The sequence below is a fragment of the Bordetella sputigena genome (assembly GCF_965137885.1).
GTDB lineage: Bacteria > Pseudomonadota > Gammaproteobacteria > Burkholderiales > Burkholderiaceae_B > Bordetella_C > Bordetella_C sputigena.
In genome coordinates, this window is sequence record NZ_CBCSCA010000003.1 from 396,377 (window position 1) to 453,658 (window position 57,282).

The window sequence follows — 57,282 nt, forward strand, 5'->3', positions numbered from 1 at the left end:
TCCGGGATCGCCTGCTTCAGCCAATCGATGGCGCGGCGATAGTCCGTATCCTTTTCCCCGCCGACGAAGGGGCAGTCGCTGGCCCAGAACATTTTGTCGTAACCCACGCGGCGGCAAAGCTCCCGCGCGCAGCCCAGTGCGTAATCGCCCAGGCGATAAGCGCCCGACAGTTTCACCCACGTGCGGCCTTTCTCCACCGAGGCGACCATGGCGCGGAAACCGTCGCTATCGATGCCCTTGACCGGATCGGGACGGCCGATGTGATCGATGACGATCTTGACGCCCGACCGTTCCAGATACGGCAGCACCAGCGGCAGGCGCGGTCCGTCGATATGCACGTGCACATGCCAGTCCAGATCCACCAGGCGGCGCAGGAATTTGCGGTAGTCCCAGCTATCCAGGTCGGGCAGTTGCGGCATGCTGATGAAGGGCAGCCGCACGCCGACGATGCCGTCGCGATCCATCTGGTCCAGCGCCACGCGCTCGATGGAGGGTTCGGCAATGATGGTGCCGCGCAGCCGCTTGTTGCCGCGCACGGAATCGATGACGTAATCGTTGTAGTCGCCCCAGGGGCTGGCCGCGGCGATCACGGCGTAGCCTACGCCATGCTGGTCCATCACTTCGGTCAACTGCTCGACGGTGAAGCTGTAGGTCGGACTGTGGCGTGGATTGGGAATCAGCGGCATGTCCTGCTTGAAGACGTGCACGTGCGTGTCGACCAGCAGGCCTTCCGGGGGGTAAATCGTGCTGCTCATAGGGTGCTCCTGTTTTTATGGACGCAACCGCGCCTGGGCGGCTGCGTCCGCCGCCATGCGCGCCCGCGCGTTCGACGATTACTGACGCTGTATGCCCGCCTGCTCGATCACCTTGGCCCACTTGTCGATATCGCCGCGCAGCGTCGCGCCGATTTCGTCGGGCGTGCTGCCCTTGGCTTCGGTGCCCAGGTCACGAAAGCGCTGCTTGACGTCGGGCATTTGCAGGACTTCGTTCAATTGACTGTTGATCACCTTGACGGCCTCTTCCGGGACACCCTTGGCGGCGAAGATGGCGTTCCATCCCATCACGTCGTAATCGAGGCCGCTTTCCCGCACGGTGGGGACCTGGGGCAGCCATGCCGAGCGCTGCGTGCCGGTGGCCGCGATAGGCACGATCTGGCCGGCATCGACGATACCTTTGACGGCGGCGTAGGATTCGAAGGCCACATCGACGTCGCCGCGTATCAGTGCGGCGACCACGTCGGAGGTGGTTTTGAAGGGGATGATGGAGGCGTTCAGCTTGGACGTGGACTTGAACAGTTCGGCGGACAGGTTCTGCGTGCTGCCGGGATTGATGGTGCCCAGGACGACGGTCCGCTTCCCGGCCTCGGCCAAAACGTCGGCGACCGAGTGCAGTGTCCCCTTGGCCTTGGTGACCAGGATCAGGTCGAAGTAGGCGACAGTGGATACGGGCGTGAAGTCCTTCACCGGGTCGTAGGGGAGTTTGAACAAAGACTTGCTGATGGCGGTGCCGCTGGAGAACGCGATGAAGGTGTAGCCGTCATGGGCGGCATTCAGCGTGGCGGTACCCGCGACGATGCCGCCCGCGCCGGGGCGGTTTTCGACAATGATCTTTTCACCGTAACGCTCGCCCATCTTCTGCGCGACCAGGCGCATGGAGATGTCGGCCAGGGCGCCCGGGCCGAAGGGGATGATGAATCGGATGGGCTGGTCCGGGTACTTCGCATCGGCGGATGGGGCGGCGGCCGCCATGCCGGCCAGCAGCGCCACGCCGCCGGCGAATCCGCGCGCGGCCCGCGGCCAGCGCGCGCGCCACGACGTCCGGAGCGAACGCGATGATGCTTCGAGCGGCCGCGCGGTCGGCAGCGTGCCCATGTCGTCCACGCCGTATCGGTTCATGAGAGTCTCCCTGGTCGTTATATGCCGCGCATCGGGACGAAAATGCGCTTCGTCCGGCGGCATGCTGTTAACCAGGCAGTCTAGGGATGCGGCGGTGGGGGGACAAATGAATTGTTTGGAGTGATTTATTCGCCCGATTCATCCGCTACGCAACAGGCGGCAAACCGGCCCGCAGCGCATCGAGCAGCAGGTCGCGCAGGGTTTGCGCCGGCTCGGACAGCACGGCGCCGCGGCGGGTCAGCACCGCCAGCTTGCGGGCGATGCTGGGCTGCAGCAAGGGGCGGGTCGCCAGGTCGTCATCGGGGGCGACGGACAGGGCCGGAACGACGGTCAGGCCCAATCCTTCACGCACGAAGTTCAGGGCGACGGCGGTGTGCTGGGTTTCATAGGACCAGCGCAGCGCCAGCCGGCGTTCGCCCAGGGCGTCGTCGATGGCGGTGCTGTTGCCGGCGGGCAGGCTGATGCGGATCAGGGTTTCGCCTTTGAGCTGATCCCAATGGATCGCATCGTGCGCCGCCAGGGCGTGATCGGGGCGGCAGACCAGGACGAACGGTTCGTCGGCGAAAGGCTCCACCGCCAGGTTGTAGGGGTTTGAGGTGGCGACGGAGATACCGAATAGCGTGGTTTCCGCGTGGGTGAGTTCGGCGATTTCCTGGATGGAATTGTCGAAGACGCGAACGGCGATGGCTGGATGCAACTGGCGGAAGCGGGTAAGCGCGGGCGCGATGCGGTGGGCGGCCAGGGTGGGCAGGCAGCCGAAGGCCAGCCACTGGGGCGCGGTTTTGCTGTGCTGCCGCAGGGCGTCGTAGGAAAGCTCGAACTCGCGCATGGCGCCGCGCACGCGTGGCAGCAGCGCCCGGCCGGCATCGGTCAGGGTAACGTCGCGGGTGGTGCGGGCCAGCAGGGTTACGCCCAGGCTGGCTTCCAACTTACGGATCCGGTGACTGACGGCGGTCTGCGACAGGCACAAATGCGCCGCGGCTTGCTGAAACCCGCCTTGTTCGACGATGGCCAGGAAGGCCTGCATGCCCAGGAAGTCTATTTGCATGCGGCTATTAAAGCGCGGAGTCGCGGATTTCGCTGGCGGCAGCGTGGTGGCTCATGCCGTCCGGCGGGCTGTGCGGGCGGCCAATGGCCCTGGCGACAGAATCATCACCAGGACGACAACCACCGCCAGCCCCAGACCGATTTACTCAGTCACCCGGTTGGGCACCGCCTCCCCCGCCAGCCAGGCATCCAGATTCCGCCGCACCCCACGGGCGAACTCCTGGAACACCGGCTCCGCCACGAACCCATAATGCGGCGTCAGCAGCACATTCTTCAGTCCGAGCAACGGATGGTCCTCAGGCAAAGGCTCCGCATCGAAGACATCGAACGCCCCAAACCCCGGACGCCCCGCCCTCAGCGCCTCGACCAAGGCTTCGGTATCCACCAGATCCGCGCGCGAGGTATTGACCAGAACGCTATCCGCCCGCATCAAGGCCAACCGCTCGCGGTTAAGCAACCGCCGGGTCGGCGCCGACGGCACCAGATGCAAACTGACTACCCGGGAAGTCCGCAGCAACTCCTCCAGGCTGACCGACAGCGCGCCATGTTCCGCGGCGCGCTCCGCCGTCATGTGGGGACTCCACGTCACCACCTCCATGCCGAGCGCACGGCCCACGGCGGCGACGCGCTGCCCGATCTGTCCCAATCCCACCAGCCCCAAACGCTGCCCATGCAGCACCGGCGGAAGAAAAGCCACGCGGGAAGGATCACGCCAACCGGATCGCGCCGGTGTCAGCATCAGGTCCGCGATGCCGCGAACCGCGGCAAGGATCAGCGACCACGTCATCTCGCACGTACTGGCCTTCGACGGCCCCCACTCCGTGTGGCTGACGACGATCCCCTGCGCCAGCGCCGCCTTTACATCCAGCTTCGTATTGCGCGTGCCGGTGAACAGGATATGCCGCAGATCCGGCAACTGCCGCAGCAGCTCCGCCGGCATGGGCGTGCGGTCGCGGATCAGCACCACGCACTGCGCGCCGCGCAGCACGTCCAGCAGCGCTTCGCCGCGCAGTATGGTGTTGTGCAACACCACGTCCGCATGCCCGCCGATCGCCTTCCAATCGACGCGCTCGCGCAAGGCGTTTTCCCAATCGTCCAGGACGACGATGCGCGGCCTCCCTGTCATCGGACCGCTCATGCCTTCGCCCGCGCCAGTTCAGCGACCTTGCGCACGTCCGGCGCATTGCCCAGCTCCCAGCACGCCGCGATCAGCTGTCGCGTTTGCTCGGCACCCAGCACCTGATCCGACATCCCGCTGAACTTCGCTTCCAGATCGGCATCGCTCATCGGGCGCTGCAGCGAACCGATGGCATGCTCGACGAAGATATGCACCTTGCTGCCGTCCTTCAACGTCGCCACCGCGTCCACGCTGGCCTCGTCGATCGTATCGTCAACGGTGGCAACCACCTTGCGGCGCACACCCACCACGTCGGCGCGGTTCACGATATCGTCCGCGTACTCGTCCTCCGAGGCCCGGCCGAAGATCAGCCCCGCCGCGCAGCCGTGATACACGCTGAACTTTCCTTGCAGCCCGTCGGCCGGCTCCTTCTTGCCGGTCAACTCAAGCACCAGCGAATGCACGCGCAGATCGATGCGCTCCAGGTTCTCCGGCGTCACGCCCTTGGCGCGCAGCTGCACGCAGGCATCGATGCTGGGATGAATTACGATGCCGCAAGCGAACGGCTTGTAGGTATTGAACGAAATCTCGAACCGCTTGCCCAGCTCGTCGGTAATCTCATTCCAATCGAACTTCGTCGAAGCCACTTGCGCGAACCCGCGCGGCGCCTCGATGGCACGCTTGCTGGACGTAAAGCCCTCACGCGCCAGCAGCGCCGACATCAGTCCCGCCTTCGCGGCGCCGCCCGGATGGAAGGGCTTGGTCATCGTCCCGAACTGCTCGCGCAGGCCCACCGGCTGCGACGCCGCGATGCCCAGCGCCATCTGCGTCTGGTCCACGTTCAGCCCCAGCAAACGCGAGCACGCGGCCGCCGCCCCGAAACCGCCGGTCGTCCCGGTAATGTGCCAGCCGCGATCGTAATGCTGCGGGTAGACCATATTGCCGATCCGGCACGACACATCGATGCCGATGACGATGGCGTCGATGATCTGGCGCCCGCTCGCCCCCGTCAGCTCCGCCAGCGCCAGCACCGCGGAACACACCGGCCCGGCGGGATGGATGATCGTCTTCAGGTGCGTATCGTCGAAATCGAACGTGTGCGACGTGATGCCATTGATCAAGGCAGCGCTGGCGATGTCGACCCGTTCGCCGCGACCCAGGATGGTCGCCTGTTCGGAGGGCTTCAGGACCTGGACCGCATGCAGCGCGGCCAGCGCCGCTTCATGGTGCGCCGCGCCGACCGCGCAGCCCAGCCAGTTCATGAAGGTGCGATGGGCCTCATGGTCGACCTCGTCGCTCCAGCCGCGCGAAGGATGGTTGACGACATACTCCGCCAGGGTGCGGGTGACGGGCGGGGCATTGTGATCGGCGTCGATCTTGGTGTTCAGGGCCATGCGTTTCTCTACGTTTGAAGGTGTGAAAAATCCGTCGGCGGCGCCGGGCCGCCGGCTAGCGATCATGCATCCAGACTGATGTGCTGCGCCTTGGCCAGCTTGGACCAGCGTTCGAAGTCCTTGCTGACATAATCCGCGAACTGCGCGGGCGACATCGGCATGGGAATGATGGCCTCGGTGTCCAGCTGCTTGGCCAGCGCCGGGTCCTTCAGGACCTTGTTCAGCGACGTATTCAAGGTCTGGACGATACCAGCATCCATGCCGGCCGGCCCCGACACGCCGTACCACTGCAGCACGTCGTCGAAGCCCGCCATGCCCAGCTCCTTGAAAGTCGGAACATCGGGGAAGCCGGGATTGCGCTGATCGCCGGTCAGGGCAATGGCGCGCACCGCGCCGGAACGCAGATGCGGCACCGCGGCCGCCAGGCCCGGGAACATGGCCTGGGTCTGCTGGCCCAGCAAGTCGGTGAAGGCCGGCGCGATGCCCTTGTAGGCGATGTGCACCATCTTCGTCCCGGCCTGCTGCTGCAGCAGCTCCATCAACAGGTGGGTCAGCGAACCGGCGCCGGCCGACCCATAGTTCATATTGCTGTGCGCCTTGGCGTAGGCGATGAATTCCTTCAGGTTGTTGATAGGCAGCTTCGCATTGACCACCAGCACATTGGGCGTGCCGCCTATCATGCCCACCGCCGTGAAATCCTTGATCGGGTCATAGGGGACTTTACGCGTCGCCGGGCTGGTGCCCAGGGTGGCGACGTAGCCCTGCATCAGCGTATAGCCGTCGGGCTTGGAGCGCATGGTCTTCTGGCAGGCGATCACGCCGCCGCCGCCGCTCTGGTTTTCCACCACGAAGTTCGCGTCCAGGTCCTTGCCCCAGGCGGCGGTCGTCGCCCGGCCTACGTAGTCGCTGCCGCCGCCCGGCGCGACCGGCACGATGTAGGTGATGGGGTGGTCGGGATACTTCGACGCCGCAAAGGACGCGTAAGGCAGGCTCAGGGCGGTGGCGCCCGCGCCAAGCAGGAATGAACGACGATTCACGGTATGTCTCCTTTTTCTGGGTAGAACTTCCACACGGGTGAAGAGGGAATTCCTTTATTGCGCCGCTTTTTTGCGGTAGCGGCGATTGCCGCCGGTGCGCTCGGCCGCGCCGTCACATCGCCGACAGGCGGTCGTGGGCGTTGATGACGTGATGGGCGAGCAGCTCCGCGCAGTAGTCGGCATGCGCGATCGTGGTGGAGTCGCGCAACGCCTTGACGATTTGTTTGTGCTCCGCGTTTGACTGCTCGCGATGCGGTTCGGATGACAGGTTCTTCAGCCGGGCCAGATGCAGTTTCTGAATGACCTCGCGATAGGTCTTGGCGATTTCGCGGTTCCCGGCGTACTCGATGAACAGCCAATGGAAGCGCAGGTTTTCCCGGTAATAGGCCTGGGGGTTCGCGTCGCGTATAGCCGCGTCCATAGCTTCGGTACAAGGCTCCAGCGCCTGGACCAGTTCCTGGCGCCGCCCGGCCGGCAGTTGCGACGCCATCCGCCCGGCATGGCTGTCCAGCAGCGAGCGGAATTGATAGAGATCGCGGACTTCTTCGTCGGTCAGCTCGCGCACGTAAACGCCGGAGTGCTTGCGGGACACCACCAGGCCGGAGCTTTCCAGCTCCCGCAGCGCTTCACGCACGGGGACGCGCGACACGTTCAAACGCTCGACCAGCTCGGATTCGCGCAGGGGCTGGCCGGGCTCGAACTCGCCCGACAGGATCTGATTGAGCAGGCGATCGCGCACCAGCTTGCCCAGCGAGGTGTTCTTGATCTCCGCGAAGGTTTCCTGCCCGACCGAAGGGGAAAGCCAGTCCATGAATTGGTCCGATATTGCCGTTTGTCTAATCGTATACGATTATACGAGCGACGGCAGGCTCCCGTGGCGCTCCATAGCGAAAATGGCAGTCCCCGGCAGAAAGATGCTCATCCCTGGGAAATTTTTTGCGACAAGCATTCACAAACTGATTTAAATTGCGGGGTTTGTGAGTTTTGCCGTTTCCAGGACACGCCCATGCGAGACACCGCTCTGTTACTCGAAGCCTCCTACCGCCGGGTTGACCGGGCCATGCTGCCCCTGCTCTGGGCGCTGTTCGCCATCGCCCTTTGCCTGGCCCCGCAATACGGCCGCTGGACCTCGGCCCTTGCGGTCGGGCTGCCGGCGGTGATCCTGCCCACCTTGCTTATCGTCTGGTGGCCCTCGCGGCTGCTGACCCGCCTGGCCGTCGCGACGGCGCTGATGGTGTTCGCGGCCCTGCAGATCCATCTGACCTCCGGCATGATGGAAATGCACTTCGGCATATTCGTCCTGCTCTCGCTGCTGCTGGCCTACCGGGACTGGCGCCCTATCGCCTGTGCCGCGATCGTCATCGCGATACACCATGTGTCGTTCAATTTCCTGCAGCAATGGGGCTACAGCGTTTCCTGCTTTACCCAGCCGGGCCTGGGCATGGTTGCGCTGCACGCGAGCTATGTCGTGGTGCAGGCCGGCGCGCTGGGCTGGCTGGCCTGGCGCATGGAGAAGGACGCCGTCGCGGCGGAAGAACTGGCCCGGCTGAGCGCGCACCTGGGCCGCGAAGCCGGCGTGTTCGATCTGCGCTTCGGCCGCCTGGACCTGAACAGCGAGCTGGCGGGAGCCTTCAAGACCACGATGGATGCGGTCCATCGCACCTTGAACCATGTGCGCACGAACGCGCTGGCCATGTCCGGCGCCACGCGCGAACTGACGCAGGGCAATACGCAGCTGGAAGAACGCACCCGCACGCAGGCGGATTCCCTGCAGCGCACGGTGGCGTCGATGCAGATGCTGGCCGATAACGTCCACAACAACGCCGCCAATGCGAATACCGCCGCCCAGCTGGCGGTGGCCGCCCGCCAGGTGGCCGGCACCGGCAGCCAGGCAGTGACCGAAGTAGCCGGCGTCATGGGCGAAATCCGCCAGGAAGCGCAGAAGATTTCAGAGATCACCGGCCTGATCGACAGCATCGCCTTCCAGACCAATATCCTGGCCCTGAACGCCGCGGTGGAAGCGGCCCGCGCCGGCGAGAGCGGCCGCGGCTTCGCCGTCGTGGCGTCCGAAGTGCGCGCGCTGGCGCAGCGCAGCGCCACCGCCGCCAAGGATATCCGCGGCCTGATCACCGCCTCGCTGGACAAGACCGACAACGGCGCCCGCAAGGCCGACGATGCCGCGGCCGTCATGGGCGAGATCGTGGCAAGCGTCGAACGCGTGGCCACCATCGTGGCCGAGATCGGCAATGCCAGCCAGACGCAGCGCACCGGCATCGACGAGGTAAACGCGGCGGTCGCGGAAATCGACGAACTGACCCGCCAGAACGCCGCCCTGGTCGGCACCGCCGCCACGGCGTCCGCCGCGATGCAGGGCCAGGCCGCGCAGTTGCTGGACGCCATCGGCGCTTTCCGCCTGTATGACGGGGCGGAGGCGACGCGCATGCACGACGCGATGGCCGACGACCAGGACGATGAATCATCGTACCGCGACTCGTATGGCCTGCCGGCCGCGAATGCTCCCCTATTGACCGCTTGATGTCATCGGCGGGTGTTATATATCGGTGGATTGCGGCCGGTCCGCGGCCGCCGATGGGATCGCCGATGCAATCCAAACACCACTGGGAACACGTCTACGCCAGCAAATCGCCCATGGCCGTCAGCTGGTACCAGCCGCACGCGGCCATGTCGCTGGACCTTATCGAGCACGTCGGTGGCGGACGCGACACCGCGATCATCGATGTGGGCGGCGGCGCTTCGACGCTGGTCGAGGACCTGGACCAGCGCGGATACCGGGATCTCACGGTCCTGGATCTTTCAGGAGAGGCGCTGGCCTTGGCGCGGGACCGGATGGGGCCGCGCGCGGCGCGCGTACGCTGGATCGAAGCCGACATCACCACGGCGGCGCTGCCGGCCCAAGGCTACGACCTGTGGCACGATCGCGCCGTGTTCCACTTCCTGACCAAAGACGCCGACCGGCGCGCCTATGTCCGGCAGGTCATGCGGGCGGTAAAACCTGGCGGCCACGTTATCGTGGCGACGTTTTCGCCGGACGGGCCGGCGGAATGCAGCGGCCTGCCGGTTGTCAGGTACGACGCGGACGCGCTGCACGGCGAGTTCGGCGCCGCCTTCCAGCTGATCGAACATCGGAACGAAGCGCATGTCACGCCCGGCGGCCGCGTGCAGCACTTCGTCTATTGTCACTGCATCAAGCCCCACTGAGCATACCGGGCGGCTCAGGCCGCGATGGCTTCGTCCTCGATGCGCCTGACGCTGGTCGCGCCCAGGCGGAATACCCGCAGCCGATGGCCGTCCGGATCCAGGGCCACGAAGGTGCGCCCGAAATCCATGTCGGTGGGCGGCTGCACGATGGCCAGGCCGCGGTCCTTCCAGTTGGCGTACATGGCGTCCAGCATCTTGTCGTCGTCCACCGGGATGCCCAGTTCGCAACCGCCGCCGCGTGAAATGACCATGGGCTCGGCATCGCGCCGCGACCACAGGCCCAGGCGGACGCCGGACGACAGCTCGAACAGCGCGAAGGAAGGCGACGCTTCCATCGGCTTGCAATCCAGCAGCGACGAATAAAACGCCGCGCTGATGATGGGGTTTTCGACGAAAAGCAGAACGTAGTTGGGGTGTGGCATGGCGCTTTCCTCGTTTCATCGGCCGAACGGCGACCGCACGCCGCGCCTTCGCTTGCCGGCGCGATGCGATAGCCTATCCAGGCCTACTGTCAGAATTTGTCAGCAGCGTTGGCTGCGGTGACGTCCTGGTCTAACAGGACGTCATTCCGGACTGGCGGCCGACATCAGCTGCCGCCAGGTTTTCAGGAGCGACTGCCGCCGTTCCGGGTAGCGGTCGCCCGGGGCCGTCAGGGCCACGATGCGGTCGGTGCGAAAGTGCCGGAAGCCCTGGCGCAGCTCGCACCATGCCGCCACGATGCGCACGCGGTCGAAGAATCCCAGTGCGAAGGGCCATATCACGCGGGCCGTTTCGGCCGCGTGCTCGTCCCGGTATTCGATGCGCAGCTTGCGCTCGCGCCGTATGGACTCGCGGATCAGCGCGACGTCCGTCGTATCGGCCACCTGCTCGCCCGGCACCACGAATAGCGTGCCGTCGTCGAAATCGTGCCGCAGGTCGGCGGGGAGCACGGCGGCGATCTTCGCCAGCGCGTTGCGCGCCGCCAGTCGCAATTGATTGTCCGCATTCTCCGCCACCCAGCGCGAGCCCAGCGCCAGCGCCTGGATCTCTTCTTCGGAAAACATCAGTGGCGGCAGCAGGAAGCCGGGGCGCAGCACATAGCCCACGCCGGCCTCGCCCTCGATATGCGCCCCCTGCTGCTGCAGCACCGCGATGTCGCGATACAAGGTACGCAGGCTGATGCCCAACTGCCCGGCCAGCAGCGCGCCGCTCACCGGGTAACGGTGGCTGCGCAGGATCTGCAACAGGTCGAGCAGCCTTTGGGCGCGGGACATTGCGCGGATCGGTTCCGGTGACGTTGATCATTGGACGGAATTATGCCGTCCAGCCGGCCATCCGGACTGTCAATTTCCACGCAATTCCTGCCCAAAAGTCCGAAGCGTGGCTATCTACGGCCCAGCCAGACCGTCTGGACGTTGCAGAACTCCCTGACGCCGAAATGCGAGAGTTCGCGGCCGAAGCCGCTCTTCTTGACGCCGCCGAAGGCGACGCGCGGATCGCTGGCGCTGTAGCCGTTGATGAAGACGCCGCCGACTTCCAGCTTCGCGGCCATGTCGCGAGCGGCCTGCACGTCGCCGGAATAAACGGTCGCCGTCAGGCCGAACTGGCTTTCGTTCGCCAAGGCCAGCGCGTGGTCGGCGTCGTCGGCCCGGATGATGGAGGCCACCGGGCCGAACATCTCCTCGCGGAACGAGGTCATGGCGGACGTCACGTTGGCCAGCACGGTGGGCTCGTAGAAGTTGCCCGGTCCGTCCTGCTTCCTGCCGCCCAGGAGCAGCTCGGCGCCTTCCTGTATCGAGCGTTGGACCTGGTTATGGAGCTCGTCCCGCAGATCGAAGCGGGCCATCGGGCCGATGTAGGTGGCGGCGTCGGTGGGCGTCCCGACAACCAGCGCCTTGGTCCCCGCCACGAAGCGTTCGGTGAAGGCATCGGCCACGTCGCGGTGGACGATGAAGCGCTTGGCCGCGGCGCAAACCTGCCCGGTATTCTGGAAGCGCCCCAGAATGGCCGCCCGCACGGCGTCGTCCAGGTCGGCATCGGGCAGCACGATGAAGGGATCCGAGCCGCCCAGTTCGAGCACGCATTTCTTCAGCGCCAGCCCGGACTGCGAGCCGATCGCGGCCCCAGCCCTGACGCTGCCGGTCAGCGTGATGGCGGCGACGCGGTCGTCGGCGATGGCCTGCGATACCAGGTCGTTCGTCAGGTTGGCGACCTGGAAAACGTCATCCGGGAATCCCGCGCGCGCGAACACTTCGCGCAGCAGATAGGCGCTGCCCATCACGTTGGGCGCGTGCTTCAGGATATAGGTATTGCCGGCGACCAGGGCCGGCACCACGCTGCGTATGACCTGCCAGATGGGGAAGTTCCAGGGCATCACGGCCAGGATGGTGCCCAGCGGCCGGAACTCGATCCAGGCGGCGTCCTTCTCCACGCTGGTGGGCTCGGGGGCCATCATGCGGCCACCGTTCTCGGCATACCAGGCGCAGGTGCCGGCGCACTTTTCGATCTCGCCGCGGGCCTGCGTTATCGGCTTGCCCATTTCAGCGGTGATCATCCCCGCCAGGCGATCGATGTCCGCCCGCAGCGCATCGCCCAGGCGCTTCAGCATTGCGCAGCGGTCGGCAACCGTTGTCCCGCGCCACCGGGCATAGGCCGCGGTCGCGCGGTCGAGTACCGCGTGCAAATCGGCCTCCGAGTCATAGGGGTATGACCCGATCTGCTCCCCGGTGGCGGGGTTTATCGATATGGCGTGGGTGGGGTTCGGCATTCTGGGCATCCTGGGTAGTTGCCGGCTGTGGTCGCTGGCATGACCCGCCAGGATACGATGACGCCGCGCTCTCAAAAACTGAATATTCATGAATGAAATACTCTCGTTTCGAGAGCGCTGGAGTACCATACCCGGACCTCGCCCACCGGAAGCGCCATGGACCTCGTGCAACTCGAAATCTTCTGCGCCGTCGCGCAGCACCAAAGCATCGCCGCCGCGGCCGAGCGGATACACCGCGTTCCGTCCAACCTGACCACCCGGCTCAAGCAGCTGGAAGCCGACCTGGGCGTGGACCTGTTCATCCGCGAGAACAACCGCCTGCGCCTGTCGGCGACGGGGCGCAACTTCCTGGGCTACGCGCAGAACATCCTGAACCTGGTGGACCAGGCGCGGGCCGCGGTGTCCGGCGAAGAACCCGCGGGCAGCTTTCCCCTGGGCGCCTTGGAAAGCGCCGCCGCGGTACGCATCCCTGGCGTGTTGGCCAGCTTCAACGGCCGCTATCCCGAGGTCGAGCTGGACCTTTCCACGGGACCGTCCGGCTCGATGATCGACGGGGTGCTGGAAGGCCGCCTGGTCGCGGCCTTCGTCGACGGGCCGATCAAGCACCCGGCCATCGACGGCATTCCGGTCTTCGACGAAGAGATGGTGATCATCGCCCCGACGCAGCACGCGCCGGTGCGGCGCGGGCGCGATGCCGCCGGGGAAGTCATCTACGTCTTCCGCGACAACTGTTCCTACCGGCACCATTTCGAGAAATGGTTCGCCCAGGACAAGGCCATCCCCGGCAAAGTGCGGGAGATCGAGTCGTATCACACCATGCTGGCCTGCGTCAGCGCCGGCGGCGGCCTGGCCGTCATACCCAGGGCCATGCTGGAAAGCATGCCTGGCTATACCTCGGTGACGGCCTGGCCCATGCACGGCAAATTCGCGGTACTGCAGACGTGGCTGATCTGGCGGCGAGACACCACATCGCGCGCGCTGGATGCGTTCGTCTCGCTGCTGCGCGAAATTCAACCTGCCGCCCGTTCCTGAGTATCGGGGATCAAACGCTTGCCGTAGCTGACAACGTCGTCCCGCGTGAATCCCAAGCCGCGATAGAAGTCCTGCACCTGGATGTTGTCGCCGCGTATCAATAGATTGATCTTCGGGCAGCCGGCGGCGATGAACCGCTGTTCCGCCGCCTCGACCAGCGCCTTGCCGTAGCCGCGTTTGCGGCAGGCCGGATCGACGGACAGGTAATTGATCCAGCCACGATGGCCGTCGTAGCCGGCCATCATCGACGCCACGACGCGGCCCTCCTCCACACCGACCAGGAACCACTCGGCCTGCACCGTCAGCTTGCGCTCGATGTCCTTGCGCGGGTCATTCCACGGCCGCGTCAAGCCGCACGCGTGCCAAAGCCGGATAACGGCGGCTTCGTCGGAATCCTGGTAAGGCCGGATGTGAAAGTCGGGGTAATGCATGCTTGCGCTCCTTCAGAGTGGGAAGCGAAGGCCCGAAAACATCACCCCTGGCCGCGCCGCATAGAGCGCATCGAAAACAAAAAGGCCACGAGAAATGTCGTGGCCTTCAAGGTTGATCGCTGGAAATTCAGTACTCAGCGACCGGACAAGAGAAACCACTCAACGTCGGCGTCGAGTGATTCGTCGGAAAGCGGAGCCGGCGGTATGGCCGGGAATGAGTATATCCATCTCACAGTTCAACAGGGCGATGCAGTATGTCAAATCGCTCGCACAGCGTCGATAGCCGCTTGTCATAAGTCCACAGCTCGACGTCGGAAGTAATCAGAGCAGATGCCAGCAGCATCAAATCTACCACGCCGCATTCCAAACCATACAACTGTTCGCGCTCGATGAAATCTATGACTTCAGGAAGACTGGCCTGCTGCGTTTGTCGCAGAAGTCCCAGGCTGCTTAGGGTCTCGGTACGCGGCGCTGGAGGCGTGCCGCACGCAAGTTCGGCCAGCACCATGGGATGCGTCATCACAAGATCTAAGCCAAGCAAGCGATACAGGGCGTTGTTTGATACACGAAAATGGGCAACCCATACGGACGTATCGACTAATACGCCCTTCACTTGCCGGGTTCCGTCGTGTGTCTGGGGATATCTTGCATAGCAGGCGCCTTCCCGCCCAGAGCTGCCAAGCGCCTGGCAGCCTGCAGCCGCACGAAGGTCTGGATCGCGACACGGAAAAGGTCGGCCTTGTCGAAGGAAGGTCCTGCCATCTCCAACGCCTTTTCGTACAGCTCATCGTCGATAGTTACAGTGGTTCGCACAGGGCCGCCCTCGCTTCATCAGTATTGATGCAATTATTCATCAAATTTCGCATCAAGGCAGCCGCATTCCCTGACGTGAAGAGCTCAGCGAATGCTCGGCCGGCGCACGACGCGGATTTTGCCGCTGGGGCCGCCGCCGCAGAAGATCAGGTCGCGACCATCGGATTCGATGCCGGAGATGTGTATGCCAGCCGGCATGTCCAGTTGCTGGATAACCTCACCCGTTTCCGGGCAGATCTGGCGAAGCTCGCTGGCGTCTTCTTCCCAGGTGCCGTGCCACAGTTGGTCATCCACCCAGGTGATGCCCGTGACGAAGCGATTGGATTCGATACTGCGCAGCACCTTGCCCGTGGCCGGGTCGACCTGGTGGATCTTGCGTTCGCGATAGTGCGCCACCCACAGGAAACCTTCGGCCCAGGCCATGCCGGAGCAACCGGCCGCCGGGGTCGGAATGGAGCCGGCGACCGCGCCGGTCTTGGGATCGACTTTCTGGATGCGCTCCCCGGCGATCTGGTAGATGTGCTTGCCGTCGTACGCCGTGCCCGCACTGGCCTCGACCTCTATCGTGCGCAGCGTGGCGCCGTTGCCGGGGTCTATGCAATTCAATCTGTCGCCCGACGCGAACCACACGTGCTGGCCATCGTAGGTCAAGCCATGCACGGCGGATACGCCGGGAAAGGGTCCAAGTTCGCGAATGATTTCAGCTGGCTTGTTCATGGGTTCCGTCCTTGTCGAAGTACTTCCGTGTTTGCGAGCCTTCATCCTAATCAGGCAGCAAGGGATACGGGAGTAACAAGGTTGTCGTGCAACCGGGCGGCGGCGGCGCCATCCAGCGGCGCCCGCGGCCCTGGCCCGTGCACTCGATCTGGCCGCGCGCCGCCAGGTCCTCCAGCGCGCGCTGTACCGTGCGCTGGCTCGTACCCAGCGCCATCGCCAAGGCCGAACTGGACCACGATTCGCCATCCGACAGCAAGGCAAGCAGAGCCGCATGGGCCTCTTCGACCGGATGCGCCAGCACGGCGAGCGGGCGCCCATTGCGCGGCGCAAGCAAGAAGCCACGCGCGGTGGCGGTGATGTCGGCCAGTCCCTGCAGCGCCCGGCGCAGCCTGCCGATTTCCACGCGCAAGCGTACGCGATGCGTATCGTCGCCATGCCGTGTGCGGAAGGCTTTCTCAATCAACGCGTCGCGGGACACATCGCCCGGCCAGGCCTGCGCCAGCAGGCGCACCAGCGCGAACAACATCGGCCGCGTGGCCAAAGGCACCGTTACGTTGTCTTCGATCACGGCCTGGCGGCACGCGTCGACGACCAAGCTGCTCGAATGCAGCAGCGCTTCGACTTCGTCCAGCCGCAGCAGGCGTTCGCCATCGCGCGAGATCAGGCGCGCGGCCGGTGTTTCCAGCATGCTTGCGACGGATTCCACCTCCGCCGCGAGCGCCGGAATCCCGGCGTTGCGCGCGGCACGCCCGGCCCGCGCCAACGCGTCCCGGGCCGGCCTGGCACGTATCCGGCGCATCGCAATGCCCGCGACGGCAAGCTCGTGCGCGGCGCGTGACGCGGGCGTCAAGACCGTCGTGTCCACCGCTTCGACGGCTTGCTCAGCGTCACCCAGCCGGCCTAGCAGCAATAGGCGGCGAACGTGCAGATGTCGGGCATGCGCGGCGTTGATGCGGTCGCCGTGGGCGTCAAGGACCGCCCGCGCGGCATCCAGGGCTTGCTCCGGCCACGCCAGGTCGCGCGACACCAAGGCGATTTCCGCTTCCGCCACGATGCAGCGGGCGCGCGCCAAGGCATTGCGGGCACCGAAAGCCCGTGCCGCCCTGCGCAGCAAAGCCCGGGCGCGCGCGAAATCCGTCAGTTGCGCCATGGCGATCCCGCGCAGCGCCAGCGCCTGCGCGTCGTCGCGCAGGGCCACGCAGTTCAGCGCGGCCAGCGCATCGCCTGCCGCCAGCGCGCGGGCGGCCGTGGCGATCAGGTCGTCCATCGCGTTTCACGCCGACGTATGGTTGCCATTCCCTTGTCCGAACCATGTAGCCCGCTAACGCGGACCTCGTGATTCCGGAACCCGCGCCTCAGGCTGGAATCCCGCTAATCTAACGCGGGATCGGCTCGAACTGAAGATATAGGAATGGCAAATGCCCCATCAGGGCGTCACCGAGGGCGGAAACCTCGCGAGAAATCCACCACAGGCCGCTCAAAGGCGGCGTCGACGTGCGCCAGCAACGCGCGTGCCTCGGCCTCGCTCAACCCGCCATACGCGCAATTCGCCTGGAACTTGCGCGTCAGGTCATCATCGCTGAGCGGGTGCTCCGCGCCGCCCTTGAAGTATCCCTGGCGGAACTCATGCACCTTGCCGTCCTTCAGCGTCACGCGCACGTGTCCGGTGAACTGTTTGGGATAGGGGTTATTGGGATCCACGACGTATGAAACCTTGGACGCCACCGCCAGAATGGCCGCGTCCTTGACGATCACATCGTCATACTCGCGCAGGCCCGCGTCGCCCCGCACAATTGCTACCGCGATCGCATACGGCACGCTGAACTTGGCGGCGTAGCCGTTCGGCGGCGACCGCTTCTGGTCCAGCGGCTCCCACAGGCGATGCAGCACGCCTTCCGCGGCCTCGCACTCGATGCTCGCAATGGTCGAAGGATCGATCCCCAGCTTGCCGAATTCCCGCGCGCAATCGATATAGGGATGGCACATCGTGCCGCAGGCATAGGGCTTGAACGCGATGGTTTCCCAGATCCACTTCTGGCCGAAGCCCGCCATCATCGCGCCGAAATCGCCGTCCAGCGTGTTGGCAAAGCCGTGGAACAGGCCGTGCGTGCCTTCGAACACCGTACGCGGCCCCTTGAAGCCTTCCAGCGCCAGGCGCACGGCCCGATAGCCCGATTGCGCCGCCCAGCCGGGATGCATGCGCTTGGTCCAGGAGCCATCGGCCAGGTATTCGATGATGCCCGACGCCATGCTGCCGGCGATACCGAAGGCATCGACCAACTGCTGTTCGGTCAGCCTCAACGCCGCCCCGATACCGGCCACCGCGCCCATCACGCCGAACACCGCCGTGGGATGGAAGCCGGCCTTATGCACTTTGGTCGGCGCCACCGCGCACAGGCGGCACATCAGTTCCGAGCCTATCGCCAGCCCGCGCAGGAAGTCCTGCCCAGAGAGGCCGTGGCGCTCCGCCGCCGCCAGCAAGGCCGGCACGATCACGACCCCCGCATGCACGGGTCCGCCTTCGAAGGTATCGTCGAAATCCTCGCCATGCGCGGCGATGCCGTTGACGAAGGCCGCGCCTTCCGCGCCCAGCCGGCGGTCGTGGCCCAGCACGGTGCACGCGCCGTCGCCGTCGATAGCAGCCATCGCCGCGCCGACGTAGGCCTGGTCGCGGGCCGCGATGCAAATGCCGACGATGTCGAGCAACATGCGGCGGCCGACCTCGCGCGCGCCGGCCGTTTTCTGCGGCTCCGCAGACAGGATGCCGCGCGCCAGGCGCTGCGAGATGGAAACTTCGGGGTTGATGCTTTCCTTGGACATGGTGTTTTCCGGGTCAGTCGATGCTGATGTTGCTGTCGTGCGCAACCTGCGTCCAGGTACGCACTTCCTTGGCGATGTAGTCGCCGAACTGGGGCGGCGTCATGGGCATCGGTTCGATGCCGATCTGTTCCAGCTTCTGCTGGAAGTCGGGGGATTTCAGGATGTCGTTGATGGTGGCGTTCAGCTTGTCGGTCACGGCCTGCGGCATCTTGGCGGGGCCGACCACGCCGTACCAGGTCAAGGCCTGCATGGACGGATAGCCCAGCTCCTTGAAGGTCGGCACATCGGGCAGCACCGCCTGGCGCTTGTCGCCCGTAACGGCCAGCGGCGTGACGCGGCCCGACTTCACCGCCGGCAATCCCGCGGCAACACCGGGGAACACCGTCTGCACGCGGCCGCCGATCACATCGGTCAGCGCCTCGCTCATGCTCTTGTACGGCACCGACAGGTCACTGAAGCCGGCAACATGCTTGAACTGCTCCATGGCCAAATGGTTCAGCGTGCCGTTGCCCGACGTGCCGTAGCTGAGCTTGTCCGGGTTCTGCTTGGCGTAGGCGACGAAGTCCTTGAGCGTCTTGACGTCCAGATGCTGCCCGACCAGCAGCATGTTGGCCGTGCCGCCTATCATCGCAATCGGCGTGAAGCTTTTTACCGCGTCGTACGGGGTCTTGCGCACCGCGGGGTTGGTGCCGTGCGTGGCGACGTAGGCGATCATCAGCGTATAGCCGTCGGGCGCGGCGCGCGCCGTATCCGATGCGCCGATGATGCCGCCGGCACCGCCCTGGTTTTCGATATAGAAGGATTGGCCCAGGCGCTGCGAAAGCTGCTCCATCAGCAGGCGCCCTACCACGTCCACGCCGCCGCCCGCGCCTTGCGGCGCAATGACGCGCACCTTGTGGTTGGGATAGTCGGTTTGGGCATGGGCGCCTTGCATGCCCAGGGTCAGCGCCACGGCGATGCCCGCGCCCATGCCGGCCACGCGCGCCGCGATGCGCGATATTGTGCTTGTCGATGTCATTCGATCTCCAGGAGAATTCTTGTTGTTGCGTGGTCGTCCGGGCTGAGCGTGCCGTCGCCCATGGGGCATAGAGCGCCACCGGCTGCGGCGCGTCTATCCGCCCAGATACGCGCCGCCATTCGCGTGCATCGTCTGTCCCGTCAGGTACCGCGCCTTCGGTCCGCACAGGAACACCACCAGATCGGCTACCTCCTGCGACGTGCCGCGACGGCCCAGCAGGGTGGTATGCCTGGCATGATGCGCCGGCGTGCCCTGCGCGGAATGCCCACGCGCGGTGTCGATCAACCCGGGCACGACGCAATTCACCGTCACGCCATCACCGCTCATGTCATGCGCCAGCGCGCGCGTCAGCCCGACCAGGCCCATCTTCGCGGCGATCACATGGGCGCGCCCGCTCGATCCGCCGTGCGCGGACATGCCGCCGATATTGATGATGGCGCCCGCGGGCGACCGCCGCAGATAGGGCGCGGCGGCGTGCGCGCACAGATAGGCGCCGTCCAGGATCACGCCCGTCACCTCGCGCCATTGCTGCCAGTCCAGCTCATCGAACGGCGACTCGCGGCGGATCGCCGCATTGTTGATCAGGATATCGATGCGGCCGAATCGCTCGACCGCCGCGTCGATCAAACCTTGTGCGCCATCCGGATGCGAGATGTCCGCCAGATGCGCCAGCGCATGCGCGCCCGTCTCCCGTATCAACGATGCGGTCTCTTCGGCTTCCGCGGCGGACCGCTGCGCGTTCACCACCACATCCGCGCCCTGCCTGCCCAGCTCCACCGCGATCGCGCGGCCGATATTGCGGGCCGCGCCCGTCACGATCGCCACCAGTCCGGACAAGGGGCGATCCGTTGCTTCATTCATGCGCTGTACTCCTGAATTCCATGACCGGCGCCGCCGCTCCGGGTCGCGCGCCGTTCGACTTGGGTGTCGGCACCTGTAGCACCTTGTCCGGCCGCATCCAGAACGACATCACGATGCCGACGACCAGAATGGCGATCGACACCACGAAAGGCGAGGTATAGCTACCCGTCGCGTCGACGATGTAGCCAAAGGTGATAGGGGAAATCACGGCCGCCAGCCCCGCGGCCGTGCTGACGAAGCCAGTCGCGACGCCCGCGTAGGCCGGCGCCACATCCATCGGCGTCGCGAACACCGGCCCGGCGCTCAATTCCAGGAAGAACAGCGCCGCCGCCAGGCACAGCGCCACCACGGTCTCGTCATGCACGAACAGCACGCCGGACATGAACAAGATGGAACCGCCAAAGCCGAGAATCACAACATTGCGCCGCGCGGCATTCACCTTGCCCGTCCGCGTGTAGAGCCAGTCCGTCAGCATTCCACCGGCGGTATTTCCGATCACCGCCGCCAGGAATACCGCGCCGGTATAGAAGGCCGAGTGCTTCAGGTTGATGTGGAAGTGGGACACGAAAAAGCTGGGCAGCCAGCTCAGGTACATCCACAGCGCCCAGGCATGGGCGAAGAACACGATCGTCACCGGCAGGATGCGGCGCAGCAGCGCCATCCACGGCACCGGCTGACGCGTCCCATCGTGTCCCCGCGCGGCATCGGCATACGCCGGCAGCGCCGCCAGTTCTTCCTGCCTGATCGCGCGATGGTCGCGCGGGTCATCGCGAAAGTAGCCGTACCACAGCGCCACCCAGATCAGGCTGATCACGCCCATCACCATGAACGAGCCGCGCCAGCCTACGAAGGGAATCATGAACACCACCAGCGGCGGCGTCAGCGCCGCGGCTGCACGCGACGCGGAATGCGTGAACCCCTGCGCGAAGCCGCGCCGGCTGGTCGGCACCCAATTGCTCATGGCGCGAGTAGCAACCGGAATCGTGCCGCCCTCCCCGGTTCCGACGAGCAAGCGCGCGATGATCAGCCCGCCCAGGCCCGTCGCGAAACCGGTCGCCAGCGTCCCCAACGCCCACACCAATCCTGAAACTGCCAACATGCGGCGCGGCCCCAGGCGGTCGCCTAGATAGCCGCAGATGATCTGGAAGATGGCATAGCAATATCCGAACGCCGCCAGCGCGACGCCCAGCTTGGTGTTGCTCAGCCCGAATTCCTGCTTGATCAGCGGCGCCGCGACCGACAGGTTCACCCGGTCCACGTATTCGATGAAATACATCGCGCACAGCAGGATGAACACCTTGCCGGGCGTACCACTGAACACCTTCGCCTTGATTGCGGCCATTTGTCTCGACTCCACGGGTATCCAAGGAAGCTTCATGGCGGTTCTTTGGGCGTGCCGCCTGGCGCTTTCTCTATTTCGGAGCGCTGTTCCGCGCCCTTGTCCTGCTTGTTCATGCCCCCGCGGGCCGACGTCGGGCGATTTGGTACTTGCCAAACGCCTCAAGGGAATTGCATTCTACGGATTGTCGACGATTCGACAATCTGCGAGATACAGTACTTTTGTTATGCTTACCGGCCGCTGAAGTTGGCGCGGGTTTTTAATGCGTTGCGCCGCGCGGTCTGTCGTTATCTCAAGGTCGCACCCCATGTCCTCCAACGCCGCATCGCCCTTCGACCTGTTGCGCTCCATGACCCTCTCCGGCCTGGTGCAGGAAGAAATCCTGCGCGGCATCAAGTCTGGCGAGCTGACGGTCGGGTCGCGGCTGAACGAAAGCGAACTGTCGCAACGGCTGGGCGTCAGCCGCAGCCCATTGCGAGAAGCCTTCCGGGCGCTGGAAGAAGCCGGCCTGGTCCGCCTGGAGAAAAACCGCGGCGTCTTCATCCGCGACCTGTCCGACGAAGAAGCAGCCGAGCTCTACGACGTGAGAGCCGGCATGGACGAAATGGTCGGTCGCCGCCTGGCGCCACGCATCACCGACGAGCAGTTGGCGGAGCTGGGCGCGATGCTCACCGAACTCGAAAGCACATCGTCACGTGACGGCGTCAACCGGTACTTCGAGCTGAACCTGGCGTTCCACGACAGGCTGGTCGAGATGACCGGCAACGCCACGCTGCTCGGTCTCTACCGGCAGGTAGTGAACCGCATACACCTGCTGCGCCGGCGCGGGTTCTCATTGGCCGGCAGCTCGTCGGCATCCCACGCCGAACACCGCACGATCCTGGACGCGCTCGCCACGCGCGATCCCGACATCGCCGCGAAGGCCATGCGGCAGCACGTGGAAAGCGGCTTCCAACGCGCGGTAGCCGCGCATCATCTTGAGGACAGCCCCGCGCCAACTCAGATGCCGGCTTGAAGACCGTGGTCGCCGGTTCCCTAGGCCGCTCGCTCGCACACCGCCCGAGCACATCGAAGACCTCATCTCGTAGCAACGGACTATCGAAGATAAAATAGGCATCGATTTGCAAGAGTCGCATCGAACGACCTGATGGGCCCACAGAAATCGAAGAAGCCCACGCAACCCGCCCGCCATGCTGGAGCCGCATCTTGGACACTCTTGTCATACGCGAAGCCTCCCCAGCCGACGCGACGAGACTGTGCGAAGCGGAGCGCGAAACCGCGCGGACACCAGGACTGCTCGTTTCCCGTCCGGCCGAACTCCACCCGGAAGCTTTTGAACGGAAGATCACCGCGCTTAGTCGTGACGGTCTTTACCTTGTGGCGGAGCGCAACGGTCAAGTCGCCGGCCACGCGCTGCTGGACCCCTTGGGCCTTGAGGCCCTGGCGCACGTCCTGACGCTAACCATCGTCGTGCATCCGGGCCATCTGGGACAGGGTATCGGTAGCGCCCTGATGACCCGGCTCCTGGATTGGGCGCGCATGCGATCGGGACTGGTGAAGATCGAACTACGGGTGCGAGAGACCAATCACCGTGCCCGGCGCCTATATGAACGCTTTGGCTTCGTCGAAGAGGGGCGCCTGCAAAAGCGCATTCGACTGCCGGACGGCACTTTGATTGCGGATATCACGATGGCCTGGTTTGCGTAAGGTAGGCGGCCCCGGGGCGGGTCAGACACCTAGTCGTAGCGAGGCCGGCTCGCCGACCAAAGCGTCCACCTGTCCTGCTCGACGATCGTCTCCCCACCTGGCAGCCGGTCGCCGATAAAGTCCACCAGTTGATCGAGCTCGGCATCGCTCAATTCATGCAAAATGGACCGCCCGGTCCGGGCACGTAGATCACTCGCCAACGACCCGAAGTCCTTGTAGGTCTTGCGCGTCTCCCAAAGCGTGCGCGACTCCGTGCTCACGAAGCCCGCTTCGTCCAACGCAGCGCGAACGCGAGCATCGGTAGGCCGCCGGCCAGACTCGAACTCAGCCAGGCGCGGGAAGCATTCAAAGAAATAGCCCCGTATATGCCGCGGCGAACCGGGCAGCCGTACGTCGTCCACCGTGCGGTCCTGGACCAACAGCATCCCGCCCGAGGTCAACAGCCGTGCCGCTTCGCGAAAGGTATCCGCATACTCAGTCAGATGATGGATCAGCGCTCGCTGGAAAACGACATCCGCACTGCCACTCGGCAAACCCGTAGCGTCTGAAGCGCCGACTTTGAACGCGAGGTCGGTGCGGCCCTGCGCCTGCTTCGACGCCGTATTGACCATCACCTCTGAGAAATCCACACCCGTCACATGAGCGGCGCCCAAATTCGCCCAAGCCAGCGTATAGATCCCTCCCCCGCAGCCCACGTCGACCACACGCTTGCCCGCCGGCTGGATCAGCCCCTTGATCGCCCGCGCCCAATCCGCATGCGCATCACGGTTCGCATACGTGTCCTTGACTGCTTCGGAGTGGAAATCGATGCTCATTGGTCTCTCCAACTGACGCCTTGCGTCATAGCTCATATCGGCGGGAGAGGATTCTGAACGTCGAAGCGCAATATGTAAAATATATAGTTCGTCCCATATGCATATCTTCCACATCTGCAAAGCATGCGATGGAACTACGCCACCTCCGGTATTTCGTAGCAGTCGCGGAAGAGCAGCACATGACCCGGGCCGCGCAGCGCCTGGGCATACAGCAGCCGCCCCTGAGCCAACAGATCCGCGATCTGGAACGTGAGCTAGGCGTGCAGCTATTCGACCGTACGCCCCGCAGTATCAAGTTGAACGCCAGCGGCCAGGTCTTCCTGAAAGACGCATGCCGCTTATTGGCTGAAGCCGAGGCCGCCGTCACACGAGTCCGCCAGGCATCCCGCGGAGAGTCCGGCCGCATCGCCGTCGGCTATACAAGCTCGGCATCGCTGCACCCCCTCGTTCCACGCCTACTCCGCGCGTTCAACGAAAAGCATCCTCAGGTCGATTTGGAATTCCAGGAGAACGCCACCCGTGACCTCCTGGAAGCCGTCGCCAACGAATCCATAGACGCCGCCTTCGTGCGCTCGACAACGGACCGCTACCCCACGCTGCGCTCGGTAGTTTTGGACAACGAACCCATGGTCGTCGCCCTTCCCGCCGCCCACAGGCTGGCAAAGCGGCGCAAAGCGATTCCACTGGTCGAGTTGGCGGATGAGCCCTGGATCTTCTACCGCCGCGCGGACGGTCCGGGTATCCAGGACGAGCTCATGCCGGCCTGTCGCAAGGCCGGCTTCACGCCGAAGATCGTGGCGGACGTGCCGCGCCTGCTATCCGCCGTTACGCTGGTCTCCGCCGGCCGCGGCATTACTATCGTGCCGCAAGCCATCGGCGCCGTGCATCAGGACAGCGTGGCATATCGGCCGCTTGATGCGGCCTCGGCCTTCACCATTCCATTGACCCTGGTGTTTCGCCGGACCACATCGATGTCGGTGCAACACCTGGTCGACATGGCGCTGGCCGGCGCCAGAACCCTGAAATAGCACGGCTAGATCGGACCGCGATGCTTCACAGCATGCGAATATTCGCGGTCTGCGATCCTTTCGGGCCTTGCCCTATGGAGAAGCTCACGCGCCGCGCGTCCATGCACGTAGCGGCATCAGTGTCTTCCATCGCATCGATGCTGGGATGACGATCGTCGTCCGCGACGTCCATCATGAAGAATGGGAAACCCCTGCTCGCGTCAAACCTTTCAACATTGCCTGTTTGCATGCTCTTTCCTTGAAACGGAAGGGAGTGCCCCCTTCGAGCGAGATCAAGGAAAGGAGTTTGGACGATGAAGCGCGCAGGCGCAGGATGGCACAAATCGCGGTACTTGAGTCTTGTGTCGACTGTGGGCTGCTTGAGTAGGCATGTCAAGGAAAGACTCGAGGGGACACACCCTCTTTGGTTACGGCATGTGCCACCCCGCCGCGCCCGGAGCCTGTCGGACCCGACAGATCGGCCAAGGAACGTGAACGCGGCTACCTCCAGCCGTGCTACCTGATACCCTGGACGGAACATCGATCCGGACGCTTCCATGTCGGCACCTCATTGGTTCTTATTCTTCGGTGCCCTGCTCATCACCATGGTGCTGGCCAGCTCGCTATTCGCGCGCGTGCTGCTCAGCAGCGCCATGATTTATCTATGCGTCGGGTACGTGCTCGGACCTTCATGGCTGAGCTTGATCTCCCCCGACCCGCTGCACCACGCGGACGTCCTTGAGAAACTGGCCGAAGCCGCGGTATTGATCTCGCTGTTCACTGTCGGCTTGCGCATGGGTGTGCCGATGCTCGACAGGCGATGGCTCTTGCCCTTGCGGCTGGCGTTCGTGTCGATGGCGCTTACCGTGGGGATGATCGCCTTCCTGGCCGTGCATGCCCTGGGCATGTCATGGGCCGAGGCCATATTGCTCGGAGGCATCCTCGCGCCCACCGACCCCGTACTCGCGTCCGGCGTGAAGACCGATCGCGGCCCGGACCCGGACCGCCTGCGCTTCGGCCTGGCCGGCGAAGGCGGCTTGAACGACGGTACGGCATTTCCTTTTGTCGTACTTGGGTTAGGACTGCTGGGACACTACGATCTGGGCGCGCATGGCTGGCGATGGGTGGTGGTGGATGTCCTGTGGGCGACCGTAGGCGGCCTGCTGATAGGCGCGGCGCTGGGGACATTGATAGGCAGGCTGGTCGTCTATCTGCGTACGCGACACGCCCACGCCGTCGGCTTGAACGAATTCCTTTCGCTAGGCCTGATCGCCATGGCCTATGGAATGGCGCAGACCTGCATGGCGTCAGGCTTCCTGGCCGTTTTCGCCGCCGGGCTGGCCCTGCAGCGCGTCGGAGAACAGCCGCGCGCGGGCAGTACGTCCTTGAATCCGGAGGAAATTAGCCGGGACGACGGCAAACGGCGCCTGGCGACGCACTCGCATCACGCAAGCGCGGCGATGAGCGATGCGGTCCATACGTTCAATTCGCAATTGGAAGGCTTGGCCGAGTTGACGATGGTGTTGGTGGTGGGCGCCATGCTGGCCTATGTGCAGCCGGCGGACATGCAATGGTGGTTCATTCCCGCCCTCTTCCTGATCCTTCGCCCCCTGGCGGTATTCCTGGGCACATTGGGCCACAGCTCGAACCTGCAAAGCCGGGCGAAGATATCGTGGTTCGGCATTCGGGGAATCGGCTCGGTCTACTATCTCGTCTTCGCCATCCGGCATGGCATAGGACAGGAACTCAGCCAGCAACTGATCAATATCGTCCTGATCACCATCGCCGCATCCATCCTGCTTCATGGCGCTTCGGTCCGGCCGCTGATGAAACGCTAAGCTCCGCTTGTTCCAGAGCTTTGTTTCAATTGAACGTTAGGGAGTACGCTGCAATCAGCGTAGTGTGCGTACAGTCGGGGCGCGCCCCAAGTTGGAGAAAACAATGCAGCGAATAATCTCGGAACACCAGATTCCCACTGGCGACTTCCGGCAGGTCAAATATGTCGGCGCGATCAAGGATCGCGTCGATGACGGCAATAGCGCGGCGGTCTGGATCATCGAGGCGAACTCGCCTTATATCAACCAGATCGGCGCCAAGCCTGTCGATAGTTGGACAGAAGTGCTTATTGATGTCGAGGATCCGAACTCGCCGGAAACCTTGGCCAGGCTGAGACGGGCGGTGGAAGCGCGGCTTGCGCAGCAATTGGGGTGATGCCGCGCGGCACAAAGGGCTGCGGGTCTGGATTCACAAGCCAAGCTCCGCGGCGCGGCGCGGCGCGGCGGCCTCGATGCGGTGGCTCACGGGTACGTAATAGTGAAGCGCACGGCCGCGTTGGCCTTCCCCGGTGTGATGGTGCCAGCCGTCTGGTAGTAGGCCGCCTGCAGTGGAATGTCGGCGGAGGCCGAACCTGGGACATAGCTGGAGAAGCGCACCGGTTGCTGCAAGGGCACGGGCCGACCGGTGGCATCCATCAATTGCAAGCCCACTCCGATGGCGGCGCCACCCGTCTCCAGCGCGACGATACTAAGGTCGGAAGAGATAATCTGGGTTGTCGGATCGAGTGTGTATTCAATACTTTGAATGCCAGGGGGACAATCTCTCAACGCTATCGCAAAGGACTTCCGTCCGGCGGTCATACCGGGCCCACCGAAGGCGCTGACCGGTATCTCGCCCATATTCACGCTTACATCCCGCGTTGCGCACGTCAACGGATTGATTCGGATGGGCGCGAGCGCATAACGCTGCTCTGTCCAGCTGCCATCAACCTGTGTGTTGTGTGGACCAATTGGGGCTTCCGCAAGCCTCGAATAAACACTCGATATCTCGCCCGTGTTAACGACGCCGTCCTTGGTTTTTACGAGTTGATAGCTGACTTGACCGCCCTGCCTAGCGACCCACGAGGCGTTGTAATCCTCAGCCAGGCTTAGGATGTTGCCGGCAGGGTATTGCATCCCCTGCATCCAGGGTTGCCAGCCGATAGCCTGGAAAGCTACCCGCGCAGCAACGGCGATCCCAATTCCGTCAATATTGGTGCTGAGAACGGGAACCGCCACCCCATCACGGAATACTCTTTTGCCCGTGTCATCGCCGCTACCGCTGTAGTGCACTTGCATGCTGAACCAATGGTAGCCGGCGCCGCCGGAGCAACGATACAACTCTGGGTCCGGTTCACCGTCAAGCCACCCAGTAAGCGGCGTCCCGGCAGGTGTACCGGGTGACACGGTAATCGAGGCAGGTCCATGTACCAAAACCTCCGACTTACCACCGTCGCACTGGAGATAGGCAGATGCCGCGGAGGCCCATCCCAACGATAGCGCGGCGAAGGCGATGCGCCATAAACTTGTTCGCCCGACGACGCATGGCTTGTCCACCGTGCGAGACTTATACATCAAACCATACGAGTGTTTCATCTCGGATTCCCCTTCGCTATGCGTTCATCAATGGACTGGGGGCGCGGCACTCCGAGCGGCGCCGGACTGCGCATCCGCGCCGTGCTTCGAGCCGTCCATTTGCTCTTGATCGGCACCCCGAGTGCAAGCCAAGGCAATACCCGCATTGCCTTGCGTGCGCTCGTACGGGAAGTCACACGCGGCCCCTGCTGCCGAGCCCCAGCGCACGGTAAGCGCCCCGCGGTCCGGCACACCACGCGCGAACAACGTGCCGCCTTGGCCGACTACCCCGACCTGCCTACCCTGCGCATCGAACACATCGGCACCCATGGGCACCACCTGGCCGTCGGCCTTGCGTACGTGCACTATGAGCGGCCGCCCGCGCCGGGTTTCAAAGGTCGCCCGCACCACTGTGCCGGCGCGCGGCACCACATCCTGACTCGTCGATTCCAGCTCGACGTCGTCGGATAATCCTTGAGGATCCAGGTCTAGCGTATTGACCTGGTAGGGCGTGAGGTAAGGCACTACCGCATAGCCATCCCCGTCCACGACCACGCCCGACGCGTTGGTCACGATGGTTCCGGCCGCACCATCGGCCTCAATAAGGGCGACGGCTGCGTCGGGGCTCATGGCCTGGCCGAAGGTCAAGCCGCCCGCGTGCAGAATCATGGCGCCCGACGCATTCAACGAGTACTGCGAAACCCCCGATCCCGTCGAGGCAGAGATGCCCACTGCCCCCTGCCCACCGGTATACGACGCGTTTCCACCCACTGAAGCCGCGTGATCGCCACTTTGACCGGTGTAGTTGCCGTCCAGGCCGTAGGACCAAGCGTTGTTGGACCCGGCCGTTCCAGAGACGCTGGACTGCAGCGTAGTGTCGCCGTGTGAGTCTTGCGTGACCGCCGTTGTGAACGAGGAGAACAGCGGCGACTGGCCGGACTGACGGCCGAACGGAATTGTGAGACTCGCGTAAACCTGGTTTTCCTGTTCTCCATAGCCGTTACGGGTTCGCCGGACCGACACACCGAGTTGCCCCCAACTGAAACCAGTGGCGTACCCAACCTGGAATTCCGTATCGCTGGGTCGATTGCTCCAGTAGCTCGTCAACGTGCCCGTTGCGTTCAGCGAGCTGCCGGCGCCGACGCGCTGGCTCACGTTTAGCTGCAGCTTATCCCGGGCCCGATAGTCATTCCCATACCACCGGGTGCTCCAGTCGGAGTTGACCGCCTGGCGCGCTTGCATCGCATCGGAGAAGCTGTAGTAGCCGGAGGTGGAGTAGCGATAGGCGGCCAGTGTCAGCGAGGTATCTGTCCGCGGCAGAATCTTGGCGTAGCTCAATCGCACACTTTGCCCCGTCCGGTTGACGTGCTCGGGCAGCTGCGCGCGTGCGACCGTAAGATCCAGAGCGAAAGCGCCCAGGTAGGTGTTCAGGGCGCTGCCAACCAGCGCAGCGGCGTAGTCGTCCGCGCCCAATGCCCCTGTGTATCCGGTGAAGAGATCGCTCAGGCCGCGCTGATAGATCAGCTGGCCGACGTATGGCTTTGTGGTCCCCTGGTACTGGGAGCGGTATTGACCGAACGCGATGCTGTAGCGGCTGCGCCCAGGGCGCAACAGCTGCGGCACGCTAGCGTAAGGCGCGGAAAACGTTTGACGGGTGCCGTCGGCTTCCGTGACAACCATCTCCAGATCTCCGCCATAGCCGGTGGGGTTGAGATCGTCGATGGTAAAGGCACCGGGTGGCACGGTCGTCTGGTAGATCACATTGCCGTTCTGGCGCACTTCGACTTTGGCGTTCGAACGGGCCACGCCGTGCAACACGGGCGCATAACCGCTCAGCGAACTGGGATACATGCGGTCATCGCTCGCCAGTTGAATTCCGCGCAGTGAAAAGCTGTCGAATAACTCGCCGGAGGTGGTGCTGTCGCCGGCCTTGAACGTCGACTTCCACGCTGTCAGATCGTGCTGCGCGTAGCTTTCGATCGATTGAAACTCCAGATCTGTACGATTTTTTTTCCCCTGGCGAGTCTCCCTGCGATCGTCATACCAGTACTGCGTTTCGCTGTACTTGCTGTAGTTGATTGAGGAGCGCTGACGCAAGCGCCAGCCTCCCAGGTTCACGCCCGCCATGAGTCCAAGATAGCCACTTTCGTTGCTCGAATCGTTGCCTTGCGTGCGGTAGATATTCGCTTCGTAACGAAGCAGGCCCGCCGGAATGCCGTCGCTCCATAGCGATGGGTCGACCTCGCCTCGCGCCGTGTGCCGTAGTGCGATTTGTGGAATGCTCAGCGTCAGCTGCTGCTCGCTTGCATCGTAGTGAATCGCGGCGTCCGGAATACGGTGCGTTAGATCGATACATTCCTCGGCCGCGGTCTTTTCCGCCTGCCCTTCCCGCGGGTCGGAAAGGGATGATCCCAGTTTGCGCATATCCACGCCGCTGGCTTGCAACAGCGCCCGCGTCAGACAGGGCTGCGCGCTTGCACCGCCCTCCTGGGGGACGAAACGCACGTCTCTGCGCGCCAGCGGTCGATCGTTGACGTACAGTTCGACCGTATAGACGCCGGGCAATACGACGTTACCCTGTTCAAAGCGACTTACGTCGATCGAGTTGCCGGACAGGAAGGCTCGTTCGAACTGCACGGCGACGTTACCGTCAACCGTTGTCGGCGTGTCTGCCAGAGCCGCTTGCCCGACCGGAATACAGCCGCTCGCAATAATAATTGCCGCGATAAGCGGCCTCGTTCGATCGCAACGCAACTTCTATGTCCTTTGGAGCCATATCGAAACAAACGGGATACCCATGCACTTCGCGGCCGCGCTGGACCAGTTATGGACCGGCGCGGGAGTACATGCAACTGCACCGCCTAAGGCAGGCTTGTTTCGCCAGGCACGAGTGCGCCGTAATCGTTGATAGTCGAATACTCGATCTTCAAAGGACGCGGGATGCTGCCGATATCTCCCGATAGCGGAAACGTGGCAACATCGAAGGGCAAGACCATGCCTGGCATGGCTTGCAGGGTTCGGCCAGGTGCCAGCACATCGACCGTCGAGTAGGACACCGCGAACTGTGTCGGATTCTCCGCGCGCAAAGCCGACCCACGGTCGGTCTTAAGCACGGACCATTTCACCTTGCCGGCTGCCGTAGCCGGATCGCCCTTCAAATCCCTTGGGCGGAAGAAGAGCTTCACACGTGTACGATAAGCAATCTGCAGCCAGTTCTGCGATCCCGCATTGGCATCTGCCTTGGGCGGGATCTCCAGCACGTTCAACCAAAACACCGATTCCCGATCCGGGGGCAGCGCTTCCTTCGTATAGGACAGGCGTATCACCTGCGCCTTGCCGGCCTCCACGCGGAACACAGGTGGCATGACAACGAAGGGGACACTCAACGCCTCGGGCTTGGCGTTCGCATCACCCGTGTCGATCCACGCCTGCACCAACGTCGGGCGGCTCCCATCGTTGCTCAACCGCACGCCGACTTGCCTGCTTTGCTCAGGATAGATAACTCGGGTACCCGACAACGACACCCCCGCGTGGACGTATGCGGTTACGGAGCCGAGCAACGCCGCCCACAGAACTCGCGACAGACCTCTCATCTCGCGTTCTCTTTAATTCGACCTGGGACAATGCCGGAGCGACAACGCTCCGGCGGCATGGCTTATAGATACTCCGCCAAGAAGCCGACGGCAGCCGTGACCTCTCCCGGCCGGGTGAGGCTGGGCGAACCGGTGCCGTAGTACTCGGCACCATAAGTCAGGGTCGCCTTGCCCGCATTGTCGGCCACTACTGGTGCGTCCGTTCGGGGTTGTCCCACGCGGATTACGTTGCCGTCCTTGTCCGTTAAGGCGACATTTACGAACACCGCCCCGCCGTCATTCTCCTTCAGGTTTTTCAACAGCCCGCTTGACGAATCCACAAAGGCGGGATTCGCTTGAAAATCGGCTCGAACTTTCGCTCCCGCCGGGCAGTTGCTAAAAGCTATATCGAATTTCTTGAGTCCTGCGGTTTTGCCGTTCTCGTTGACATCCGCCAGCAGCACAGTCGGCAGCGGAATATTCATAGTCTGTTGGTATGTGCAGGTCGAAGCGACTACGAACCCGCTGAAGTTAATCATTGCAGTATCAGCGGCCTGGGCTGAACCGGCCATCATGACAAGCGCGGCGGCGCACGACATGGCCATGATGCTGAAAGACTTTCTTTGGTTTTCCATCCTATTGCTCCAGTTTCATAAAACGAGGTTGCTGCAAACCCCCGTGCGCCGGCGTATCGCATGGGCGCCACGGCGACGCCACGGAAAAAAAAAATCAGGGTGTGGACCGCATTGCGTTGACGCAGCCAGCATGGCTTCCGAGCAGGCAGCGGATGATCCATGTGTCGCGCCCCGCGCGTGCCAGGACATCGACCCAGTGCCTACGCTGAAGTGTGTCGCGCTGGCGTCATGAAGACCGCAAGTGTGGGTTGAATTTGCTCACGAGCCCATCGGACAATTCCCAAAAAAGGACATTGCGTGTGCCTGATGCAAGCGACTACGTCGTTCGAATCGGGATGCGTTAGCAAGTAAGCGAACTGGTACCTCGCTACGCCGCCCCTGTTTGATGGCGCAGCGCTGTGCCATCGAGCAACATCAGGACGGCGGCGTACGCCGTTAACCGTTGCGGCATGGCTCCACAGCGAGCCAGCGTGCACCATCGCTGCGCGGACCGTTGTGTCGAGAAGCGTGGCCGAACGGCCGCGCGAGCGTGTCGACACCGCCACCAGAGCGCGTCTGAAGTCTAGGACAAGTCCTATGGCGGAAATCCCTCATCTGCCTAAACTGCTCTGGCGAACGCTCGCCGCACGCTCCTTTGGTGAGGAGACATTCGTAGTCGCGACGTCTCTCGCGCCCTGTGTTCGCGTAGTGCCAAATAAAGAAATCGGGGAAAGGAATGAACCACCTGCTGCGCCTGGCGTTGATCGCCACAAGTCTCCTGCTCTTGACCGCATGCGATGCGTCGGAACCGGAAGACTTGAGCCGACTCAGTCGCCTGTCCGTCGCCGAGTACATCGACGTGCCCACCGCTGGAACGCCGTTTCTTAACCGCTTCTTCAGTTTGCTCGTACGTTCCCGTCGCTCCAACTCGCCGCTGGTGATCTATCTAGCCGGAGGGCCGGGCGCCTCGTCGATGCCCCCGGTGTTTCTGGGAAGCGGCCCTTTGAACCTCGTTGAGCCATTTGCCCACGATACTGACTTCCGGTTCGAATCCAATCCGTGGTCGTGGAACCAACTGTCCAATGTCGTCTATCTCGATCAGCCGCGCTACGTGGGTTTCTATGATGGCAACGCTCCCTATATGACCTCGATAGCGGACGCTGGAAAGGAGCTAATACGCTGGCTGATGCTTTTCTCCCAGGCGCACCCTGAACTATCGCGCCAGCCGCTCTACTTCGCCGGAGAGTCCGCGGCGGCTGAGTACATTGCGCAGTATGCGCACGAGATCACCTCATATAACAAGCTTCATCCGCAACAGCCCATTCCATTGAAGGGAATGCTCGTGCAGTCAGGGACCATAGGCGCACCCGCATTGGCCGAAGGGGCCACCGGTCTGAATGCTCCAGCTCGTCATCTGCAGGCGTTCCTGTGTATAGAAGGCATGCTGCCTTCCACAGAATGCGATGCCCAGTTTCCCGAGAGCCTCGCGGCTGTGGAGAACAAATGCATAGACGAAGTCGCCGAGCGGCAACACATAGCGGCGGATAAGGTGACGGTGGACCAGGTATTCGAAGCCACCGACATTCCGGACTGCAAGCACTACATCGACGAAACGGGCGTCTTCTCCGATACCAAGTCGACCCAGTTACCTGACGTGCAGGCGTACCCGGCACCCCTCCGCGGACAGACGATCGATATGCCGGTGCATAGCATGGAGTTCAAGCCTGACTCTGCGGTACGCGCATTCAAGGGTTATTCCCCGAACCCCTACAACGTGAGCCAACCCTGCGCGGCCAGCGACTTCTTTCCGCCCTGGTGTTATGACGGATATAAGCTGGACAAGCTGTTCAATGACCCGCAGGTGCGTCAGCGCCTGTGGCCAGGGCTGGCCGGCATGCCTTATTGGCAATTCGCAAGCTTCCCGGTGGACGTAGCCATCAGCTTCGATCCCCGGCAGAAGCTCGACCTTGCCGCCTTGTACGGCGAGGCGTTGAGAAACGGCTTGCACGTCATCCTGGCGTTCGGGAAGAACGACCTGGATATCAACTATGTGACCGCGCAAGACGCCGCAAATGCCATTACGCGGCGGGCTTATGGCAAGCGCATTTTTCCTTCCGTACCCGCGGTGCTTCCCATGCATAGAGATGGACTCGAAGTGGCCGAGATGGGCGCACTGACCTTCGTGCAGGTGCCGCAGGCTGGCCACATGATCATCTTCGACCAGCCGCAAGCGGCAGCAACGCTGCTGCACTGGCTGCTCAGGGAATAGGGCGTTGCCCCCATGCGCGCGTGATGTTTGGGTATGCCGTGTCCTTCGACCGCGGGAGGACTGGACATGGTTCTAATTCAAGGAATGGGTCATGGTGACTACCGGTACCGCCGATAGGCGTGGTCTTTTCTCTAGAGTTTCGCGGAAACGCCTTCTCTTCGGATTCGTCGCGACATGCATACTCGCCCTGAGTGTCCATGCCATTATGCTGGATGTGTTTCGGGTCCCGTATCCCGCCGAGCAGGTCACGGCGCGGTTGCCCGATGCCCTCAATCACATCGTGTTCGCGTGGGGCGCGATGTGGCTATATGGAAGCCTGCATAGCCGGCTCTCCCGGCGGCCCATGGTTTGCCGTATCGCTGTGCTAACCCTGCTGTTAGGTGCGCTCAACGAGATGCTGCGCAGCTGGCTCATGAACGCGTACTGCGCCGATACGTCGGTTTCCGCCTTGGTCTTTTTCGCGGTCCAGGAGCTGCCTAAGATCGTGGCTATCGCCGTGACGGCAACGGGTGCCGTGATTGCCGGCCGACGTCTTTCCCCTGGCTGGAGACAGGGCGCGGGTGCTGTCGTATTGGGCCTGTTTTTGAGCTTCGTGTTGGGTCCGCTATTGTCCTGGCTCCAACCATTCCTCTCGGCTGCGATCAGTGGCTTGGCTCCCCATGGAGGCTGGTGCCGGCAGCCGTATGGGATGAGCGTTCTCATCCCCGCATATCTCACATTCGCCGAGCCAGCGCTGGCATGCTTGGTTTGCATGGCGATCGTGGCGAAACGGCTACCCGCGCATGGACCGCTACGTCCGCTGTCTTTCATGCTGTTGATTCTCGCGCTCAAGAAGCAGCTGCTCATGTCCTTTCTCTACGCCATCTATGCGTCGATGCCGGCGAGGACGGCGTTGGCCAGCATGGGGCAATTCTCTTTGGAAGCGGCCGCGCTGGGTTTGCTGACGGCGCTGAGCTGGGATTACGCCACGCGAGCGTCGCGCTGATCGACGCTCTACCGTTGGGCGGGCGTCCAGCTTCGGGCGAGCAGTTCTATCTCGTCCAGAAGTCCGGTCGAGAGCAGGGAAGCTGCTGGCGTGGGAGACTTAATCCCGGCTTCCAGAAGCCGAGCGGCCTGGACCAGTGAGTTCGCGCCCAGCGCTTCCGCGGCGCCGACGAGCCGGTGCGCGCTGTGCATCGCGGCAGGATGGTCGTTGGACATGCAAGCGCTGCGCAATGCTTCCACGTCGGCCAGCAAGGCGCGACGTATTTCGCTCGGGTCGAGGTGGTCCGTCGTCTCGTGGAGCGCTGTCGCCAAAGTGCGACCGCACCAGAGTTGCAGCGCATCGCGGAGTTTCTCCAGCGTGTAGGGCTTGGTGAGGACACCGTCCATGCCCGAATCAAAACAGGCCGTCATGTGCTGGTGGTCGGTCGATGCGGATACCGCCAGGATCGGTACTCGGCCATGGTTTCGTGCGGCTTCCCGCAGTCGCCACTCGCGCGTCAACTCGTAGCCGCTCATATCCGGCAGGTCACAGTCGCACAGCACGATGTCATAGGAGGACTCGCCAAGCGCCCGCATCGCGGCGGACCCACTGGCAGCCACGTCGGTCGTGCAATTCAAGGACGACAGTTGCGCCAACAGCACTTCCTGGTTGATCAGGCTGTCCTCCACAACCAGAACCCGCAGAGTCGTACCCGTCATCGTTGGCGCCGGATTGGTTTCCTGGCCGTCGTTGTCCGAAGGTCGTTCGACTTCGGTCGCAACAGTCTGGCAGGGGATATGGACCGTAATGGTCGTTCCACGTCCGGGCGCACTATCGACTTCCATCGAACCATGCATCAGTTGTACCAGCTCCCGGCAAATGGCCAATCCCAATCCGGTTCCGCCGAATTGACCGCTCGTTACCGCCGAGCCTTGGCAATAAGGCTGAAAAAGCCGCTGGCGCGTGCTGTCGTCCATACCGATACCGGTATCGGCCACCTCGATGTGCAGGACGCCTTCTCCGTTATGAATCTCCAACCAAGGGGATACGGAGACCGAGCCTCCAGGCGTGAATTTGATCGCGTTGCAGACGAGATTTCGCACAATCTGTCCGACTCGCAGGGGGTCCAATAGCACCCGGCGCGCGATAGGTCGCCGTTCTTGAACGGTAAGCACCGTCCCTTGATCCCGCGATTGGACCGCCAACAAGTCCGTGATGTTGCGTGTCAGCTCCATGATGTCCAACGGATGCGGCTGCAATTGGACCCGGCCCGCGTCCAGCTTGGACATGTCGAGCACATCATCGAGCAAGCGCAACAGATTCTGCGCTCCCCCCGCGACGATGCCGACAAGCCGCCGCGCATCGAGCGAGGCAACGGATCGCTGCAGTAATTCCATCGACGCCAGGATGGCGTGCATGGGCGATCGGATCTCATGGCTCATGACGGCCAGGAACATCGATTTCTCGCGTTCGCTACGCACCGCCAGCCGATGTTGACGGTGGGCGTACAAAGCGGAAAGCGCGATGAGCAGCAAACCAACGACAGCCAGGGAGATCTGGACCCGGTAGTACCGGAGAAGAACCTGCAACGATGGCGCGCCGTAGTCCGCGTGTTCCAGCCAACGCGCATCCATTTCATCCGTTTCCTTGGCGGTCAGCGAATCCAATGCCTTATCCAGGATCCCGCGCAGCATGGGCAGGTCTTTCCTGACCCCCATCGCCAGCTCCAACGGCACATGCGCCAACACGCCTGAGACGTGCAACATGCCGTCGTACTTGCGACGAAGCAGCGGCAATACGCCCGCCTCCAGCCCCAACGCCGCATCCGCCCGCCCATCGATCACCGCCAGCAACGCTTCTTCAGCCGACTGGGTGGGCAGCACCTTGACGCCCGGGTATAAGCGCCGAATGAGCGAAAAGTATGCGCCTCCGCTTTTGAGTGCCACGGTACTGCCGTCCAGGCGGTCGAGATGGAAGACGGAGCGGAAGCGATCGCGCGTAACGACGACGATCGAACCGACGTAATAGACGTCCGTGAAGTCTAGGTACTTCCCGACTTCTGGCGACGTGAATTGGCGCAATGCTACCGGCAGTACATCCACGTCGGCCCGCGCCAGCTTGTCCGTCACTTCGTCCCATCCGGTGTGGGGGACCATCACGAATTTCAGGCCGGTCTGCCGTTCGATAGCAGACACGTACTCGGACGCCAGGCCGGCGTGCTGCCCATTCTCAATGTACTGGATGGGTTTCCATGAAGGGTCGACCGCCATGCGCACCACGGGATGTGCGGCAATCCAGGCTTTTTCTTCGGCGCTCAAGTCCAGTGGCAGACCGGAGGCGGGAAGCGCGACAAGCCAAAGGGCGGCCGCCATGAGGGCGGCTGCCAGATTCATAATTCACCGAGCATGTGCTTGATCTTGAACAGCTCACCGTCCGATGTCACGCCGAGCTTGCGGAAGGCTGTCTGTTTTTGGGTACTGATCGTTTTTTTGCTTCGATTGAATTTCCCGGCGATCTGGGTGACCGACATCCCGTCCAGGAAGCACCGTATGACTTCCCGTTCCTTGACGGAAAGCGGCACACCGGCGAGCAGGACCGCATCGTCCTCCGGGTGCGGTGCCGGCACTTCGCGGTCGCGGTCGACACACCGGACGGATGCATCTTCCAGGCGATATGCCATGTCAGGCGACAGGTAGCGGCCGCCCGCGGCCACGGCCCTGATCGCTTTGGCGATATGGTCGACACTCTGGTTTTTCCCGACGAAACCGTCGGCGCCCACCCTCATCGCCAACGCCACGATAGCGGGATCGTAGTGCGAGGACAGAATGATGATCCGGCTTTTGGCAAACTTCGCCTTTAGCGCTCGTATAAGCGAAACGCCGTCAATCTGCTCGGGCCCGAGCGAGTAGTCGACCAGCAGCACATCGGCCGGGGTGGCAGCCAGTCCCGCGATCATGGCGAAGCTGCTTTCGTAGCTGCCGACGACGACGATATCCGACTCCGTCGCCAGGCAGGAGACCAGACCGTGTCTCACGATCACGTGATCGTCCAGGATCGCGACTCGGATGCAAGAACGGGGGTACTGCACGTGATCTCCTGATGAAAGCCCGCGGCAACGCGCGCATGTTAGAAGAAATTCGCGGAAACTTCCCGGTCGCCAACACCGTGAATGATGGGACCGTCATAACGCCAGGTAGAAATCCATGGGAATAAGCTCGACGGCCCATCCCCCCTCTTCGCCCAGCGTGGCAGCCGGGTGCATGGACGCAATGCGCAACGCCTCGTCCTGGCTGTCGGCCTCGATAATGAACAGACCGCCTACCACTTCTTTTGTTTCGGCGTAAGGCCCATCGGTGATGCGCGTCTTGCCGCCGCTCGGGCGCAGCGTCTTCCAGTTCTCGAGATCGCCCAGCGACGCGGAGATCAGGACCTTGCCCGTGGCCCGCATTTTCTCATCCAGGGCCGGGCATTGACCCACCAATTCCTTGACATCGTCTGGCGCCATCGCGGCGAATTTTTCGGGGGTGAAATAGGCCAGGCCGAGATATTTCATGACAGCTCCTTCAGGTGGTTATGCACCAACGACGAATCTGACGATTGAGAATCGACATGCGCGGGAGAGTTTTCTAACGATGCTCTCGAAACGCCCCGTGCGTCGTCATACCGAAACGCCGCTCAGCACCAGCTCGACAAAATTCCGCAGCGCGGGCGACAACTCGCTCGATCGGTACGCCATGCCCAGGCTGGCGACCAGACCGGAGTCTTTCAGGGAAATGTAATGAACGTCATCGGATCGCGTGCCGCGCATGCATGCCGGCACGATCGAGATGCCCAGGCCGCTGGCAACCAGGTTGATGGTGGATGACACCTGCGGTGCGTGCTGCACCACCCTGGGACTGAAGCCCCTGGCCTCGCATGCGGAGACGACCATCTCCGGCACGCCCGAACCAGTGGAACGTGGATAGAGCACGAACAGCTCCTCGCTTAGTTCTTCGAGTCGCACGGACTGGCGGCCGTCCAGCCGGTGGCCTTTGGGGACGACGGCCATCATGGGTTCGGTCGAGAGCAGCGAGAACGTGATATCGCGGTCATCGCCGATGGGCAGGCGCACGAAGGCGACGTCGATGCGGCCCTGGCGCAAAGCGTCCATGAGCGGTCCCGTGCGGCTTTCCTCCAGGGACATTTCGACGCGCGGATAGAGGCTGCGATAGCGTTGGAGCGCGGTCGTGACTTCAGGCCGGAACGAGGCCGACTCGGTGAAGCCGACGCTGATTCTTCCCACCATGCCCTGCGCGCTGAGTTGGCAGCGCAGGGCCGCCCTGTTGACATGCTCCAGGATCGCGCGCGCCTCTTCCAGGTAGACCTGGCCGGGCAGCGTCAGGCTGACCCGGCCGGGCTGGCGATTGAATAGCTGTACGCCCAGCTCGCTTTCGAGGGCCTTGATCTGCGCCGTCAATGGGGGCTGCGCAATGCCGATGCGCCGTGCCGCCCGGGTGAAATGCAGTTCCTCGGCGACGGCGACGAAATACCGAAGGTGGCGGAGCTCCATATCTTTGAAGTATCAGACGTGCGATCACAATATATTAGACGGATCGCCAGCCATTACCTAGACTCGGCAGATTCGCGCCCGCGCGTATCCGACCGGCTACGCGGCGACCGCATTCAGCTTGCACATCCGAATAGCGAGGAGACCATGGCATTCCAACCCGCCGATACCCTGCGTCCGCTTCCCATCGAGGGAAGCCCCGACAGCCGCTTCTACTCGCTGGCCGTGCTGGAGGAAATGGGCCTGGGGAAAATCTCCCGCCTGCCGCATTCGATACGCGTCATTCTGGAATCCGTGCTGCGTAATCTGAACGGCGCCAGCGTGCAGGAGCACCATCTGCGCCAATTGGCCGGATGGCAGCCGAACGGCGAGCGCAGCGGCGAAGTCCCGTTCGTGGTGTCGCGTATCGTGGCGCCGGACTCTTCGGGCGTGCCGCTGCTGGCGGACCTGGCCGCCATGCGTGACGCTGCCGCCGGGCTCGGTATGGTGCCGGGGGAGATCGAGCCCCTGGTGCCGGTCGATCTGGTCGTCGACCATTCCATCATCGTCGAGCATGCCGGATCGGCCGATGCGCTCAAGCTGAATATGGAAATCGAATACGAGCGCAATGCGGAAAGGTATTCGTTCCTGAAATGGGCGGCCAACGCATTCAAGGCCTTCCGTATCTTTCCGCCGGGCTCGGGCATCGTCCACCAGGTGAATCTGGAAAACCTGGCGCGCGGTGTGCATCAGAAAGGCGGTGTGACGTATTTCGACTCGCTGGTCGGCACCGATAGCCATACGCCCATGGTGAATGGCATCGGCGTGCTGGGTTGGGGTGTTGGCGGCATCGAAGCCGAAGCCGCCATGCTGGGCGAGCCGATATACCTGGTCGCGCCCGACGTGATCGGCGTGGAACTGACCGGCGCGCCGGCGCCCGGCATTGTGGCCACCGATATCGTGCTGACGGTGGTCCAGGCTTTGCGTGCCAAGAAAGTCGTCGGAAAATTTGTCGAATTCTTCGGCCCGGGCGCGGCGGCGCTGACCGCGCCGGACCGCGCGACCATATCGAATATGGCCCCCGAGTATGGCGCGACGGCGGCCTTTTTCCCGGTCGATGCCAATACGCTGGAATATCTGCAAGCCACCGGCAGGACCAAGGCGGAGATCGCGGCCTTGAAGGCATATTTCCAGGCGCAGGGCATGTTCGGCATGCCGTCGCTGGGTCAGATCGATTACACCGATATTGTGCATATCGACCTGGCTTCCGTGGTGCCGAGCGTAGCCGGGCCTTCACGTCCGCAGGACCGTATCGCGCTCAGTGACCTGAAGGAAAAAGTGCGTGGTTTGTTGCCTCAGGAGGCGTCCGCCGGATCGGGATCAGGGTCCGGTTCCGGTTCCGGTGACGGCAAAGCGCTGCGTCATGGCGATGTCGTCCTGGCCGCCATTACTTCCTGTACCAATACCTCCAATCCCCGGCTGATGTTGGCGGCCGGGATATTGGCTAAAAAGGCCGTCCAAAAGGGATTGAAAGCCGCGCCGCATGTGAAGACATCCTTCACACCCGGCTCCCGCGTCGTGACCTCGTACTTGCAGGCCACCGGCCTGGACCAGTATCTGGACACCCTGGGCTTCAACGTCGCAGGCTACGGCTGCGCCACCTGCATGGGGAATTCCGGTCCACTGGATGCGGAGATTCTGGGCCAGATCAATGACGGCAATCTGACCGTGGCCGCGGTTCTCTCAGGCAACCGGAATTTCGAGGCACGCATCCACCAGGCCATCAAGGCAAACTTCCTGATGAGCCCGCCGCTGGTGGTGGCGTTCGCCATCGCAGGAAGAGCGGATTTCGATCCTGCCAACGATGCCCTGGGCGCAGGACCGGACGGCAAGAAGGTTTATCTGGCCGATCTCTGGCCCACGGCGGAAGAGATGGCGCAGGCCTTGCCCGTCGCGCAGGATCCCAAGCATGTGCTTGGCATTTATGCCCAGGCTGGACAGAAGAACGAACTATGGGAGGCGCTGCCCGCACCCAAAGGCGACCTGTTCGTCTGGGACGCCAGCTCGACCTATCTGAAGCGTCCGCCCTTCTTCGACGGCGTGACGCTGGATATTCCGTCCAAGGGCGCAATCAAAGGCGCCCGCGCATTGGCGATCCTGGGTGATTCGGTGACCACCGATCACATCAACCCCGGCGGTTCGATCCCGCCCGAATCAGAATCTGGAAAATTCCTGATATCGCTGGGTGTGGAGCCGCGTGATTTCAACAGCTATATATCGCGCCGCGCGCATGACCGCGTCATGGTGCGCAGCAGCTTCGCGAACGTTCGCATCCGCAACCTGATGGTCGGTGAGGTGGGCAGTTATACCTTGCACCAGCCGGATGGCGAACGCATGAGTATCTTCGAAGCCGCCACGAAATACGCGGCCGAAGGCGTGCCGATGATCGTCTTCGCGGGCGAGGAATACGGCAATGGGTCCAGCCGCGATTGGGCGGCGAAAGGCCCCAGCCTGCTCGGCGTGCGCGCCGTGATCGCGCGCAGCTTCGAGCGTATCCACCGCAGCAATCTGGTCGGCATGGGGATATTGCCGCTGGAGCTTCCTGAAGGTGTCAGCGCGCAGACTTTGGGGCTGGTTGGAGAGGAGAGCTTCGATGTGAACGGGGATATGGATAACGTTCGCACCGGGCAGGTTTTCGAACTCGTCATCCATCGGCGGGACGGGGAAACGGTGAAGGTGCCCTTGAAGGTGCGTATCGATTCCGCGATCGAAGAGGCCTATTTCAGGAATGGCGGGATCCTTCCCTACGTGTTGAGGCAGCGGCTGGATCGCCATGTGGCTGGGACGGGACATGCCTGAATAAAGTGGGGTAGCACGTCATAACCGAGAATAGACGCCCACTTCCTCGAACGGTTTTCGGTTGCTACTATTTGCGCTCCCATGTGCAACGGGAGGCGGGATGGCTGCCAGCGCATTAATCGTCAAGACTCCTGAAGCGGACGCAGTGGTGGGTTCACTACGCAACAGGTACGACGCAACGTCGAAACTTGGCGTGCCCGCCCACATCACTATTCTCTTTCCGTTCATGCCGCCGGAATCCGTGACACCGGAGGTCTTGAATCGTTTACGGAGCATTTTTGCTACCGTCCCTGCGTTCTCCTATACATTGGATTCAATCGGCAGATTCGAGAAAACCACTTACCTGGCCCCCGTCCCCGCCGAGCCCTTCATCGCGTTGACAACAAGGGTTGTAAAGCAGTTTCCGGAATTCCCACCCTATAGCGGCCAGTACGCGGGGGTGATTCCTCACCTGACCGTGGCGCACGGAGATGAACGGAGCGCCACAATCGCCGAGACAGAACTGACGACCGGAATGCGTTCCCGTCCTCCTATCGTCGGTCAATGCAACGCAGTGAGCTTGTTAGAAAATTCCTCCGGCCTGTGGCGGGAGGCGTGCGCTTTTGAATTGCTGCGTTGACGCACGGGAGTACACGCCCCATCCGGCTAACTCGAACGGCAGTTCCTGGTTACGCTCGAAACGACGGCCACCGCCGCGGCGCCTCCTCGGTCGGTATCACGCACGAACGGCACGATAGCTCGCTATGCTCGACATCGAACACATCATCCAAGAAGCCACCCGCGAGCGCCTCATCCCCGGCGTATCGCTCGCGACCCTGCGCAACGGTGAAAGAGACATCACGGTTTCTTGCGGCATCCGAGGCGCGCGCGACCCATCGAGCGTAGATGCTGAGACCGTTTTCGAAGCCGCGTCGCTAACAAAGCCGGTAGTTGCCTATCTCGTGCTGCAACTCGTCGAACAGGGCCTATTGGACCTGCACCGCCCATTGGTCGACATATGCGGTGAGCACATCCCGGCCGATCCCAGGTCTCGGCGCATATCGGCTTTTCACGTCCTGACGCACACAAGCGGCCTGCCGAATATCGTGAGGCCGGAAGCCCCCCTGCGAACCTATTTCGATCCAGGCGAGCGTTTCAGCTACGGCAGCAGTGCATTTGCCTGGCTGCAGAAGGCAATGGAGACGATCACTGGCTATCCGCTGGCGGCGCTCGCACAGGAACGAGTTTTCCAACCTCTGGCCATGCTGCGTTCCAGCCTCGCCTGGCACGAAGACTTCGAGCACAACCATGCGCAGGGTCATGAGTGGGACGGGGAACCGGTCCCCAAGCGGCGCCATGCTGCCGCACAAGCATCCTGGTCGCTCGTGACGACGGCATCCGACTACATTGCCTTCGTCCAGCACGTGCTGTCGCAAGGTGGTGGCTTATCCGCATCGACGTACGACGCTTGGTTCATACCCCGCGTAAATACCCGTCAGGGCGACAATGCCGAAGATCTGCCAGGCGTCAATCCCATCGACCCGCATGTGGCGTGGGGCCTGGGGGTGGGCCTTGAACCCGCGGAAACCTGCTTTTTCCATTGGGGCAACAGCCCAGGCTTTCGGGCCCTCGTCGTGGCCAACCGCACCACAAGAGACGCCGTCGCGTGGTTCACCAATTCAGCACGCGGCCTGCGGATCGCTCACTCCATCCTGCCTGCGACGGTGCCCGGCGACCATCCCTGCCTGCGGTGGCTGGGCATCGGTCCGCTGTGAGGTTTCGCTGCTTGGCTATCCATTCTTAGCGTCGTCGTTGCTTTGAATTCGTCAGTGAGGCGATCAGGAGACTCCGGCGTCAAGTAGAGCCATGTGACTTTGGCGTCTACTGGATTGAGAAGGATGATTGGTGTCAGGACTGGGGCAACGCAGGGAGGCGGCGTCGTGACGCAAGGCCGCCGGCCGCGCTGGACTCGGCTCTGCACTGGCGCTCGATGACTGCTCTCGGGCAAAAGCTGCCGGTCACCATTTATTCTTGACCTGACCGCTTCAGGGCCGAAACTGAGTCACTGCCCTCGCCGGTATGAGCGACCGCCTCGGCCATGACCGGCAATTGACGTAAAGCCGGCAGCGCTGAGCGGTGAAATTCGTCAAGCCGATGTCCACAACCGATGTCGGCAATGGTTTGGACTAGGAGCTCATGTTTTTATGTGCTTTAATCTCATTAAATTATGATCCGACCGCAGCATGACCTACGAAGATTTTCTTGCTGAGCTGAACAAGGCAGGCCTTAGCGTCAAGCGTTTCGCTAACTTGATCGGCATGCAGCCCAACTCGGTTTCCAACAACAAGAAAAGGGGCGAGGTCCCCTTCCATCTCGCATTGATCGCCAGTCTCCTCGCTGAAATGTCCGCCCATCAGATCGATTACGAACCCGTAGTGGCACGAGTGCAGCCGCTCAAGAAGCGGCCACGTGGTGCCGCAGTGGACGGGCGGTTTGCAGGTGACAAGCAGACGACGCTGGGGTTTGCCAATGAATGAGTGTCGAAGCGGGAGCGCGCTGGACCGCGCGAAGACCTCAACGCGACCGGGACGGCACGGTTCATGAGTGCAGTGATCGAATCCCGCTGGGTCAGCGCCCTGGCACTCGACCGCCGTCGGGCGCCCGAGTTCTATGCGGCGGGCAGTAGCGTCGCTGCAGGCGCACACGCCGACGCGATCCGCTTTGCGCTGGGCGAGTTGGGGCTGTCGGCTGTCAGTTGCATCAACGGCGTTCCCACGATTGGATTTCTGAGCGATCCGAATGTTTCCTTGGAACGTGTCAATGAGCTCCACCGAATCCTGTGGAACCAGGGATTGATGAGCTTGCTGCTCGTCATTCGCGATGACGAGCTGACGGCGTATTCGCTGGTCCAGCGACCACTGTACCGCGACGAGAGCCGGGGCAAGGATCCGCGACTGATCAAAACACTCAGTCTTTTGACCGACGCGCTCGCGCTACGCGAACTGCTTGATGCCACGGAGTCCGGGCGGTACTGGTTCGAGAACGACGGTTACTTCAATCCAGGCGATCGGGTCGACAACGTCCTGCTGATCAATCTGCTGACAGCGTTTCAAGGGCTCAAAGACGAACTGGGCGCAGAACCGGCCCAGGCTCTGCTGATGCAGACGATGTTCGTGGCCTACCTGGAAGACCGGCAGATCATCGGAGAGACGGTTTTCCGTGCCGCGTCGCAGGGTCGCTACGGAAGTCTCCAGGAACTGCTCGACGCCGGAAAGCCTGCGCCTTTTGAGAAGCTGTATGTCTGGCTGCATGAGGCATTCAACGGCAATCTCTTCAAGGCGCCGTGTGCCTTCGAAACCGGGGATAGACCGCCGCCGAAGCTGAAGCCCGCTCACTTGGCCGTGCTCGCACGGTTCCGTCATGGCCGCGAGGACATGGCCACTCGGCAGCTTCGGTTCTGGGGCTACGATTTCCGATATATGTCGATCGGCCTGATCAGTGCGGTCTACGACAGATTCCTAAAGGAGGAATCCTCTAAAAAGAACGCAGATGGAGCGTTCTACACCCCAATGTTCCTGGCCGACATCGTCGTCAACCAACTCTGGGACGAGCTGACCGACGATCAGAAGGCGGCCGGCATCTATTGCGATCCGGCGTGCGGCTCCGGCATCTTCCTGGTGCGGTTGTTCCAGCGCCTAGTCGCGCATCACTGTCACGTCAAGGGCAAGCGACATGCCACCTGGGCAGAGCTAAAGGGCTTCGCCAGTCGACTACATGGCGGCGACATCAACTCGTCGGCCGTGCGTGTCGCGTCTTTTTCGCTCTACATCGCGCTACTTGAACTCTCCAGTCCTTCTGATCTACCCAGGCTCATCAAAGCCGGGAAATTGCTGCCACCGCTGTATGGCAAGACGCTGCACCCCGGGGCGGACTTCTTCAGCGTCAAAGAGGCGCCGGCGTATGACGTGATCATCGGCAATCCTCCCTGGAAAGGGCGCGCAGGACTAGAAACGACCGCTCAGAACTGGGCCAAGGCTAAAGGGTATCTCCTACCGGCCAAAGACATCGCATGGGGTTTTGTATGGAAAGCACTGGAGAGCGTGAAGGCCACCGGACTCGTTGCGTTCCTGCTGCCGGCCATGGGAACCCTGCACAACACCGACAGCCAAGCCGCACGAAAAATGTTGCTGGAGCGATCCACGATCCGGCGGATCATCAATCTGTCGGATCTGTGCTTCCAGCTTTTCGACGGAGCGGCACGCCCAACCGCCTTTGTGCTCTACAGCCCGCAACAGCAGAAGGCTCCTTACCGGTTCGAGTACTGGGTTCCCAAGGCTGACCTCAACCTTCGACTCAAGCGACTGGTGACGCTGTCTCGAGCGGATCGCCTGACGTTTCGCTCCGACCGAGTCGCAATTGATCCGACCGCGTTCAAGCGTCGGTTGTGGGCGCGAGCTCCGGAGGAGCGGCTGCTGCAATATCTCCGGACAATCCCGTCCTTAGCATCATTCGTTCGCGAGTCTAAGGCGTTCAAACGCGCCAAGCATGAATTCAACCGCGACGAGCATTGGGTGATCGGGCAGGGCTTTAAACCAGCACAAGAGGATCGCCTAGATGATGACGAATACCAGACGACCACGGCCGAAATCGTGACTCGTCTGCCGTATCTGCACGCGAGCCAATTTCAGTCCATCGCGCTTCCGAAGGTAGAGAATCCGCCATGGCCAAATGCGCTCGTACATCGGGCTGGCTTCGAAGCTGGGTTCCGCGGGCCTCATATCATGATTCCGCAAGGGGTGGAGCGCGCCGTGGGTCGAGTGCGAGCTGCGTTCAGCGATCAGGATTTCGTGTTTCAGCACTCGCTCCAGGCCCTAACCGTGCCGCCAGCGCAACGGCGAATGGGTATGGTGCTTACTGCGGTGCTGAACAGCAGCTTGGCGGCCTGGTTCTATTTCCATGACACGGCAAACCTCGGCGCTGATCGAGCCAAGGTGCATCAGGGTGAACTGCTGAAGCTTCCATTCGACGTCCCAGAGAACATGCCGGATCCGGAGAGGGCGCTGAAGGCGGAGAAAGAAATCGCCGCGCTGATCAAGCGGGAGATGGCGAACGCGCAGAAGGTGCTTGTCGCCCAAGATGACGTCTTGAGCAAGATCGACCGCCTAGTGTTCGATTACTACGGGCTCGACGCCAGTGACGTGGCCATCGTCGAGGACACGGTCAACGCAGTCATCCCTGCCATGCAGCCCAGGCGCAGCGCCGGACTGCAACCTATCTGGGCGGCTGCTTCGCCGGTCCAGCGCGAGGCCTATGCGGCCATGCTTTGCAAAGCCCTAGCGTCGCACTTCCGCGTACCAGTCAGCGCGTCGCTGGCGGTACGCGCTACAGACGTCGCCGTGTTGAAGTTGACGATTGGTGATGCCGTTACGCCGTATGCGGAGGACACTTCGAGCGAGTTCAACGAATTCCTCAAGCCAATCACCGCGAAGCTTTCGATGGAGATGCCTGGCAACGTGCAACTGATGCCTGATCTGCGCATCGTCGACGGCCGCGACATGTATCTAGTGAAGCCCGCCGCGCTCCGGCACTGGCTTCGGTCCACCGCACTCGCGGACGCAGAGCAAATCGCCGCAGAGTTGGCGGCCGCCGCCGCCCGCCATGGACAGGAAGGGACGCTTCGTGCTCGCGGGTAGCCCTGGAGTCTGGCTCGCTCAGTTCCGAGACCTTGGCGAGCAGATGGCCGAAGCGATCGAGGACGCATGGCCGGTTTGCATCAAGCCCTTGCAATCCAGGAAGGGCGCGATGACGCATGAGGATCACATTACTGTGCATCTCGTAAAGGCCCTCAGAAGGAAAAAGAAGGTGCCTGGCCGTATTGAATACCAGTATTCCCTGCAGGAAGAGCATGCGGACGGCTACGTGACGACGCCGAGCAGCATCGACTTTGTGCTGACAGTGGGGGACGATGAAGAGGTCTATTTAGCGTACGAATGCAAGCGGCTGAACGTGACCTATGGGACTCGAGTCCGCAACTATTGCGGGCCGTACGTCGACGACGGCCTAATGCGCTTCGTATCTGGCCAATACGCCAAAGGGCTCCCGATGGCGACGATGATCGGCTACGTGATGAACGGCAACAACGCCACCGCGCGCCGAGGGCTGCGCCGGGTGATGAAGCTACGCAGCGCTGCATTGCGACTGATCGCTGAGCAGGATCATCTCTCGATAGCAGGGCGCCCCACGCGATTCACTTCCACACACGATTGCAGTTCTGGGCACAGCATGAGCGTCGAACACCATCTCTTGTCTTGGCCGTAACAATTCACGAGACATCCAATCGCAACCTGGACTACTTTCATGATTATGCGGCTCCCCTCGACATGCATTTTGGCGGGCAGGGTAGCGAATCCGAAGGACTGCTTGGTAAGAGCTAGTGCGAGCTCGGCTCGTAGAGGCCGCGGACTGCGATCGCTGCGCAGCAGTCGTTGGTGCGGGGGGATTATCCGGGCACATCTGAACTTCCGCTTTGGGTCGGTAACGGTCGCTGGCCATCGCACAGCTCCTTCGGTGAAGGCCTCTATTCGTCATCCACGACCGGAGCGAAGTACCGAGCATCTCCGACCGCATCGCCGTCATGGCGCCCGGCGTCATCCGCCGGATCGCGAGTCAGCGCGGTATGGGACACGAAGCCTGCCGGAGGCGCGGCGTATGTCCTTATAGTCGCTTCGCCGGACATCTCCTTGCCCGACTCACCTACACCCGAAAATCGGGTCGAAATCCGCGCTCCACGTGGAGCCGACATAAGTTGTCCAGTTCCAAGTTGCATGACCAAAATTCCAACTTGAATGAACTTCGACACCTGGGTCAAGGCTGGGTGTGGGAAGGACATCGATGCCCCGCCCAACCTGTGAAGACGGTCGAATCGCGTTGTGTGACGACGACTACGAAGAACCGACACGGTTAAAAGTTCGGGTTGCGTCCATAAACTTTTCGATAAATCCTTCGAGCTTGCGCAATCGCAGCTGATTGCGCGTCGAGGTCAAGCTGACCGCAGTAGACGCGAACATTTCCGACGTCGCCCGGCCCGACATCGGGACTTCCCGAATTGAGCACAACCAAATACCATGCGCAGCCAAGAACGGGGTTCTTGACCTGACCCTTGTACGGCCATGCGACATATCCGTACGCCAAGTTGCGCTGCGCCTGATAGCTTCCCTTGTAGGCGGCAGCCTGTGTGCCGGAAAACGTGGTCGGAACGGCAGCGTATCCCGCCGCCGGCGCATATACCTCCGCTATAGCGCAGATCAGAATAGGGATCATCTTTTTCATTCTTGTTCGCTCTCAAAGATGGGCGGATGCGTGTTTAACCACAGCAGCGGTGCAGCGGAAGTCAGGCGTGTATTCAATGCAGACGGGAAAGGCGTCCCGACGTGCCACGGCCAATGGCGCTTACGTGACGGTTATGCCCAGTCAGCATCCTGTTTTGAGGCCGGATCACGAACGAGATGCTCTCGTATATTGTCGCCGGCCCGACGGCTCACCAACATCAACTTATCGAGCACCTCGTCCGCTTTCTCCCCGTGCTGAGTGAGAATGGCGCGCACTCTAGGCCAATCTGATTTGCCATTAGCGGGACCATGCGCGACTATGATCGGAGCTTTCCCGCCGCGACGCTTCTTCTTCCTTTGCACTACACCGGTTACCGCGTGCGGACCATAAACCACATCGTCGCGGCAGTCGACTGTAACAATCAGGTCGCCTATACGAACTCGGCTCGCAAGCTCCTGCTGCCGTTCATAGACAACGAAGTCGCCGCTGCACTTTTTCCCCATCGTTAAACAGGTCGCCCAATTCCTGCGCGATCGCCAGGCTCTCGGTCTCGTCAACCGGAAGCCAATCCGTAATCCACAAGCGGGCACCCACGTCTAGCATGTCTGTATCCCTATTGACCTCTATCGCGCTCGGGCGAGCGAGTTCGTCTTCATCGAGTGGTAACGCAGACGGACACTGCGCCAGTGCAACAACAATCTCGTCGACTTGCGCAACGATTGAACCATCAGACGTCAACAGGGTGACTTCCGTCAGCTGTTCGGAGTTTTTAGTCATATTCGACGACCCAATCACCGCGTGGCCGCCGGTCCTAACGACTTTCGCATGCAGCCGTGGAACGCTGACGATGGACACACCGCGTTTATGCAGCATTACGAGCGTTTCGACTTTGGTGGTGCCGCTTTTGACGATCTGATCAGATGCATCGCAGTACAGGGTATCGCCAACAGATAAGTGCAACGGATCATCAGTGACATAGGCGGAAACTACGATCGTCGCGCCCCGCTTAACCTTAGCGGCAGCACTCCAAATGTTTTCTGTCAATACTTGATGCATGTAACCTCTTTTGAAGCCGTTGCTTAGGGATTGTTGACCAAGTGCGTGAAGCATGCGTCGCCTAACGCCTCAAAAAATTTCGGCCTGCGCGTATTCGATGCGGACGAGAATGGGCGTTATGCCAACAGCCTAGCCTTCTGCTCCGCGAATTCCTGCTGGTTGAGGATTCCTTTTTCATATAAGGCAGCGAGGCGCTCAAGCTTGCTGACCACGTCGTCGCCCTCCCCTGCTACCGGCCCTGACCTTCGATTAAGCTTTCGCGCATCCATCGCCTCTTGAACCTTGTTGGTAAACGCTACGACCGTCTTCTTCCAAACGTTCTTAATGACCCGCCGGGATGCGCCGTCCTCAACTTCAATCCTTCCGAACATCAAGCCGGTCTCACCCGAGACCGCGTTGACCTTATCGAGATCTATCGCTGTCTGCTTAAGGCCGTAGATTAGACCCTTGTCCAAAAAAATGATGCGCCTGTCGGTTAAGGTGATGAGCCAAGTGTTGCCGTCCATCATCCCAGACGTGAATGCCAGGATCTGCTCGCCATCGGAAAGGACTGAGGGGAGATGATTCAGCTCTCTCTTTGTGAAGAACTGATCATCGCCGATCTCGGCGGCGATTTTGTTGTACTCGCGCTTCAGGTCTGCGGGAGCTGCGTTCTTGAAATCGAAGGCCATTCAGTCGCCCATATGTATTGATTACGGTACAAAGCAGCTTGACGCCGCCATATGTCAAGATGTTACTCCGCGTAGCCGGCGGCGCCTATCCCAAAACAACTCGCGTGTTCGCCTAAGGTGGATTTTCCCCCCGTTGTTCACACATCGCGGAGCTGTGCGTTCGTATCCACGACACGTGGGACGCACATTTGCACTTCGACCCTTCCCTGCGTACCTAGGCTGGGTTGGTTTCGTCGAGGTTCAACCCGGCTTAGCCGCCGCGCACAGTTTCGGTTAAAACGTAATCGCACGCCGCCGCCCTGCAGGGCCCATACGCAAACTCTTTCTCACCGCTAACTACCTCAGGCTGATCGAATGAACCAAAAACTGGACCTGCTCGATAACGCCATGGACAGCCTGGAAGAGGCGCTGAAGAAGTACGCGGAGGGCGACAATGGCGATTTAAAAGCCTATAAGTTCTGCGTGCTTCACATGGCGCACTTCATAGAATTAATCTTCAAGCACCACATCACTGACAAACACCCTTTACTTATCTATGCAAACCCGTTTGCGCCCAAGATCGACCCCTTAACGGCCAAGACGATCGGGCTCTGGGAGGCCGTGAACTTCATCAACAACGAAGACGAAGGCGCTGTTTCTGGTGACTTCAAGAAAGACTTGGAGTGGTTGAAGCGGTTGCGCAATGACATTGAGCACCACAGATTCGAGCTCGATGTGACAGATGCCCGGATCACGATCGGACGCCTATTTCGCTCAGTGCTCGACTTCCTCGATTCCTACGGCGTTGTTGACGTAGAAGAACGTATGCCCGAAGCGACTAGGGCTATCTTCAAGGTTCTCTCGGACGAATACGAATTCAAGCTTCACGACGCCGTAAAGAAAGCTACGGAGATCGAGGAAGCGAGTGATAACCCGATGGACCCAGACGCCGACCCTGTACGCCTGGGATGTGAGGCCTGCGGCAACGACACCATGGTTGTCAACAAAAACTCGAAGACCGGGTATCGATGCACGTACTGCGACAACGAGGAGGGCGACAACCTCCCCGCCGACTGCTCAAACTGCAGCGCCCGCCTGACGTTCGGCGAGCTTGCGAACTGGTCCGATGATTTCGGTGGACATGAACTGCGCTGCTATTACTGCTCTGGGCGGTACGCTGCCGATCGAGATCGGGACTGATCATCTCGCGTAAAGCGTCGAACCTCTGGATACACCGAAGACACCATGAATACATACGTCAAGACGCAGGATAGTCACCTCGAGCCGCATAAGGGTCTGCGTCGTCAATCCGATCACGTCCATTCCGACGCCGCCAACAGTGGCGCTTGAACATGCCATCGTCGCGTTGTGTGAACTCAAGCTGGCCGTCGACGGCTACGGGCGACAGTATGCTGGCCAAGCGTTCCTAAACGACTGGATGGGCAGCGATGGCAAATCGCGCTTTCGATGGGTAGAAGTTCGCAAAAGTGGTACTTCCATTTATCGATGGAGCGAAACCAAAGCGGAAGGCCTTCAAGGCTCGCGTTGATCCGCACCATGTGCGCGGAGCTAGCATAAGCGGCGCACCGGACCATATCTCAGAAGCGGACGTTCCGGCCCGCATTGCGAAGTACGCAGATGACTTTGATAGTTCGAACAAGGCCGAATACGCTTGGATCGAACCCCTGGGACTTCTGATAGCGCACGAGGGAAAGCACCGAGTGGCATTTATGCGAGCGCATGCTCAACCAGTATTGCAGCTTGGGGGACGTCCTATTCGTACCCATCGCCCGATCGACTGATGTTGCTGGATCCTGGACAACGCCGTGAATGGGCTGTCGAGCTGGACAGGAAATACTTATAGGTATCGAAGCGAGCGAGTGCAGTCTTTGAAAGCAGATGAACTTCCCGATCATTCGCCTGTGCTAGGCAGGAATCTCTTGGCCGCATTGTTGACGCTTGCCGCCCGGCTCGGCCTGCAAGCCTGGCAAGGCTTGCCAAACATGGTCGGTAGCCTCGCCGCTAGTTTAATCGGCGCCGGAATTGGACTTAGTTATTCTGCGGAGGTTATTCGGTTCAAAGGCCGACGCTTCCTTCGAAGCAGCAATTGATGTAAAAAATTCCCACCTCTGGGCGCTCTAGTCCGCTTGAAGTTTTCGCAGCACTTCGTTCATGTGCAGCACGAAAGAAGCCGTCGCGGTCAACGATTCCTGACTTTCTTGTTGTTTAAGGATTCGTCCGGTATGAGCTACGTCATTCCGACGCCGCGCTGACTCTTGGAATTTGGCCCAGTATGGCAGCCGCGTTACATCGTCACCGGTCAACGACGCGTAAAACTCCCTGATACGAGGGTTTGCGAGGCTATACCCGTTGAGGAACGCAAGCATAGCTTCGGCCATATGGGGAAAGGAACTCCTGCCAAAGGCGGCGTCAATTACGCGACTTGTGGCCACCTCGCATGCCATGTGGGCCACTAACACCGCGAGGCTATGCTTGCCGGCCGAAAGTAGTGAATGCGCCTCTTCGATCAGAAGATCGTGATGCGGTACCACTCTAGCCGAAGTCTCGGAAGTGAGCGATATCGTCGAGGTTGCAGATAGGCTGATCAGTCGCGCCGTGCTACCGCATTTGGGGCACGGCACGCGATGCTCTGGCTTGGTCGATGACAGCTCGTCGATAGTGGTGTTGCACGCCACACACCTTAGCGGCTCTTGCGTTACTTGACTGTTCATCCAGCTTTCCTGGCATGTAGGATGGGCGTTACTAAATGGAATCGGGCAATCAGGATCTGGGCCGGATTATCCCCGATACACAGCCTAGCGCTCCGACTAGCCATTCTGTCCTGCTCATGCCAGCACTACCACCTCAATACGTCTTGCTTCTGGGTGACCTCCCGGTCATCCGGACTAACGCGCGTTGGAGCATGTTGAACGCCCAAGTGCGTCGGGTGGGTTGAACGCCATCGTGTAAGAACTCATCAGGTGCGCATATGTGCGGCGCAGGGCAAGCCTGTGACCCAGGTCGTACTGATCCCCATCGGGCGGCAATTGCAGGGTGGTGAGCCCGGCGTAAAAATCGGAGGTCGTCATGGGGTCAACTGGACGATTAGATCGCGTACGGACCGGGTGAAGGCGGGTGACTCGGGATCGTTGGCGGAGGGTTCAGCTGTAACTCTTGGAACACGGGATCGAGTGCAAACTGGAACACGGCGGCGAGGCTGATTGAACGATCCATGTTGTAGATCGGGCCGTTTAACACGGACGTGAAGCCCCAACGATTTGTTGGCTGGTTACGACAACCCGGCGACGCCCAGTATTTCTGCGCCTGGCCCAGCAGCCCGTCCTCTTCAAAAGCCAACTCCGACGCGAGAACCGCCCAGCCGCTTTGGCTGAGCAACGCGGCGTACCGCTCCGCTGCTGCCATGACGGCGGACGGTGCGACTTGCATGCTGTTGCAGACCCGGATGAAAGTCTCGAATTGCAGCGGACTCTTACCTGCTTCGACTTTCGTCCAAGCGCTAGGCGTTTTGCCGATCCAGTCGGCGACCTGCGCCTGATGGATGCCGCGCTCCGCGCGCACTTCGCGGAGAAGGATCACGCAAATGCTGGTGATCGTGGTTATTTTTGGTTCGTCGATCGTCATAAGGCTGGCTTCGTATGGCTTGGATAGGAGCCGTTAGCGTACCATGCCTAATTCCTATTGGGAATACTGTAGTTCCCCACAGGAACATTCGAGTTTCTGATCCGCAGCATGTGACCGTGACTTTGCGGGTCATTGCTCCCCGATGGCAAGAGAAATAGCTTACGGCATTTGTGGTCTTGCCGGATCCCACACCGGCACTATCGCGATGGTCGCAGGCGCATCCGCACACTATGACAAGACCTTACGGTACAGTTGGTACCGCCCGGCGAGGCACACCCAGCGATGCACTTCCCGCGCGGGCGGACCGTCGTAACCGTCGAGCTTTTCGTCGAGCCGATGGATGTTGCGGGTATCTGAGGCTCTGGCAGTTCGCCCGCACGCAAGAGCCGCAACGATCGGACGCAAGTCCGTCATCGCGCTGCTCAACTAAGCGGGACGCTTGGGCCACGACCACTGAACAAAAGCGATGCGAAAAGCGGTGGCCGCAAGTAAGGGTTGCTTCGTGCTGACCCAGTTCGATTACCTGAACGACCGCTTCGGAGCTACGCGGCTGACTCCTTTGGATCGAACCTGTCTTTCATCTGCGAGGCTGTTAGAAAACAGCCGCTTGGCTCCAGTGATATCGCCAGATAGAAGCGGCGTTAGCCGATGATTAACCGCATTGCACCACTACAACGCGCCTCAATACCCCTGGCCTCTTTCAATAAACGCATCAGCCCCGACATGAAATCGCTGCATCAGGGCGGCGATCTGACGTGTGTTGAATGTCCTTCGGACAGCCAGTATCTCGGAAATCACGCTTTGGCTGCCAACTTCGGGCAGGTCTGACTGAGTCAACCCGTGCTGGTCCATGAGGAAACGCAATACATCGCGTGGCGATGAAGCAGGAATGGCATGGTGGTCGGCTTCGTATTCATGGACTGCTGCAGTAAGGAGATCCAGCAGGTCCGCCAACGGACGCGTCGCATCTTCTCGCGCGGGCATGTCCCGGGTTTCGTGGAGAATCGCCTCGATCAACGCCAAGGCTCCCCGATATGCAGGGTCCGTGCGAAGCAACCCAATCCCAGGGCGCGTCCTTCTCATTCTCATGCAGTAGGCAGAGTGCTCGAAAGCTCCTACGTGGATCGCGAGGGCGGCACACGATGGCCGGCAGCCCCCGAGTTTCCGATTGATCTATTGCGCTTGAGCGCTCAAGATGAGCCGGCGGTGGTTGCCGCACCAGGAACACAGCCACCTCTCGAGCCGTCGCATTACGAAGCGTCGGAGCGAGTTCTCTTCATCAACCAATCCTTCGGGGCAAGACATGACTGCAAAACTGGCTGGCAAAGTTGCTTTCGTTACCGGCGGGAGCCGCGGCATAGGCGCGGCGATCGTGCGGCGATTGTCCGACGATGGAGCAGCGGTGGTTTTCACTTATAA

53 protein-coding genes (2 of these 53 only partly in view) are annotated in these 57,282 nt (G+C 61.9%); 18 read left to right on the forward strand and 35 right to left on the reverse strand.

The annotated features are described in order from the left end of the window. The 7 genes from ACNA0R_RS07765 to ACNA0R_RS07795 form a co-directional block, all read right to left on the reverse strand. A protein-coding gene (locus ACNA0R_RS07765) for an amidohydrolase family protein (protein ID WP_415825367.1) crosses the window boundary here: on the reverse strand, positions 1-755 show its 5' portion. 58 nt of this gene lie to the left of the window's left edge; 755 of the gene's 813 nt are visible here — the first part of the coding sequence; the start codon lies at positions 753-755; its stop codon lies off the left edge, out of view. Between the two features lie 78 nt (positions 756-833). Further along, complete coding sequence (locus tag ACNA0R_RS07770) at positions 834-1,895, reverse strand: Bug family tripartite tricarboxylate transporter substrate binding protein (protein ID WP_415825368.1); 1,062 nt, start codon at positions 1,893-1,895, stop codon at positions 834-836. Between the two features lie 145 nt (positions 1,896-2,040). Further along, complete coding sequence (locus tag ACNA0R_RS07775; RefSeq protein ID WP_415825370.1) at positions 2,041-2,943, reverse strand: LysR family transcriptional regulator; 903 nt, start codon at positions 2,941-2,943, stop codon at positions 2,041-2,043. Positions 2,944-3,084: 141 nt separating this feature from the next. Then, positions 3,085-4,080: a D-2-hydroxyacid dehydrogenase family protein gene (locus ACNA0R_RS07780; RefSeq protein ID WP_415825371.1), complete on the reverse strand. Its 996-nt coding sequence runs from the start codon at positions 4,078-4,080 to the stop codon at positions 3,085-3,087. Next, positions 4,077-5,453 (reverse strand): MmgE/PrpD family protein, encoded by a 1,377-nt coding sequence (locus ACNA0R_RS07785; protein WP_415825372.1) that lies wholly within the window; start codon positions 5,451-5,453, stop codon positions 4,077-4,079. Before ACNA0R_RS07785 ends, ACNA0R_RS07780 begins: the two co-directional genes overlap by 4 nt. Positions 5,454-5,515: 62 nt before the next feature. Beyond that, the gene (locus ACNA0R_RS07790) at positions 5,516-6,490 is read right to left on the reverse strand and encodes a Bug family tripartite tricarboxylate transporter substrate binding protein (protein ID WP_415825373.1); all 975 of its coding nucleotides are present in this window, start codon (positions 6,488-6,490) and stop codon (positions 5,516-5,518) included. Between the two features lie 112 nt (positions 6,491-6,602). Next, positions 6,603-7,301, reverse strand: coding sequence for a GntR family transcriptional regulator (locus ACNA0R_RS07795; RefSeq protein WP_415825374.1), 699 nt, complete (start codon positions 7,299-7,301; stop codon positions 6,603-6,605). A gap of 195 nt (positions 7,302-7,496) precedes the next feature. Here ACNA0R_RS07795 and ACNA0R_RS07800 point away from each other — a divergent pair, with 195 nt between their 5' ends. After that, positions 7,497-9,026, forward strand: a complete 1,530-nt coding sequence (locus tag ACNA0R_RS07800) for a methyl-accepting chemotaxis protein (RefSeq protein ID WP_415825375.1) — start codon at positions 7,497-7,499, stop codon at positions 9,024-9,026. Between the two features lie 65 nt (positions 9,027-9,091). Continuing rightward, positions 9,092-9,709 (forward strand): class I SAM-dependent methyltransferase, encoded by a 618-nt coding sequence (locus ACNA0R_RS07805; RefSeq protein WP_415825376.1) that lies wholly within the window; start codon positions 9,092-9,094, stop codon positions 9,707-9,709. A 14-nt stretch (positions 9,710-9,723) separates the two neighbouring features. On the opposite strand, the gene ACNA0R_RS07810 is transcribed toward ACNA0R_RS07805, so the two are convergent. The 3 genes from ACNA0R_RS07810 to ACNA0R_RS07820 all read right to left on the reverse strand — a co-directional run bounded on the left by ACNA0R_RS07810 (position 9,724) and on the right by ACNA0R_RS07820 (position 12,455). Further along, positions 9,724-10,131 carry a VOC family protein gene (locus tag ACNA0R_RS07810; RefSeq protein ID WP_415825377.1) on the reverse strand — a complete coding sequence of 136 codons (408 nt, stop codon included), beginning with the start codon at positions 10,129-10,131 and terminating at the stop codon, positions 9,724-9,726. A 141-nt stretch (positions 10,132-10,272) separates the two neighbouring features. After that, on the reverse strand, positions 10,273-10,962 hold the full coding sequence (locus ACNA0R_RS07815) for a helix-turn-helix transcriptional regulator (protein ID WP_415825378.1): 690 nt from the start codon (positions 10,960-10,962) through the stop codon (positions 10,273-10,275). Positions 10,963-11,072: 110 nt separating this feature from the next. Further along, entirely contained in the window at positions 11,073-12,455 is a 1,383-nt protein-coding gene (locus ACNA0R_RS07820) for an aldehyde dehydrogenase family protein (RefSeq protein WP_415825379.1), read from the reverse strand. Positions 12,456-12,611: 156 nt separating this feature from the next. Between ACNA0R_RS07820 and ptrR the strand changes: the two genes are divergently transcribed. Beyond that, positions 12,612-13,487 carry a putrescine utilization regulator PtrR gene (ptrR, locus tag ACNA0R_RS07825; protein ID WP_415825380.1) on the forward strand — a complete coding sequence of 292 codons (876 nt, stop codon included), beginning with the start codon at positions 12,612-12,614 and terminating at the stop codon, positions 13,485-13,487. On the opposite strand, the gene ACNA0R_RS07830 is transcribed toward ptrR, so the two are convergent. The 9 genes from ACNA0R_RS07830 to ACNA0R_RS07870 form a co-directional block, all read right to left on the reverse strand. Next, positions 13,466-13,918, reverse strand: coding sequence for a GNAT family acetyltransferase (locus ACNA0R_RS07830; protein ID WP_415825381.1), 453 nt, complete (start codon positions 13,916-13,918; stop codon positions 13,466-13,468). The genes ptrR and ACNA0R_RS07830 overlap by 22 nt on opposite strands. 229 nt (positions 13,919-14,147) lie before the next feature. After that, entirely contained in the window at positions 14,148-14,531 is a 384-nt protein-coding gene (locus tag ACNA0R_RS07835; RefSeq protein ID WP_415825382.1) for a type II toxin-antitoxin system VapC family toxin, read from the reverse strand. Continuing rightward, positions 14,528-14,731, reverse strand: a complete 204-nt coding sequence (locus ACNA0R_RS07840; RefSeq protein WP_415825383.1) for a type II toxin-antitoxin system VapB family antitoxin — start codon at positions 14,729-14,731, stop codon at positions 14,528-14,530. Before ACNA0R_RS07840 ends, ACNA0R_RS07835 begins: the two co-directional genes overlap by 4 nt. A gap of 84 nt (positions 14,732-14,815) precedes the next feature. Then, a complete protein-coding gene (locus ACNA0R_RS07845; protein WP_415825384.1) occupies positions 14,816-15,448 on the reverse strand; it encodes a Vgb family protein in 633 nt (210 codons plus the stop codon). A gap of 46 nt (positions 15,449-15,494) precedes the next feature. Further along, positions 15,495-16,715: a helix-turn-helix domain-containing protein gene (locus ACNA0R_RS07850; RefSeq protein ID WP_415825385.1), complete on the reverse strand. Its 1,221-nt coding sequence runs from the start codon at positions 16,713-16,715 to the stop codon at positions 15,495-15,497. 167 nt (positions 16,716-16,882) lie between these two features. After that, entirely contained in the window at positions 16,883-18,268 is a 1,386-nt protein-coding gene (locus tag ACNA0R_RS07855; protein WP_415825386.1) for an MmgE/PrpD family protein, read from the reverse strand. Between the two features lie 13 nt (positions 18,269-18,281). Beyond that, positions 18,282-19,286 carry a Bug family tripartite tricarboxylate transporter substrate binding protein gene (locus tag ACNA0R_RS07860; protein ID WP_415825387.1) on the reverse strand — a complete coding sequence of 335 codons (1,005 nt, stop codon included), beginning with the start codon at positions 19,284-19,286 and terminating at the stop codon, positions 18,282-18,284. Positions 19,287-19,379: 93 nt separating this feature from the next. Further along, positions 19,380-20,147, reverse strand: coding sequence for an SDR family NAD(P)-dependent oxidoreductase (locus ACNA0R_RS07865; protein WP_415825388.1), 768 nt, complete (start codon positions 20,145-20,147; stop codon positions 19,380-19,382). Continuing rightward, positions 20,140-21,489 carry an MFS transporter gene (locus tag ACNA0R_RS07870; RefSeq protein ID WP_415825389.1) on the reverse strand — a complete coding sequence of 450 codons (1,350 nt, stop codon included), beginning with the start codon at positions 21,487-21,489 and terminating at the stop codon, positions 20,140-20,142. Before ACNA0R_RS07870 ends, ACNA0R_RS07865 begins: the two co-directional genes overlap by 8 nt. 304 nt (positions 21,490-21,793) lie before the next feature. Here ACNA0R_RS07870 and ACNA0R_RS07875 point away from each other — a divergent pair, with 304 nt between their 5' ends. Together ACNA0R_RS07875 and ACNA0R_RS07880 are read left to right on the forward strand one after the other, a co-directional pair. Beyond that, entirely contained in the window at positions 21,794-22,501 is a 708-nt protein-coding gene (locus ACNA0R_RS07875) for a GntR family transcriptional regulator (RefSeq protein ID WP_415825390.1), read from the forward strand. 191 nt (positions 22,502-22,692) lie between these two features. Next, complete coding sequence (locus tag ACNA0R_RS07880; RefSeq protein WP_415825391.1) at positions 22,693-23,193, forward strand: GNAT family N-acetyltransferase; 501 nt, start codon at positions 22,693-22,695, stop codon at positions 23,191-23,193. 29 nt (positions 23,194-23,222) lie between these two features. Here ACNA0R_RS07880 and ACNA0R_RS07885 read toward each other — a convergent pair whose 3' ends face one another. After that, the gene (locus ACNA0R_RS07885; protein ID WP_415825392.1) at positions 23,223-24,008 is read right to left on the reverse strand and encodes a class I SAM-dependent methyltransferase; all 786 of its coding nucleotides are present in this window, start codon (positions 24,006-24,008) and stop codon (positions 23,223-23,225) included. Between the two features lie 128 nt (positions 24,009-24,136). Here ACNA0R_RS07885 and ACNA0R_RS07890 point away from each other — a divergent pair, with 128 nt between their 5' ends. Further along, positions 24,137-25,036, forward strand: a complete 900-nt coding sequence (locus ACNA0R_RS07890) for a LysR family transcriptional regulator (RefSeq protein WP_415825563.1) — start codon at positions 24,137-24,139, stop codon at positions 25,034-25,036. A 25-nt stretch (positions 25,037-25,061) separates the two neighbouring features. Here the strand turns inward: ACNA0R_RS07890 and ACNA0R_RS07895 are convergent, their stop codons facing one another. After that, a complete protein-coding gene (locus ACNA0R_RS07895; protein ID WP_415825393.1) occupies positions 25,062-25,265 on the reverse strand; it encodes a cold-shock protein in 204 nt (67 codons plus the stop codon). Positions 25,266-25,572: 307 nt separating this feature from the next. Here ACNA0R_RS07895 and ACNA0R_RS07900 point away from each other — a divergent pair, with 307 nt between their 5' ends. Beyond that, positions 25,573-26,853, forward strand: a complete 1,281-nt coding sequence (locus ACNA0R_RS07900; protein WP_415825394.1) for a cation:proton antiporter — start codon at positions 25,573-25,575, stop codon at positions 26,851-26,853. 103 nt (positions 26,854-26,956) lie between these two features. Further along, a complete protein-coding gene (locus tag ACNA0R_RS07905) occupies positions 26,957-27,226 on the forward strand; it encodes a hypothetical protein (RefSeq protein WP_415825395.1) in 270 nt (89 codons plus the stop codon). 86 nt (positions 27,227-27,312) lie between these two features. On the opposite strand, the gene ACNA0R_RS07910 is transcribed toward ACNA0R_RS07905, so the two are convergent. The 4 genes from ACNA0R_RS07910 to ACNA0R_RS07925 form a co-directional block, all read right to left on the reverse strand. Further along, entirely contained in the window at positions 27,313-28,128 is an 816-nt protein-coding gene (locus ACNA0R_RS07910; RefSeq protein ID WP_415825397.1) for a fimbrial protein, read from the reverse strand. Between the two features lie 324 nt (positions 28,129-28,452). Next, on the reverse strand, positions 28,453-31,041 hold the full coding sequence (locus ACNA0R_RS07915; RefSeq protein WP_415825398.1) for a fimbria/pilus outer membrane usher protein: 2,589 nt from the start codon (positions 31,039-31,041) through the stop codon (positions 28,453-28,455). Positions 31,042-31,265: 224 nt separating this feature from the next. Beyond that, positions 31,266-31,997 carry a fimbria/pilus periplasmic chaperone gene (locus ACNA0R_RS07920; RefSeq protein WP_415825399.1) on the reverse strand — a complete coding sequence of 244 codons (732 nt, stop codon included), beginning with the start codon at positions 31,995-31,997 and terminating at the stop codon, positions 31,266-31,268. Between the two features lie 62 nt (positions 31,998-32,059). Continuing rightward, positions 32,060-32,611, reverse strand: a complete 552-nt coding sequence (locus ACNA0R_RS07925; protein WP_415825400.1) for a fimbrial protein — start codon at positions 32,609-32,611, stop codon at positions 32,060-32,062. Between the two features lie 715 nt (positions 32,612-33,326). Between ACNA0R_RS07925 and ACNA0R_RS07930 the strand changes: the two genes are divergently transcribed. Both ACNA0R_RS07930 and ACNA0R_RS07935 read left to right on the forward strand, forming a co-directional pair. Then, positions 33,327-34,859, forward strand: coding sequence for a S10 family serine carboxypeptidase-like protein (locus ACNA0R_RS07930; RefSeq protein ID WP_415825401.1), 1,533 nt, complete (start codon positions 33,327-33,329; stop codon positions 34,857-34,859). Between the two features lie 91 nt (positions 34,860-34,950). Continuing rightward, entirely contained in the window at positions 34,951-35,844 is an 894-nt protein-coding gene (locus tag ACNA0R_RS07935) for a hypothetical protein (RefSeq protein WP_415825402.1), read from the forward strand. A gap of 8 nt (positions 35,845-35,852) precedes the next feature. Here ACNA0R_RS07935 and ACNA0R_RS07940 read toward each other — a convergent pair whose 3' ends face one another. From ACNA0R_RS07940 to ACNA0R_RS07955, 4 genes are all read right to left on the reverse strand, one after another. After that, entirely contained in the window at positions 35,853-38,216 is a 2,364-nt protein-coding gene (locus ACNA0R_RS07940) for an ATP-binding protein (RefSeq protein ID WP_415825403.1), read from the reverse strand. Continuing rightward, a complete protein-coding gene (locus ACNA0R_RS07945) occupies positions 38,213-38,911 on the reverse strand; it encodes a response regulator (protein WP_415825404.1) in 699 nt (232 codons plus the stop codon). Before ACNA0R_RS07945 ends, ACNA0R_RS07940 begins: the two co-directional genes overlap by 4 nt. A 93-nt stretch (positions 38,912-39,004) precedes the next feature. Next, the gene (locus ACNA0R_RS07950) at positions 39,005-39,376 is read right to left on the reverse strand and encodes a YciI family protein (RefSeq protein WP_415825405.1); all 372 of its coding nucleotides are present in this window, start codon (positions 39,374-39,376) and stop codon (positions 39,005-39,007) included. A gap of 105 nt (positions 39,377-39,481) precedes the next feature. Further along, complete coding sequence (locus ACNA0R_RS07955) at positions 39,482-40,372, reverse strand: LysR family transcriptional regulator (RefSeq protein ID WP_415825406.1); 891 nt, start codon at positions 40,370-40,372, stop codon at positions 39,482-39,484. 144 nt (positions 40,373-40,516) lie between these two features. Here ACNA0R_RS07955 and acnA point away from each other — a divergent pair, with 144 nt between their 5' ends. From acnA to ACNA0R_RS07985, 6 genes are all read left to right on the forward strand, one after another. Further along, positions 40,517-43,207 carry an aconitate hydratase AcnA gene (gene acnA / locus ACNA0R_RS07960; protein WP_415825407.1) on the forward strand — a complete coding sequence of 897 codons (2,691 nt, stop codon included), beginning with the start codon at positions 40,517-40,519 and terminating at the stop codon, positions 43,205-43,207. 100 nt (positions 43,208-43,307) lie between these two features. Then, positions 43,308-43,826: a 2'-5' RNA ligase family protein gene (locus ACNA0R_RS07965; RefSeq protein ID WP_415825408.1), complete on the forward strand. Its 519-nt coding sequence runs from the start codon at positions 43,308-43,310 to the stop codon at positions 43,824-43,826. A 124-nt stretch (positions 43,827-43,950) separates the two neighbouring features. Then, positions 43,951-44,961 carry a serine hydrolase domain-containing protein gene (locus tag ACNA0R_RS07970; protein ID WP_415825409.1) on the forward strand — a complete coding sequence of 337 codons (1,011 nt, stop codon included), beginning with the start codon at positions 43,951-43,953 and terminating at the stop codon, positions 44,959-44,961. A gap of 468 nt (positions 44,962-45,429) precedes the next feature. Beyond that, entirely contained in the window at positions 45,430-45,723 is a 294-nt protein-coding gene (locus tag ACNA0R_RS07975) for an XRE family transcriptional regulator (RefSeq protein ID WP_415825410.1), read from the forward strand. 63 nt (positions 45,724-45,786) lie between these two features. Further along, complete coding sequence (locus ACNA0R_RS07980; RefSeq protein ID WP_415825411.1) at positions 45,787-48,879, forward strand: HsdM family class I SAM-dependent methyltransferase; 3,093 nt, start codon at positions 45,787-45,789, stop codon at positions 48,877-48,879. A 43-nt stretch (positions 48,880-48,922) separates the two neighbouring features. Beyond that, positions 48,923-49,504, forward strand: a complete 582-nt coding sequence (locus ACNA0R_RS07985; RefSeq protein WP_415825412.1) for a hypothetical protein — start codon at positions 48,923-48,925, stop codon at positions 49,502-49,504. A 642-nt stretch (positions 49,505-50,146) separates the two neighbouring features. On the opposite strand, the gene ACNA0R_RS07990 is transcribed toward ACNA0R_RS07985, so the two are convergent. The 3 genes from ACNA0R_RS07990 to ACNA0R_RS08000 all read right to left on the reverse strand — a co-directional run bounded on the left by ACNA0R_RS07990 (position 50,147) and on the right by ACNA0R_RS08000 (position 52,242). After that, positions 50,147-50,515: a hypothetical protein gene (locus tag ACNA0R_RS07990; protein WP_415825413.1), complete on the reverse strand. Its 369-nt coding sequence runs from the start codon at positions 50,513-50,515 to the stop codon at positions 50,147-50,149. A 465-nt stretch (positions 50,516-50,980) separates the two neighbouring features. Further along, positions 50,981-51,571, reverse strand: coding sequence for a phospholipase D-like domain-containing protein (locus tag ACNA0R_RS07995; RefSeq protein ID WP_415825414.1), 591 nt, complete (start codon positions 51,569-51,571; stop codon positions 50,981-50,983). 116 nt (positions 51,572-51,687) lie between these two features. Beyond that, the gene (locus tag ACNA0R_RS08000) at positions 51,688-52,242 is read right to left on the reverse strand and encodes a PH domain-containing protein (RefSeq protein ID WP_415825415.1); all 555 of its coding nucleotides are present in this window, start codon (positions 52,240-52,242) and stop codon (positions 51,688-51,690) included. Positions 52,243-52,596: 354 nt separating this feature from the next. Between ACNA0R_RS08000 and ACNA0R_RS08005 the strand changes: the two genes are divergently transcribed. Further along, complete coding sequence (locus ACNA0R_RS08005) at positions 52,597-53,421, forward strand: hypothetical protein (RefSeq protein WP_415825416.1); 825 nt, start codon at positions 52,597-52,599, stop codon at positions 53,419-53,421. Between the two features lie 938 nt (positions 53,422-54,359). On the opposite strand, the gene ACNA0R_RS08010 is transcribed toward ACNA0R_RS08005, so the two are convergent. The 3 genes from ACNA0R_RS08010 to ACNA0R_RS08020 all read right to left on the reverse strand — a co-directional run bounded on the left by ACNA0R_RS08010 (position 54,360) and on the right by ACNA0R_RS08020 (position 56,886). Then, a complete protein-coding gene (locus ACNA0R_RS08010) occupies positions 54,360-54,953 on the reverse strand; it encodes a zinc ribbon domain-containing protein (protein WP_415825417.1) in 594 nt (197 codons plus the stop codon). 373 nt (positions 54,954-55,326) lie between these two features. Further along, positions 55,327-55,863: a helix-turn-helix domain-containing protein gene (locus tag ACNA0R_RS08015; protein ID WP_415825418.1), complete on the reverse strand. Its 537-nt coding sequence runs from the start codon at positions 55,861-55,863 to the stop codon at positions 55,327-55,329. A gap of 681 nt (positions 55,864-56,544) precedes the next feature. Next, entirely contained in the window at positions 56,545-56,886 is a 342-nt protein-coding gene (locus tag ACNA0R_RS08020; RefSeq protein ID WP_415825419.1) for a helix-turn-helix domain-containing protein, read from the reverse strand. A 280-nt stretch (positions 56,887-57,166) separates the two neighbouring features. On the opposite strand from ACNA0R_RS08020, the gene ACNA0R_RS08025 reads away from it, so the two are divergent. Beyond that, positions 57,167-57,282, forward strand: partial view of an SDR family oxidoreductase gene (locus ACNA0R_RS08025; RefSeq protein ID WP_415825420.1) — the 5' end (the start) only. Its footprint extends 628 nt past the window's final position; only the first 116 of its 744 coding nucleotides appear in the window; the start codon lies at positions 57,167-57,169; the stop codon falls past the right edge of the window.

Bases quoted from the DNA above. Each gene is read 5' to 3' on its own strand.
- ACNA0R_RS08000 (WP_415825415.1), bottom strand. From the start codon at position 52,242: ATGGCCTTCGATTTCAAGAACGCAGCTCCCGCAGACCTGAAGCGCGAG.
- ACNA0R_RS07905 (WP_415825395.1), top strand. From the start codon at position 26,957: ATGCAGCGAATAATCTCGGAACACCAGATTCCCACTGGCGACTTCCGG.
- ACNA0R_RS07950 (WP_415825405.1), bottom strand. From the start codon at position 39,376: ATGAAATATCTCGGCCTGGCCTATTTCACCCCCGAAAAATTCGCCGCG.
- ACNA0R_RS07975 (WP_415825410.1), top strand. From the start codon at position 45,430: ATGACCTACGAAGATTTTCTTGCTGAGCTGAACAAGGCAGGCCTTAGC.
- ACNA0R_RS07925 (WP_415825400.1), bottom strand. From the start codon at position 32,611: ATGGAAAACCAAAGAAAGTCTTTCAGCATCATGGCCATGTCGTGCGCC.
- ACNA0R_RS07795 (WP_415825374.1), bottom strand. From the start codon at position 7,301: ATGGACTGGCTTTCCCCTTCGGTCGGGCAGGAAACCTTCGCGGAGATC.
- ACNA0R_RS07800 (WP_415825375.1), top strand. From the start codon at position 7,497: ATGCGAGACACCGCTCTGTTACTCGAAGCCTCCTACCGCCGGGTTGAC.
- ACNA0R_RS07985 (WP_415825412.1), top strand. From the start codon at position 48,923: ATGGCCGAAGCGATCGAGGACGCATGGCCGGTTTGCATCAAGCCCTTG.
- ACNA0R_RS07805 (WP_415825376.1), top strand. From the start codon at position 9,092: ATGCAATCCAAACACCACTGGGAACACGTCTACGCCAGCAAATCGCCC.
- ACNA0R_RS07870 (WP_415825389.1), bottom strand. From the start codon at position 21,489: ATGGCCGCAATCAAGGCGAAGGTGTTCAGTGGTACGCCCGGCAAGGTG.
- ACNA0R_RS07865 (WP_415825388.1), bottom strand. From the start codon at position 20,147: ATGAATGAAGCAACGGATCGCCCCTTGTCCGGACTGGTGGCGATCGTG.
- ACNA0R_RS07940 (WP_415825403.1), bottom strand. From the start codon at position 38,216: ATGAATCTGGCAGCCGCCCTCATGGCGGCCGCCCTTTGGCTTGTCGCG.
- ACNA0R_RS07845 (WP_415825384.1), bottom strand. From the start codon at position 15,448: ATGAACAAGCCAGCTGAAATCATTCGCGAACTTGGACCCTTTCCCGGC.
- ACNA0R_RS07910 (WP_415825397.1), bottom strand. From the start codon at position 28,128: ATGCAAGTGCACTACAGCGGTAGCGGCGATGACACGGGCAAAAGAGTA.
- ACNA0R_RS07890 (WP_415825563.1), top strand. From the start codon at position 24,137: ATGGAACTACGCCACCTCCGGTATTTCGTAGCAGTCGCGGAAGAGCAG.
- ACNA0R_RS07990 (WP_415825413.1), bottom strand. From the start codon at position 50,515: ATGAAAAAGATGATCCCTATTCTGATCTGCGCTATAGCGGAGGTATAT.
- ACNA0R_RS08005 (WP_415825416.1), top strand. From the start codon at position 52,597: ATGAACCAAAAACTGGACCTGCTCGATAACGCCATGGACAGCCTGGAA.
- ACNA0R_RS07955 (WP_415825406.1), bottom strand. From the start codon at position 40,372: ATGGAGCTCCGCCACCTTCGGTATTTCGTCGCCGTCGCCGAGGAACTG.
- ptrR (WP_415825380.1), top strand. From the start codon at position 12,612: ATGGACCTCGTGCAACTCGAAATCTTCTGCGCCGTCGCGCAGCACCAA.
- ACNA0R_RS07860 (WP_415825387.1), bottom strand. From the start codon at position 19,286: ATGACATCGACAAGCACAATATCGCGCATCGCGGCGCGCGTGGCCGGC.
- ACNA0R_RS08010 (WP_415825417.1), bottom strand. From the start codon at position 54,953: ATGAACAGTCAAGTAACGCAAGAGCCGCTAAGGTGTGTGGCGTGCAAC.
- ACNA0R_RS07850 (WP_415825385.1), bottom strand. From the start codon at position 16,715: ATGGACGACCTGATCGCCACGGCCGCCCGCGCGCTGGCGGCAGGCGAT.
- ACNA0R_RS07820 (WP_415825379.1), bottom strand. From the start codon at position 12,455: ATGCCGAACCCCACCCACGCCATATCGATAAACCCCGCCACCGGGGAG.
- ACNA0R_RS07995 (WP_415825414.1), bottom strand. From the start codon at position 51,571: ATGCATCAAGTATTGACAGAAAACATTTGGAGTGCTGCCGCTAAGGTT.
- acnA (WP_415825407.1), top strand. From the start codon at position 40,517: ATGGCATTCCAACCCGCCGATACCCTGCGTCCGCTTCCCATCGAGGGA.
- ACNA0R_RS07965 (WP_415825408.1), top strand. From the start codon at position 43,308: ATGGCTGCCAGCGCATTAATCGTCAAGACTCCTGAAGCGGACGCAGTG.
- ACNA0R_RS07895 (WP_415825393.1), bottom strand. From the start codon at position 25,265: ATGCAAACAGGCAATGTTGAAAGGTTTGACGCGAGCAGGGGTTTCCCA.
- ACNA0R_RS07935 (WP_415825402.1), top strand. From the start codon at position 34,951: ATGGTGACTACCGGTACCGCCGATAGGCGTGGTCTTTTCTCTAGAGTT.
- ACNA0R_RS07780 (WP_415825371.1), bottom strand. From the start codon at position 4,080: ATGAGCGGTCCGATGACAGGGAGGCCGCGCATCGTCGTCCTGGACGAT.
- ACNA0R_RS07970 (WP_415825409.1), top strand. From the start codon at position 43,951: ATGCTCGACATCGAACACATCATCCAAGAAGCCACCCGCGAGCGCCTC.
- ACNA0R_RS07885 (WP_415825392.1), bottom strand. From the start codon at position 24,008: ATGAGCATCGATTTCCACTCCGAAGCAGTCAAGGACACGTATGCGAAC.
- ACNA0R_RS07815 (WP_415825378.1), bottom strand. From the start codon at position 10,962: ATGTCCCGCGCCCAAAGGCTGCTCGACCTGTTGCAGATCCTGCGCAGC.
- ACNA0R_RS07775 (WP_415825370.1), bottom strand. From the start codon at position 2,943: ATGCAAATAGACTTCCTGGGCATGCAGGCCTTCCTGGCCATCGTCGAA.
- ACNA0R_RS07900 (WP_415825394.1), top strand. From the start codon at position 25,573: ATGTCGGCACCTCATTGGTTCTTATTCTTCGGTGCCCTGCTCATCACC.
- ACNA0R_RS07785 (WP_415825372.1), bottom strand. From the start codon at position 5,453: ATGGCCCTGAACACCAAGATCGACGCCGATCACAATGCCCCGCCCGTC.
- ACNA0R_RS07920 (WP_415825399.1), bottom strand. From the start codon at position 31,997: ATGAGAGGTCTGTCGCGAGTTCTGTGGGCGGCGTTGCTCGGCTCCGTA.
- ACNA0R_RS08015 (WP_415825418.1), bottom strand. From the start codon at position 55,863: ATGACGATCGACGAACCAAAAATAACCACGATCACCAGCATTTGCGTG.
- ACNA0R_RS07875 (WP_415825390.1), top strand. From the start codon at position 21,794: ATGTCCTCCAACGCCGCATCGCCCTTCGACCTGTTGCGCTCCATGACC.
- ACNA0R_RS07830 (WP_415825381.1), bottom strand. From the start codon at position 13,918: ATGCATTACCCCGACTTTCACATCCGGCCTTACCAGGATTCCGACGAA.
- ACNA0R_RS07980 (WP_415825411.1), top strand. From the start codon at position 45,787: ATGAGTGCAGTGATCGAATCCCGCTGGGTCAGCGCCCTGGCACTCGAC.
- ACNA0R_RS07810 (WP_415825377.1), bottom strand. From the start codon at position 10,131: ATGCCACACCCCAACTACGTTCTGCTTTTCGTCGAAAACCCCATCATC.
- ACNA0R_RS07855 (WP_415825386.1), bottom strand. From the start codon at position 18,268: ATGTCCAAGGAAAGCATCAACCCCGAAGTTTCCATCTCGCAGCGCCTG.
- ACNA0R_RS07770 (WP_415825368.1), bottom strand. From the start codon at position 1,895: ATGAACCGATACGGCGTGGACGACATGGGCACGCTGCCGACCGCGCGG.
- ACNA0R_RS07930 (WP_415825401.1), top strand. From the start codon at position 33,327: ATGAACCACCTGCTGCGCCTGGCGTTGATCGCCACAAGTCTCCTGCTC.